We start from the raw sequence: 55,662 nt of genomic DNA, 5'->3' as shown, positions 1-55,662 counted from the left end.
GACACTGGAGCCGCGGGGAGGAGTCCGGAGAGAAGTGGGCGGAGCGCGTCCGCCGAATGGTGCTCCGAGATGCGGAGAGGGCCCGGGTCCTTCCCAGGGAAGGACCCGGGCCCTCTCTACGTCACATCAGGCCGAGGCCGTGCTATGCGCTGTGTCGCTCAGGCCGCGGACAGCTTGTCGATGTCGCCGAGGTACTCGATCTTCCCGGCCTTGACCTGGTAGAGGAAGATCGCGCCGCCGACGTACTCGCCGTTCTGGTCGAACTTGAAGGACTTGGTGAGGCCCTTGTACTCGGCCGCCTTCAGCTTGTTGAGCAGCGCCTCGCGGGTGATCTTCTCGGCACCGAAGGTCTTCATCTGCTCGATGATCATGTTCGCCAGGTCGAAGGACTCGGCGGAGTAGGTGCCGGCCGGCTCGTTGAACTTCGCCTTGTAGTCGGCGGCGAACTTCTTGGTCGCCTCTTCCACGTTGGCGTCGGCGCACGGGCAGGTCAGGTACCAGTTGTCGGCAGCCGCACCGGCGAGCTTGATGAACTCGGGGTCGTTGGTGCCGTCACCCGAGATCATCGGGATGCTGACGCCGGCTTCCTTGAGCTTCTTCGCGAACGGCGCGCCGTCCTGGTAGTAGCCCGCGTAGATCATGCCGTCCGCGCCGGAGTTCTTCACCGTGGTCGCGGCCGCGGTGTAGTCCGGGGTGCCCTGCGGGATCGACTCGGTCTTGACCGTGATGCCGGCCTTCTCGAGGTCCGCCTTGGCGACCGCGGCGAGACCGATGCCGTACTCCGACTTGTCGTCGATGAGCAGGACGGTCTTCAGCTTGAGCTTCTTGGCGTAGTAGGTCGCCATGCCCGAGCCCTGCATGTTGTCGTTCGGCGTACCGCGCAGGAGGGCGGTGAACTTGTTCGCCGGAGCCGTCAGGCTCGGGTTCGTCGCCGACGGCGTCAGGGTCGCGAGCTTGGCCGCCGCGTAGTTCGGCGAGGCCGCCTTGGTCGGGCCCGAGAAGGCGGGGCCGACGACCGCGACGACGTTGCCGTCGTCGATCAGCTTCTGCGCGGCCGACTGCGACTTGTCCGGCGAGGCCTCGTCGTCCGAGGTCTTGACCTCGAGCTTGAACGGCAGGTCGCCCTTGGCGTTGGCCTGCTCGATCGCCAGCTTGACGCCGTTGGCCTCGTTGATGCCCAGCTGCGCGTTCTTGCCGGTCAGACCGCCCTGGAACCCGATGGTGTAAGTCGGCTTGTTGCCGCCACCCGGGTTCGAGCTCGCGTCGTCGTCCTTGTCGTCGCTCCCACAAGCGCTCAGCACTAGTGCCGATGCCACCACTGGCAGCGCGATCTTGATCATGCTTCGCTTCAGCACAGCCCAACCCCTTGAGTGTTCTGAGAGGAACCGAAAAACCCGAAACGATCGGGCGGCCGCGGCGTTCTGCGCGGTGCGCCGAAATGTAGCCCGACGGAGTTCGGGCGCGGGAGTCCACGGGATGAGATGTGATGCAGGCGTAATCAAACGTCATCCCAGGGCAACAGGAACCTCAGATGAAGCTCAGATGGAAGCCAAACCGGTCACGCATCTGATAAAGAACGGCAAAACCGCCCCAATCCGGACAGATTGGGGCGGCACTTGGGGATCTACGCGCGAAAAGCGGGCGCTACTCTCCCACTTCGCCTCCGGAGACGACAACCTCGGCCACGGCGCGCATCGAAAGGCGGCGGTCCATGGACGTCTTCTGGATCCAGCGGAAGGCCTCAGGTTCGGACAGCCCGTACCGCTCCTGGAGCACCGACTTCGCCCGGTCGACCAGTTTGCGGGTCTCCAGACGCTGCGTCAGGTCCTCCACCTCACGTTCCAGGGCCGCGAGTTCGGTAAACCTCGAAACCGCCATCTCGATGGCCGGGACGAGGTCCCCCTTCGTGAACGGCTTGACCAGGTACGCCATGGCCCCCGCGTCGCGGGCCCGCTCGACCAGCTCGCGCTGCGAGAACGCGGTCAGCATGAGCACCGGCGCGAGCCGCGCCCCGGCGATCTGCTCGGCCGCCGAGATGCCGTCGAGGATCGGCATCTTGACGTCCAGGATGACCAGATCCGGCCGGTGCTCCTCGACCAGCCGCACCGCGGCCGCCCCGTCGCCGGCCTCGCCGACGACGCGGTACCCCTCCTCCTCCAGCATCTCTTTGAGGTCGAGGCGGATCAGCGCCTCGTCCTCGGCGATGACCACACGGATGACGGAGGCGTCGGAAGGCGCGGGCGGGCTTGCGGCTGACGTCACGGCACTCCTAGGTCGGGGCGATACCTGCAGGCAGAAGGGTACCCAGAGGCGGTATGGTGAGCCTCGCGGAGGGCGTCCGGCACACCGGCCAAGGTGCGTGCGGGCGGTCCGCGCCATTCGGCCGGAATGGTGGAACGGCAGACACGGAGGTCTCAAACACCTCTGCCTGAAAGGGCGTGCGGGTTCGAATCCCGCTTCCGGCACCCCCGACCCCGACGTCCCCGACGTCGGGGTTTCGTCGTTCCCGGGCGCATCGGCCGGGCCCTCCCGGTGTCCGCATGCCGGACGTCGGCAAAATCACGGCGGCCGGCCGCCCGGCCCCCGAGGGGGCGGAGCAGCCGGCCGCCGCTTTCGTCCGGAGACCCGAACCAGCGGGCCTGCCCAGCGAGTTCGCGCTCGGAGGCGCTACTTGGCGAGCATTTCTCCTATGTGGTGGACCCGGATCATGTTGGTCGAACCCGGGACACCCGGCGGCGAACCGGCCGTGATGATCACCACGTCGCCCGGCTTGCACCGGCCGATGTTGAGCAGCGAGGCGTCCACCTGGCGGACCATCTCGTCGGTGTGCTCGCACAGCTCGCCGAGGAAGGTCTCCACGCCCCAGGTCAGCGACAGCTGGCTGCGCACGCCCTGCTCGGGGGTGAAGGCCAGCACCGGGATCATCGGCCGGTAGCGCGAGAGCCGCCGCGCGGTGTCACCGCTCTGGGTGAACGCGACCAGGTACTTGGCGCCGAGCCGGTCGCCGATCTCCGCGGCCGCGGAGGCGATGACGCCGCCCTGGGTGCGCGGGTCCGGAAGCGAGCGCAGCTCCTCCTGCAGCGCCGGGGACTCCTCGGCGGCGCAGATGATGCGGGCCATCGTCTTGACCGTCTCGATGGCGTACTTGCCGACCGAGGTCTCGCCGGACAGCATCACCGCGTCGGTGCCGTCCAGGACCGCGTTGGCCACGTCGGAGGCCTCGGCGCGGGTCGGGCGGGACGCGCTGATCATCGAGTCCAGCATCTGGGTCGCCACGATGACCGGCTTGGCCGCCGCGCGGGCCAGCGTGATGCAGCGCTTCTGCACCAGCGGGACCTGCTCCAGCGGCATCTCCACGCCGAGGTCGCCGCGCGCCACCATGATGGCGTCGAAGGCCTCGACGATCTCCTCGAGGTTCTCGACCGCCTGCGGCTTCTCGATCTTGGCGATGACCGGCACGCGGTAGCCGGCCTCGTCCATGATGCGGTGCACGTCCTCGACGTCCTTCGCGTTCCGCACGAAGGAGAGCGCGATCAGGTCGCAGCGCATGCGCAGCGCCCAGCGCAGGTCCTCGATGTCCTTTTCGGACAGCGCCGGGACGCTGACCGCGACACCGGGGAGGTTGAGGCCCTTGTGGTCGGAGACCATGCCGCCCTCGATGACCATGGTGTGGACCCGGGAGCCCTCCACATCGGTCACCTCGAGGGTCACGCGGCCGTCGTCGACGAGGATGCGCTCGCCCTTGCGGACGTCGCCCGGCAGGCCCTTGTAGGTCGTGGAGACCTCGTTGCGGTCGCCGGGGACCTCGTCGGTGGTGATGGTGAACTCGTCGCCGCGCTCGAGCAGCACGGGGCCTTCGGCGAAGTTGCCGAGGCGGATCTTCGGGCCCTGCAGGTCCATGAGGATGCCGACGCTGCGGCCCGACTCGTCGGACGCCTTGCGGACGCGGTGGTAGCGCTCCTCATGCTCGGCGTAGGTGCCGTGGCTGAGGTTGAAGCGGGCTACGTCCATGCCTGCGTCCACGAGCGTGCGGATCTGCTCGTAGCTGTTGGTGGCTGGGCCCAGGGTGCAGACAATTTTCGCTCGACGCATGGGTCAACCCTAGTTCCTACCGGAAAGTAACGAGTGAGCGGTGTCCGGTTTGCCGCATAAGGTTGCTCAACATTTTGTTGAACAACCGGGAAATCAGTCGTGCCCGGGAGATACAGGGGCGTTGCCGGGACATGGAAAGGCCCCTGTGCCGTAGACAACGACACAGGGGCCCCTCCTGGTTCTGTCAGACGAGCAGTTGGCGGTCGGTCGGCTTGATCGGCCGCGGCAGGTTGGTGCTGCCGGTCAGCCACTGGTCGACCTCGGCCGCGCACGAGCGGCCCTCGGCGATCGCCCAGACGATCAGCGACTGGCCGCGGCCCGCGTCGCCGGCCACGAAGACGCCGTCCACGTTGGTGGCGTACGCCCCGTCGCGCGCGATGTTGCCGCGCTCGTCCATCTCCAGGCCCATCTGCTCGATCAGGCCGTTGGCCCGGTCGGTGCCGGTGAAGCCCATGGCCAGGAACACGTAGTCCGCGGGGATCTCGCGCTCGCTGCCCTCGACCGGCTGGAAGCGGCCGTCGACCATGGCGACCTCGACCAGGCGCAGCGCCTTGACCCGGCCGTCCTCGCCGCCCACGAACTCCTGGGTGTTGACCGCGTAGACGCGCTCGCCGCCCTCTTCGTGCGCACTGGCCACCCGGTAGGTCATCGGGTACGTCGGCCACGGCTGGCCCGCGGGGCGCTCCTCCGGCGGCCGCGGCATGATCTCCAGCTGGGTGACCGAGGCCGCGCCCTGGCGGTGCGCGGTGCCCAGGCAGTCCGCGCCGGTGTCGCCGCCGCCGATGATGACCACGTGCTTTCCGGCCACGTCGATCGGCGAGGTGACGAGGTCGCCCTCCTGCACCTTGTTGGCGTACGGCAGGTACTCCATCGCCTGGTGGATGCCGTCCAGCTCGCGGCCCGGGACCGGGAGTTCGCGCCAGGCGGTGGCACCCGCGGCGATGACCACGGCGTCGTAGCGGCGGCGCAGCTTGCCCGCGTCGACGTCGGTGCCGATCTGCATGCCGGTGTAGAACTTGGTGCCCTCCGCGCGCATCTGCTCGATGCGGCGGTTGATGTGGCGCTTCTCCATCTTGAACTCGGGGATGCCGTAGCGCAGCAGGCCGCCGATGCGGTCCGCGCGCTCGTACACCGCCACCGTGTGGCCGGCCCGGGTCAGCTGCTGCGCGACGGCCAGGCCCGCGGGGCCCGAGCCGATGACCGCGACGGTCTTGCCGGAGAGGCGCTCGGGCGGCTGGGCGGCGACGTTGCCGTCCTCCCAGGCCCGGTCGATGATCGACACCTCGACGTTCTTGATGGTGACCGGCGGCTGGTTGATGCCCAGCACGCACGCGGCCTCGCAGGGCGCGGGGCACAGCCGCCCGGTGAACTCCGGGAAGTTGTTGGTCGCGTGCAGGCGCTCCGCGGCGCCCTCCCAGTCCTCGCGCCAGGTCAGGTCGTTCCACTCGGGGATGAGGTTCCCCAGCGGGCAGCCGTTGTGGCAGAACGGGATGCCGCAGTCCATGCAGCGGCCGGCCTGCTTGGTGATGATGGGGAGCAGGGTGCGCTCCTCGTACACCTCCTTCCAGTCGCGCAGGCGGACGTCGACGGGGCGACGCGTGCCCAGCTGCTGGGGGGTGGTGAGGAAGCCCTTCGGGTCAGCCATGTGCCGCCTCCATCATCTTCTGGACGGTCTCGGACTCGGTGAGTCCGGCCTGCTCGGCGGCGTCCTTGGCGGCGAGCACTGCCTTGTAGTCCCTCGGCATGATCTTGCCGAAGCGCCGGGACGCGGTGTCCCAGTCCGCGAGGAGGGACTCCGCGACCGCGGAACCCGTCTCCTCGAAGTGGCGCCGCACCACGTCGTGCAGCTCCAGGAGGTCGGCGGCCGAGGGCTCCTCGATGCCGGCCAGCTCGGTGTTGACGTTGGCCTCGTCCAGGTCGAGCAGGTACGCGACGCCGCCCGACATGCCGGCCGCGAAGTTGCGCCCGGTCGGGCCGAGGACGACCGCGCGGCCGCCCGTCATGTACTCGCAGCCGTGGTCGCCCACGCCCTCCGCGACCACGGTGGCACCGGAGTTGCGGACGCAGAAGCGCTCGCCGACCCGGCCGCGGATGAGGATCTCGCCGCCGGTCGCGCCGTAGGCGATGGTGTTGCCGGCGATGACGTTGTCCTCGGCGGCGAACGTCGCGGTGCGCGCCGGGCGGACCACGATGCGGCCGCCGGAGAGGCCCTTGCCGACGTAGTCGTTGCCGTCGCCCTCCAGGCGCAGCGTGATGCCGCGCGGCACGAACGCGCCGAACGACTGGCCCGCCGAGCCGGTGAGGGTGATGTCGATGGTGCCGTCCGGCAGGCCCTCGCCGCGGTACTTCTTGGTGACCTCGTGGCCGAGCATCGTGCCGACCGTGCGGTTGATGTTCTGCACGGGCAGCTGGATGCGGACCGGCTCGGCCTTCTCCAGGGCGTCCGCGGCCAGCTCGATGAGCTGGTTGTCGAGCGCCTTGGCGAGGCCGTGGTCCTGCACCGTGGTGCAGGTGAGCGCGGCGCCCGCGGGCAGCTCGGGGACGTGGAACAGCGGAGCCAGGTCCAGCCCGGCCGCCTTCCAGTGGTCGACCGCGGCCTGCGTGTCGAGGAGTTCGGCGTGCCCGATGGCCTCTTCCAGGGTGCGGAAGCCCAGCGCGGCCAGGTGCTCGCGGACCTCTTCGGCGATGAACTCGAAGAAGTTGACGACGTATTCGGCCTTGCCGGAGAACCGGGAGCGCAGCTCGGGGTTCTGCGTGGCGACGCCGACCGGGCAGGTGTCCAGGTGGCAGACCCGCATCATGATGCAGCCCGAGACCACCAGCGGAGCGGTCGCGAAGCCGTACTCCTCGGCGCCCAGCAGGGCGGCGATGATGACGTCGCGGCCGGTCTTGAGCTGGCCGTCGGTCTGCACGACGATGCGGTCGCGCAGGCCGTTGAGGAGCAGCGTCTGCTGGGTCTCGGCGAGGCCGAGCTCCCACGGTCCGCCCGCGTGCTTGAGCGAGGTGAGCGGCGAGGCGCCGGTGCCGCCGTCGTGCCCGGAGATGAGCACCACGTCCGCGTGCGCCTTGCTGACGCCCGCCGCGACCGTGCCGACCCCGACCTCGGCGACGAGCTTCACGTGGATGCGCGCCTGCGGGTTGGCGTTCTTCAGGTCGTGGATGAGCTGGGCGAGGTCCTCGATCGAGTAGATGTCGTGGTGCGGCGGGGGCGAGATCAGGCCGACGCCGGGCGTCGAGTGCCGGGTCTTCGCGACCCACGGGTAGACCTTGTGGCCGGGCAGCTGGCCGCCCTCGCCGGGCTTGGCGCCCTGCGCCATCTTGATCTGGATGTCGTCCGCGTTGACCAGGTACTCGGAGGTGACGCCGAAGCGGCCGGAGGCGACCTGCTTGATCGCGGAGCGGCGCTCCGGGTCGTACAGGCGCTCCGGGTCCTCGCCGCCTTCGCCGGTGTTGGACTTGCCGCCGAGGCGGTTCATCGCGATGGCGAGGGTCTGGTGCGCCTCCATCGAGATGGAGCCGTACGACATGGCGCCGGTGGAGAAGCGCTTGACGATCTCCGAGACCGGCTCGACCTCGTCGATGGAGATCGGGGCGCGGGCCCCGTCCTTGAAGGTGAACAGGCCGCGCAGCGTCATCAGGCGCTCGGACTGCTCGTCGACGCGCGAGGTGTACTTCTTGAAGATGTCGTAGCGGCGCTCGCGGGTAGAGTGCTGCAGCCGGAAGACCGTCTCCGGGTCGAACAGGTGCGGCTCGCCCTCGCGGCGCCACTGGTACTCGCCGCCGATCTCCAGGCGGCGGTGCGACGGCGCGATGCCGCTGGGCGGGTACGCCTTGGCGTGCCGCTGCTCGACCTCGCGGGCGAGGACGTCCAGGTCGACGCCGCCGAGCTTGCTGGTGGTGCCGGAGAAGTACTCCGTGACCACGCCGTCCGCGAGGCCGACGGCCTCGAAGACCTGCGCGCCGCGGTACGAGGAGACCGTGGAGATGCCCATCTTGGACATCACCTTCAGGACGCCCTTGCCGAGCGCCTTGATGAGGTTCCTGATGGCCTTCTCGGACTCGATGTCCTGGAGGAAGACGCCCTCGCGGACCAGGTCCTCGACCGACTCCATGGCCAGGTACGGGTTGACCGCGGCCGCACCGTAGCCGATCAGCAGCGCCACGTGGTGCACCTCGCGCACGTCGCCGGCCTCGACGATCAGGCCGACCTGGGTGCGGGTCTTGGTGCGGATCAGGTGGTGGTGCACCGCGCTGGTGAGGAGCAGCGAGGGGATCGGCGCGTTCTCCGCGTCGGAGTGCCGGTCGGAGAGCACGATGATGCGCGCGCCGTCGGCGATCGCGCTGGTCGCCTCGGTGCGGATCTCCTCCAGGCGGCGGCGCAGCGCCTCGCCGCCGCCGTCCACCCGGTACAGGCCCGAGATGGTGGCGGCCTTGAGGCCGGGCATGTCGCCGTCGGCGTTGATGTGGATGAGCTTGGCGAGCTCGTCGTTGTCGATCACCGGGAACGGCAGCACGACGTTGCGGCAGGCCGCCGGGGTCGGGTCGAGGAGGTTGGCCTCGGGGCCGACGAACGAGCCGAGGGAGGTGACCAGTTCCTCGCGGATGGCGTCCAGCGGCGGGTTGGTGACCTGGGCGAACAGCTGCACGAAGTAGTCGAACAGCAGGCGCGGCTTCTCGGACAGCGCGGCGATCGGGCTGTCGGTGCCCATCGAGCCGAGCGGCTCGCCGCCGCTGCGGGCCATCGGCGCGAGGATGACGCGGAGCTCTTCCTCGGTGTAGCCGAAGGTCTGCTGGCGGCGCGAGACGGATGCGTGCGTGTGCACGACGTGCTCGCGCTCGGGCAGGTCCTCGAGGTTGATCAGGCCGGCGTGCAGCCAGTCGCCGTACGGGTGTTCGGCGGCCAGTGCGGACTTGATCTCGTCGTCCTCGACGATGCGGTGCGCGACCGTGTCGACCAGGAACATGCGGCCGGGCTGCAGGCGGCCCTTGCGCACGATCCTGGCGGGGTCGATGTCCAGGACGCCGACCTCGGAGGACAGCACCACGAGGCCGTCGTCGGTGACCCAGTAGCGGGAGGGGCGCAGGCCGTTGCGGTCCAGGACCGCGCCGATCTGGGCGCCGTCGGTGAAGGTCACGCAGGCCGGGCCGTCCCAGGGCTCCATGACGGTGCCGTGGAAGCGGTAGAAGTCGCGGCGCGCGGGGTCCATCGAGCCGTGGTTCTCCCACGCCTCGGGGATCATCATGAGGACCGCGTGCGGCAGCGTCCGGCCGCCGAGGTGGAGCAGCTCCAGGACCTCGTCGAAGGACGCGGAGTCCGAGGCGCCCGGGGTGCAGATCGGGAACAGCCGGGACAGGTCGCCGGGGATGAGGTCGGTCGCGATCATCGACTCGCGCGCGGCCATCCAGTTGCGGTTGCCCATGACCGTGTTGATCTCGCCGTTGTGCGCGATGAACCGGTACGGGTGGGCCAGCGGCCAGGCCGGGAAGGTGTTCGTGGAGAACCGCGAGTGGATCAGGCCGATGGCCGAGGTGAAGCGGCGGTCGGACAGGTCCGGGAAGAACGGCTCCAGCTGGCCGGTGGTCAGCATGCCCTTGTAGATCAGGGTGCGCGCGGACAGCGAGGCGAAGTAGACCTCGACCTCGCGCTCGGCGCGCTTGCGCAGGCAGAAGGCCAGGCGGTCCAGCGCCAGGCCGCTGCGGTCGCCGGTCGCGTCGGCGACGAAGACCTGGGCGAAGCGCGGCATCGTGGCGCGGGCGGTGGCGCCGACCAGCTCGGGGGTGGTCGGGACGTCGCGCCAGCCGAGGACCTTGAGGCCCTCCTCGGCGGCGATGCGCTCGATGGAGGACTTGGCGCGGCCGGCGTGCGTGTCGTCGTCCGGCAGGAAGGCCATGCCCGCTGCGTACGAGCCGGCGGCGGGGAGGTCGAATCCGGCCACCGCACGGAAGAACTCGTCCGGGATCTGGGTCAGGATGCCGGCGCCGTCGCCGGTGTCCGGCTCGGCACCCGTGGCACCGCGGTGCTCCATGTTGCGGAGCACGGTGAGGGCCTGCTGGACGATGTCGTGGCTGGGCTCGCCGGTGAGCGTGGCGACGAAACCGACACCGCAGGCGTCGTGCTCGTTACGGGGGTCGTACAGGCCCTGGGCCGCGGGAACTGCGGAAAAGAGAGGACCCTGTCGGGGCGTGGATGCAGCAGGAGGCATGGGCGCTCCCGGTCGTCGTCGTGGCGTGTGGTGCGCAACAGGGACGACGTTGGCCCTCTGCGATTTCGTGCAGGTTACACGATCAGTTGTGGCATCCGGAACACAAGACGTCCTTGTCTCGCCATCCGGACAGGCCGCCAGAAATCGGAGCCTGAGGTCCGGTCCGGAGCCACCGCCGCCTCCGCGCTCCGGGCTCATTCCCGGCCACCCCATCACCGAAACGGGCGATCGGGCGTACCGAAGGTGATCATTTGATGAGCGGTTGGTGCCGGTCACTGCACATGACAGGCCTGTTACAGAAATCTCACCGCGGGGCGCACTGCACGTGAGGTACCGGTGGCCGGTTGTCGCCGCGGTCAGCCCAGGCTCTGGCCGATGGCCATGCCGAGAAGGTACGTGAGCCCGCCCGCGGCACCGCCCAGCAGCAGTTGCCGCAGGCCGCCGAACCACCACGGGCGGCCGGTCACCCGGGACACCACGGCGCCCGCGGTGAAGAGGCCGAGGGTGGTCAGGATGATCGCGGGCCACAGCGCGGTGGCGCCGAGCAGGTAGGGCAGCAGCGGCAGCAGCGCGCCGACCGCGAAGAACGCGAAGGACGAGCCGGCCGCGAGCCACGGGGACGGCAGGTCGTGCGGGTCCACGCCGAGCTCCTCGCGGGCGTGCACCTCCAGCGCGAGGTCCGGGTCGCGGGACAGCTGGGTGGCCACCTCGAACGCGAGGTCCTCGTCCAGGCCGCGGGCGATGTAGAGCTCGGCCAGCTCGCGCAGCTCGGCCTCGGGGGCGCGGACCAGTTCGCGGCGCTCGATCTCGACCTCGGCCTGGGCCAGCTCGGACTGCGAGGCCACCGAGGTGTACTCCCCCGCGGCCATCGAGAACGCCCCGCCGGCCAGGCCGGCCAGGCCCGTGATGGCGATCGTCTTGGCGGTGGCATTGCTGCCCGCCACACCGGCGATCAGCGCGAAGTTGGAGACGAGGCCGTCCATCGCGCCGAAGACGGCGGGGCGCAGCCAGCCGCCCGCGATGTCGCGGTGCGTGTGGTCGATCTCGGGTTCGTCCTCCGCCGCCTTGCGGTGGTCCACCGCGGTGCGCTGCGGAGTCTGCTGCGTGGCGTCGTCGGGCAGGTCCGCACCGGTGTCCCCGGAGGTGCGGGTCTTGAGGAGCTGGGTGCCGGCTTCCTGGGCTATGCCGCCGACGGCGTCCGTACCGTCCTCGCTGCGCTCGGCCACGTCAGGTCCTCCTCCGGGTTCGTCTCTTCGAAGCTACCGCGCCGCGCGGGGCCCCCACCAGCAAGGCAAGGCTGACCAAACCCGCAGGTCAGAGGCTATGGGGACGCGTCGGAACGGCTGGATCCGTGGGTGCAACGCCGCACCGCGGCGGAATCTTCCCGGGGCATGCGCGAGGGCCCGGAACCTGCCTCGGCGGCGGGTTCCGGGCCCTCGGGACTGCTGCGGGGCTGCTTGCGGAACCGGGGTCAGTCGTCCTTGTCCGCGGCGTTCTTCTTGAGGCCTACCGGCGTGGCGTCCTCGGTGGGTTTGTCGCTGTCCGGGACCTCGGCCGTGTCCTCGGCGCCGGTGTCCGCCGCAGTGTCCTGGGCGGGGGCGGCTTCCGGCTCGTCGGCCTCGCCCGCCCGCTTGACCTCGTCCTCGTCCTCGTCGTCCTCGTACGGGCGCGTGCCCTTGAGGGTCTCGGGTGCCTCACGGCCCGGGCGCTTCTTCGCCGAGACGACGATGTACGCCACCGCGCCCGCGAAGACGAGGATCGACGTCCAGTTGTTGAGCCGCATGCCGAGGATCTTCTCGGCCTCGTCGATGCGCAGCGCCTCGATCCAGAAGCGGCCGACGGTGTAGGCGGCGACGTAGAGCGCGAAGGCGCGGCCGTGGCCGAGCTTGAACTTGCGGTCCGCCCAGATGACCAGCAGCGCGACGCCGACGCACCACAGCGACTCGTACAGGAACGTCGGGTGGTAGGTGGCCGCCTCGCCGGTCGAGCTGTGGTCGGCGTCGATCTTGACCGCCCACGGCACGTCGGTGGCCTTGCCGTACAGCTCCTGGTTGAACCAGTTGCCCCAGCGGCCGACCGCCTGGGCCAGCACGATGCCGGGGGCCAGCGCGTCGGCCATCGCGGGCAGCGGGATGCCGCGCCGGCGGCACGCGATCCAGGCGCCCACGCCGCCCAGGAAGATCGCGCCCCAGATGCCCAGGCCGCCCTTCCAGATGGCGAAGGCCTGCATCGGGTCGCCGTCCTCGCCGAAGTACGGCCCCGGCGTGGTGATCACGTGGTAGAGCCGGCCGCCGATCAGGCCGAACGGCACCGCCCACACCGCAAGGTCCATCACGGTGCCGGGCCGGCCGCCGCGGGCGATCCAGCGGCGTTCGCCGAGCCAGATCGCGACGACGACGCCGAGGATGATGCAGAGCGCGTAACCGCGCAGCGGCAGCGGACCCAGGTGGATCACACCGCGCGACGGGCTGGGGATGTATGCGAGGTCCATGGCAGGGATGACGGTACACGTGCCGGGGGCCGGGCTGCTGCCGCGGGCGGAGTACGCCGTGCGGGAGCGGCCCGGCCCCGGTCGTGCTGCGGGATCCGGTCGGATCGGGTCAGCTCTTGGGCATGGTGGCGATGATCCCCTCGATCTGCGCCTTGAACGCCTCGGGGCTCATGATCTGGTTGCCCTCGGTGTACTTGAGCTTCTGGTTGTTCAGCGCGATCGTCGGCGTGCCGGTGACCTTGTCGTTGCCGACCTTGGCGTTGTTGAACTCCTCCTGCGAGGCCTTCACCCAGGGCGCGTAGGTCAGGTCGTTGACGCACTGGTCGAAGGTGGCACTGCGCAGGCCGTCGACCTTGCTCGCCAGGTCGAGCAGGTAGGAGCGCTTGCCGAACTTGTCGCTGCTCTCGTCCGGCTGGTTCGCGTAGAGCACGTCGTGGTACGCCTTGAACTTGCCGGCGTCCTGCGCGCAGCCGGCCGCGGCCGCCGCGTACTTCGAACCGTTGCCGCCGAGGTTTTTGTCCAGGAACGACGCGATGTGGTACTCGATGCGGATCGTCCCCGCGTCGGCGAGCTGCGTCAGCGTGCCGCCGAGCTTGGTCTCGACCTGCTCGCAGATCGGGCAGCGGAAGTCTTCGTACACCGTCACGACCGGCGCGTTCGGGTTGCTGCCGTAGGGCACCACGGTGCTGGTCATGTTGGCGGGCAGCTTGAGCGGCTTGTCCGCGACGGTGGCCCAGCTGGTCTCGTTCTTGTCGGACTTGGAGTTGCCGACGACGATGCCGATCGTGGCGGCGACCGCGAGGACCGCGACGACGGAACCGCCGATGATCAACGCGCGCTTCCGCTTGTCCGCGGCCTGCTGGCGGGCCCGCTCGGCCTGCATGCGCTCGCGGGCGTTGCGCTTCCCGTCGTCGTTCTTCTTGCTCATGTCCTCAGGTCACCGCTATCTGTCGGTCGGTTTTCTTCGGGAGTGCCGGGCCAGGCGCTGCGCCCGGGTGGTTCAGTCGTCGTACGCGTCGCCCTCTATGGCCAGCCACGCGTCCGCGGACAGGTGCGTGCGCGGGAAGAAGAGCAGCCACACGGCAGGCACCATGAACGCCAGGTCGCGCAGGATCTCCTGCAGGTACTTGGTCTGGTCCGGGGCGATCGGGCCGCCGCCGCCGAAGCAGCCGCAGTCGATGGCCAGGCCGCGGGCCCAGGCCTGGGCGATGCCCGCGATGAACACGATCAGCAGCAGGGCCGAGATGCCGGCCACGATGCGGGTGCCGAGGCCGACCAGCAGGAGCGCCGCCAGGCCCAGTTCGAGGTAGGGCAGGGCGTAGCCGACCGGTTCGACCAGGCTCTCGGGCAGCACGTCGAACGCGCGCACGGCCTGGGCGGCCTGGGCGGGGTTGACGGCCTTCTCCCAGCCGGCCCAGGCCCACACCACGGCCAGGGCCAGGCGGGCGGCGACGCCGATCCAGGGGATCGCGCGGCGCAGGGCAGAGGGGCCGGAAGAGCCGCCTGTCGGGCGGTCCACGGCGACAGCCGCGTTCATCGTTCGACCTCCGTCACGGATGGGTGGGGTGCCCTTGTTTAACCGATTTGCAGGGCCCGAGGTTCCTCGTACGGAGTAACTCGTTGAGGTCAAACGGAAGCGGGCGGCCACCACTTGCGCGTGGTGACCGCCCGCCATGATGCCATCTAGATGGCTATGTCCCAATTTTTTACGTGGTGCTTATCTCCCGGAGCGCACACCCTCGGCGAGCTCGGCGGCCAGGGTGCGGACCGCGTCGAGGCCGGCCTCGGGGGTCTCGGCTTCGAGCAGTGCGCGCACGAAGGCCGAACCCACGATGACACCGTCCGCGTAGCCGGCGATCTCGGCTGCCTGCGCGGCGTTCGAGACGCCCAGGCCGACGCAGATCGGCAGGTCGGTGACCTTGCGGGTGCGGCCCACGAGTTCGGCGGCCCGGTTCCCGACGCTGGTGCGGGTGCCGGTGATGCCCATCGTGGATGCGGCGTAGACGAAGCCGCCGGCCGCATCCGCGGTGAGCTTGAGGCGGGCGTCGGTGGACGACGGCGCGACCAGGAAGACGCGGTCCAGGCCGTGCTTGTCGGTCGCGGCGATCCACTCCGCGGCCTCGTCCGGGATGAGGTCCGGGGTGATGACCCCGGAGCCGCCGGCCGCGGCCAGCTCCTCGGCGAACCGCTCGACGCCGTACCGCTCGATCGGGTTCCAGTACGTCATGACCAGCGACGCGGCCCCGGTCTCGGCGACCGCGCGGGCGTTGTCGATGACGTGGCGGGTGTTGGTGCCGTGTGCGAGCGCGTGCTCGACGGCCCGCTGGATGACCGGGCCGTCCATCTGCGGGTCGCTGTAGGGCAGGCCGATCTCGATGATGTCGCAGCCGCCCTCGACCATCGCGCGGGCGGCCGCGGCCGACCCTTCGACACTCGGGTAGCCGGCCGGCAGGTAGCCGACGAGTGCCGCGCGGTTCTCGGCCTTGGCCGCGGCAAGGACTTCGGTCAGGCGGGTGCTCACTGCTGGTCCTCCTCGCGGACGTCGGCGTCGAACAGGTCGAAGTAGCGCGCGGCGGTGTGCATGTCCTTGTCGCCGCGCCCGGAGAGGCAGACCAGGATGGTCGCGTCCGGGCCGAGCTCCTTGCCCAGTTCGATGGCGCCGGCCAGCGCGTGCGCGGACTCGATCGCCGGGATGATGCCCTCGGTGCGGCACAGCAGGCGGAACGCGGCCATCGCCGCGTCGTCGTTGACCGGCCGGTAGTTCGCGCGGCCGGTCTGGTGCAGCCAGGCGTGCTCGGGACCGACCGCCGGGTAGTCCAGGCCCGCGGAGATGGAGTGGCTCTCCTGGGTCTGGCCGTACTCGTCCTGCAGCAGGTAGGTGCGGGCGCCGTGCAGCACGCCGATGGAGCCGCCGGTGATCGAGGCCGCGTGCCGGCCGGTCTCGACACCGTCGCCGCCCGCCTCGTAGCCGTAGAGGGCGACGCCCTCGTCGGGGATGAAGGCGTGGAAGATGCCGATCGCGTTGGAGCCGCCGCCCACGCACGCGGCGACCGCGTCGGGGAGCCGGCCGGTCAGGTCGAGGACCTGCTGCCGGGCCTCGACGCCGACGATGCGCGCGAAGTCCCGGACCATGGCCGGGAACGGGTGCGCGCCGGCCGCGGTACCGAGCAGGTAGTGCGTGCTGTCGACGTTGGTGACCCAGTCGCGGAGCGCCTCGTTGATGGCGTCCTTGAGGGTGCGCGAGCCGATCGTGACCGGGATGACCTCGGCACCGAGCACGCGCATGCGGGCCACGTTCAGGGCCTGCCGCTTGGTGTCGGCCTCGCCCATGTAGACGACGCATTCGAGGCCGAGCAGGGCGCACGCGGTGGCGGTGGCCACGCCGTGCTGGCCCGCGCCGGTCTCCGCGATGACCCGGGTCTTGCCCATGCGCTTGGTGAGCAGGGCCTGGCCGAGCACGTTGTTGATCTTGTGCGAGCCGGTGTGGTTGAGGTCCTCGCGCTTGAGGATGATGCGGGCCCCGCCGGCGTGCTCGGCGAAGCGCGGCGCCTCGGTGACGATGCTGGGCCGGCCCGCGTAGTCCTTGAGCAGGCCGGTGAACTCGGCCTGGAACTCGGGGTCGTCCTTGGCCTTCTCGTACGCGGCGGTCAGCTCGTCGAGGGCGGCGATGAGCGCCTCGGGCAGGAAACGCCCGCCGAAGACGCCGAAGTGGCCGGACGGATCCGGCTGGACGGTCTCGTGAGACATGGAGTTGATCCTCTGGGGAGAGGTGGGTGGAACGCCGGACGACACTCGCGGCGAGCGGGTGGCGTGCAGCGCGCCGTCACGGATGACGGGCACACGACTGACGGACGGTCAGCGGTGCCGCCATCGCCTCCCCGGGATCTGGCCGGGCTCGCAGCCGATGACGAACCGGACCCGGCGGCCGCGGACGCGGCGCGCGGGCGCGCGGCAGCCGCGGGGCTTGGCGCCCCGGGCGAAGCGCCCGACCAGGTCTCGGCAGTTCATGGTGCTCCTCCGCCGCTCAGCCGCGGCCGTGCCGCAGCGCGGGGTGCGCGCCGGCGGCGACCAGGTCGGCCACGCTGCTGCGCGGGTCGCGGCCGGTGACCAGCGACTCGCCGACCAGGACCGCGTCGGCGCCGGCGTTGGCGTACGCGATCAGGTCGTGCGGGCCGCGGACGCCGGACTCGGCGATGCGGATGACGGTCTCGGGGATCATCGGAGCGATTCGCGCGAAGTTTGCGCGGTCGACCTCGAGGGTCTTGAGATTGCGCGCATTCACACCGATGATCTGCGCACCGGCTTCGAGGGCGCGCTCGGTCTCCTCTTCGTCGTGCACCTCGACGAGCGGCGTGAGGCCGATCGACTTGGCGCGCTCGATGAGCGAGACCAGGGCGTTCTGGTCCAGTGCGGCGACGATGAGCAGGGCGAGGTCGGCGCCGTGCGCACGGGCCTCCCACAGCTGGTAGCTGGTGGTGATGAAGTCCTTGCGCAGCACCGGGATGTCCACCCGGGCGCGGACCGCGTCGAGGTCGTCGAGCGAACCGCCGAAGCGGCGCTGCTCGGTGAGCACGGAGATGATCGCCGCGCCGCCCGCCTCGTAGTCGGCGGCCAGGCCGGCCGGGTCGGCGATGGCGGCGAGCGCGCCCTTGGACGGGCTGGAGCGCTTGACCTCGGCGATCACCGCGATGCCGCCGGAGCGCAGCGCGCCGATCGCGTCCTTGGCGGGCGGTGCCGCGGCCGCCAAATCCTTGATTTCATCAAGGGATACGCGGGCCTGTCGCTCGGCGAGGTCGGCGCTCACACCGTCGATGATCTCGTCGAGCACGCTCACGCTTTGCATCCCCTCGTCACAGGTGACGGACTGGATCGTCCGACCGGGTCGCCCCGGGCCGGGCCCGGCAACGCCTGGCGGCGTCGGAAGGTTCCGGCCCTTCGATGGTATCGGCCCGCCGAAGGAGTCGGCCGACCGCGTACCGTCGCTGAGGTGGGGGCAGCATACGGCGTCGCACGGAACCACTGCCCCGCCGGTCCACAAGGCGGGCATTTTGCGGCCTGTACCCCTCCTGTACCCGTCCCGTCACCGGTCGGTTTGCGGGATCAGGGCGCGAGCCAGGTGCCGAACGGCAGGTTGCGGAGCACGGTGAACACCGCGATGCCGGCCAGGAGGAGCTTGACCAGCCGCGGGTCGGCGGCCGACATGCGGACCTGGCCGCGGGCCGAACGCACGGTCCAGCGCAGCCAGATGAACACCAGCAGCGGGACCATCGCGACGGCGAACGCATTGAAGCCCAGCGCGGCCGGGATGTCGGCGGAGGCGAGCGCGTGCACGCACCGCAGGCCGCCGCAGCCCGGGCAGAACAGCCCGGTGAACTGCAGCGTGGGGCAGAGCGGGTAGTGGCCGGGCTCGTTCGGGTCCACGGTGCCGACGTACGCGGTGGCGGCCAGCACGCCGGCGGCCACCGCGGCGGGTCCCGCCAGGCGCAGCGCGAGCCGCTTCCCGGGCGGGGGCGGCGCGGGGCGCAGGAACGCCGCGTCGGGCGTGGGTGAACCGGTCACGTCGTCCATCCTGCCCTCCCCGGCGCGGGCCGGCTCACAGGTCGCCCAGCGTTTCCTTCCAGCCGAGCACGAAGACGCCGATCATCCAGCTGGTCCAGAAGATGACGCCGAGCAGCACCGCGCCGATCGTCCAGTTGCGGGCCCGCAGCGAGGCCTCGCGGGCGCCCGCGAGGTCGCCGCGCAGCCAGCGCTCGTTCACCGAGGTCGCGGCGAGCAGTGCGGGGATGCCGGCCAGGAAGCAGCAGAAGACCGTGGACAGCACCGCCCACACCAGGAAGTTGTCCGGCGGCGGGGTGGGCGGGGCCGGGGGCTGCGTGGGCGGGCCGTAGCCGGGCGGGCTGCTCGCCTGACCGTAGTAGGGCTGCCCGGGCTGCCGGCCGGGTGTGCCGGGATAGCCGTACGGAGTGGTGGGCGGCACCGGGCCGGGTGTGCCGTACGGCTGCGGGGGCGGCGGCTGGCCTTGCGCGGACGGCTGCGGGGCGCCGTAGGGAGCGGTGGGCTGCGCGTGCGGCGACGGGTTGCCGAACGGCTGCGGCTTGCCCCACTGCGGTGGCCCGCCCGACTGCGGCGGGGGCGGATAGCCCTGACTCATGTGCCTGCGATCCCCTTCGCGCCCAGGCGTCCGCCGGGCGGCAGGCCCGGACGCGCTGGTCCCCATGGTCCGGACCACGCCGGACGGCACGCCCACAGTAGCGACACCGGCGCGCGTGCGCGGCCCCGGACCGCGGTGATTGTCCGACAAACGAGCGGACATGGCGACGCCTCCTCCCCTGCTCCGGGGAAAACCGGGGAAAACCAGGGAAACCAGGGAAGGAGGCGTCCTGCGGCGCAGCGGTGCGGCGGCTACCGGCGGGCCGGGATCGCGCCCATGCCGGCCATGCGCATGCCGCCCGCCACGACGGCGCCGACCGCTATGACGGCGAGGCCGGCCCAGAACAGCACGGGGCTGGGCATGATCAGCGCCACCCCGGAGACGGTCGACCCGATCAGCGCGAGGATCGTCAGGGTCCAGGCGGCGGGGGTATTCCCGTGGTGGTCGGCCTGCGACATCGTTGCTCCTTGTTCCACAGGTTCACAGAGTTCATATCTGCGGTGCCGGGCCGCGCCTCGGCGGTGCGCCGCAGCTTCCATTGTCCCCATACGGAGCAGTGCTCCTGACCCGGGGTGGCGGACGGGCGGTCCGGCGGGGTGTCAGCCGGTCGGGTCCTCGCCGCGGTCGAGCGCGTTCCACAGGTCCGCGGAAGTCCGGCTCTTCTTGGCCTGCCGGGCCGGTCCCTCGGTGCTGGGGGCCTCGTAACGGCTGCCCATGCCGGGCCAGTTGCGGCCGCGGACCATCACGGCGAGGCCGCCGAGCAGCATCAGGACTCCGCCGGCCAGGGTGATCCACGGCCAGATGGTGTGCGTCACCTCGACCGCGCGGACGCCTTCCACCGCAGCCTTGGTCGCGGCCTTGGCGTCCAGCGCGGAGCGGTCCGAGGAGCCCGCGACCGCGGCCGCGGCAATACCCGCGCCGGCCAGCGCCAGCACGGCGCCCACGATGCCGCGGAACACGCCCCGGGTGGCCAGGACCGCGACGGCGCCGGCCAGGCCGACGAGCGCGAGGACGGCCGGGACCTTGCTGACCGCCGAGCCGCTGGCCTCGATCGGGAAGCGGGTGCCGTGCGAGAGCGCCGCCCCTTCCGCCCAGACGCGGCCGCCGAGCGAGAGCACGAGTGCGGCGCCGAGGAGGACCAGCAGGAGCGCGGTGCCCATCTCGCGGCGGACAGCCTTGCGGGCGGCGGCGTCGGCGGCGGCTTCGTTGCCGCCGGTACGCACGGTCGCGGCGTTCTCGGTCGTGCCGGTGCTCGCGGGGTGCGCCGCCGGGGAGTTCGCGGGGCCGGTCATCGGGCCGACTCCAGCGTCGCGGCGGTCGCGATCGCGCGGAGGACCGCGGCGGCCTTGTTGCGGCATTCGGTGTCCTCGCCGACCGGGTCGGAGTCGGCCACCACCCCCGCCCCGGCCTGAACGTACGCGACGCCGTCCCGGATCAGCGCGGTGCGGATGGCGATCGCGGTGTCGAGGTCGCCGGCGAAGTCGACGTAGCCGACGCAGCCGCCGTACAGCCCGCGCCGGGTCGGCTCGAACTCCTCGATGATCTCCATCGCGCGCGGCTTCGGCGCCCCGGACAGCGTGCCCGCGGGGAAGCAGGCGGCCAGCACGTCGAGCGCGGTGCGGCCTTCGTCCAGCTGCCCGACGACCGTGGAGACGATGTGCATGACGTGGCTGTAGCGCTCGATGGACATGAAGTCGACGACCTCGACGCTGCCCGGCGCGCAGACCCGGCCCAGGTCGTTGCGGCCCAGGTCGACGAGCATCAGGTGCTCGGCGCGCTCCTTGGGGTCGGCGAGCAGCTCGGCGGCCAGCTCGGCGTCCTCCTCCGGGCCCGCGCCGCGCGGGCGGGTGCCCGCGATGGGGTGCACCATCGCGCGGCCGCCGGTGACCTTGACCAGCGCCTCGGGGCTGGAGCCGACGATGTCGAAGCCGCCCTCGGCGCCGCCGTCCGGGCCGGGCAGCCGGAACAGGTACATGTAGGGGCTCGGGTTGGTGGTGCGCAGCACCCGGTAGATGTCCAGGGCGCTCGCCGCGGTGGGCATCTCGAAGCGCTGCGACAGGACGATCTGGAACGCCTCGCCGGCCCGGATCTCCTCCTTGGCCGCGTCGACCGCCTTGCGGTACTCGGCGCCGCCCCACGGGCTCGTCCACTCGGGGGTGACGCCGCCCTGCACGTACGAGGCGCTGCTCTCGGCGGGGCGGGCCAGGTCGGCGGTCATCGCGTCGAGGCGGGCGACCGCATCGCGGTAGGCCTCGTCGACACCGGACTCCAGGCCGTTCCAGTTGATCGCGTTGGCGATCAGCAGGACGGTGCCGTCCGCGTGGTCGAGGACCGCGAGGTCGGTGGCCAGCATCATCATCAGCTCGGGCACGCGCAGGTCGTCGCGGGCCAGTTCGGGCAGCCGTTCGAGGCGGCGCACGATGTCGTAGCCGAGGTAGCCGACCATGCCGCCGTGCAGCGGCGGCAGATCGGGCAGGCCGGCCCCCGAGAAATCGGCGAGCTCGTGCGGCGTGTGCAGCGCCTCGACGGTGGCGCGCAGCACGTCCAGCGGGTCGCCTTCGCGCGGGATGCCGGCCGGCGGCTCGCCGAGCCAGCGGGCCGCGCCGCCGGACTCGGTCAGCGTGGCGCGGCTGCGCACGCCGACGAACGAATACCGGGACCAGGTACGCCCGTTCTCCGCCGATTCGAGGAGGAACGTGCCCGGGCGCTCGGCGGCCAGCTTGCGGTACAGGCCGACCGGGGTGTCGCCGTCCGCGAGGAACCGCCGCGTGACGGGGATGACCCGCAGGCTGCGCGCGAGCGCGCGGAACGCGTCGAGGTCGGGGGTGACGGTGCCGGTGGTCATGGTGCGGGATCTCCCGGGACGCAGGTGGCGCTCGTACGTGGCAGGTCGGTCAGGCCGGTCAGGTCGGGCGGGTCGGGGCAGGGCGGGCGGTGCGGACGTCAGGTCGCGGCGGGCCCGGCCGGCGCGGTCACCGGCAGCGCGCCCGCGTCGAAGCAGGTGCGGTCCCCGGTGTGGCAGGCGGCCCCGGCCTGGTCGACCTTGACCAGCACGGCGTCGCCGTCGCAGTCCAGGGCCGCGGACACGACGCGCTGGGTGTGCCCGGAGGTGTCGCCCTTGACCCAGTACTCCTTGCGGCTGCGGCTCCAGTAGGTGCAGCGGCCGGTGGTGAGCGTGCGGTGCAGCGCCTCGTCGTCCATCCAGCCGACCATCAGCACTTCGCCGGTGTCGTACTGCTGGGCGACGGCGGCGAACAGGCCGTTCTCGTCGCGCTTGAGCCGGGCCGCCACCGCCGGGTCGAGAGCGGAGGGCCGCACGGGCGGCACGGACGGGGAGGAGTCACCGGTCATGGGCGCATTCTCGCAGACCTGGCCGGACGCCCCGGCGGCGCATCTGTGACCGCATAGGTTCTCGGCGGTTGTCAAGCAGTGACACCCATGCGTGCGGGAGGTTCACCCGATCGGGCAAGCTTTGCGCATGACGATGCCGCCGCCGCCGGGTCAGGGAGGCTTCCCGCCCGGCTATGGACAGCAGCCCGACCCGGGCTATCAGAACAACCCCTCCTACCCCGGGGGCTATTCGGGCAACACGTACCCGGGCGGCCCGCAGTACCCGAGCGGCCCGCCCGGAGGCGGCCCGCAGTACCCGGGTGGACCCACTTACCCCGGAGGCGGCTACGGCGGCCCCGGCGGAACGTTTCCCGGGCCGCCCGGACCGCCGCCAGGCGGCGGCCGCGGACCGCTCCTGCTCGTGGTCGTCGGCGCCCTCGTGGTGGTCGGCGGCGTGATCGCCGCCCTGGTCTTCCTGCTCGGCGGCGACAAGGACAAGAAGAACGAGGGCAAGAACACCGGAACGCCGACCGCGGCACCGACGTCCAAGGCCTCGGAGCCCTCGCCGAGCGCCACCACCAAGTCGGCGAGCCCGACGCCGAGCCGGACCACCCGGACACCGAGCCCGACCCCGACGTCCACCGACGGCCTCACCCAGGTGGACAGCACGCCGCTGGCCGCGGGCGACTGCATCAACCTGAACGAGATCACCGGCAAGATCGACAAGGTCGCCTGCACCACGCCGCACGACAAGCAGGTGCTCAAGAACTTCAACCTGACCGGCTCGACCTACCCGACCGAGGCGGAGATCGAGCGCCAGGTCGTCGCGGCCTGCCAGGCGGCGTTCAACACGGCCACCGCCAAGGAGGCCGCGCCGAACTCGTTCGGCATGTACTACCGGGTTCCGCAGCAGCTGGCCTTCATGAGCGGCGACAAGGAAGCCACCTGCCTGATCCAGAACAAGAGCGACGCCAAGCTCACCAAGAAGCTGGGCTGACGGCCGGTCCGAGACCGGGCGAGACCGGAGGGGGTAGCGCGATGAGCACTCCGCAGTACCCGGGGTCGGGATGGCCGCCGGGACAGCCGCAGGGCGGCGGATACGGCGGCGGGTACGGCGGAAGCGGCTATCCGGGCGGCGGCGTGCCGCCGGCCGGCGGGGGGTCGTACGGAAGCGGGGGCCCGTACGGCGGCGGCTATCCGGGCGGACCCGGCGGCGGCTATCCCGGCGGGCCCGACGGCCCGGGCGGTCCGGGCGGTTTCGGCGGTCCGCCCGGCTATCCGCCGGGCCCGCCGAACGGCGGCGGCAACAGCGGCAAGGTCGTGGCGTGGGTGGTGGTCGGCGCGCTCGTGCTGGCCGCCGTCGTGATCGGCATCGTGCTGAGCCTGGGCGGCGACGACGACAAGGGCGGCCAGGCGGACAAGTCGAGTGCGCCGCCGGCCTCGTCGGCGCCGGCCACGAGCAAGGAGCCGACGACGTCCGCGCCGACCAGCCGGACGCCGTCGACGACGCGCGCGACCACGCCGAGCACCAGCCGGACCCCGACCTCGTCGGGCACGGACGACCCGAACAGCGTCAAGAAGATCGAGCTGTCGCCGGGCGACTGCGTCAACTTCCCGGCCGGCACCAACCAGGTGAACAAGGTCGCGTGCACGACACCGCACGACGCCGAGCACGTGAAGAACCTGTTCCTGCCGGAAGGCCCGTGGGCCGGCGACGACGCGACCGAGACCCGGGCCTTCTCGCTGTGCGAGAAGGAGATCGCGCCGCTGCTGGCCAAGCAGACGAACGGCAGCAGCATGGGCCCGGACTTCATCTTCCCGTCCGAGGAGACCTGGGCGGACGGCGACCGCGAAGTGCAGTGCATGGTCAAGATGAAGGGCTCGGCGAAGCTCACCGCACCGCTCAAGAAGTAAGGCCGCAAGAAGTAGGGCCGTACGAGAAGCAAGGCCGTACGGGAAGCAGGCAGAAGAGCAGGCAGCAGCCCGCCGCGCGACGTCAGTCCGCGGCGGGCTTCTGCTGTGCCGCCCAGGAGGCGTGCAGGCGGCTGTAGGTGCCGCCGGCGCCCACGAGTTCGCGGTGCGGTCCGCGCTCGACCAGGACGCCCCGGTCGAACACCAGCACCTCGTCGGCGGATTCCGCGGTGGACATGCGGTGCGCGATGAACACCGCGGTGCGCCCGCGGGTCAGGCCGTCGAGGGCGCGCTGGATGCGCACCTCGGTGGCCGGGTCGACCGCGGAGGTCGCCTCGTCGAGCACCAGCAGGTCCGGGTCGGCGACATACGCCCGGGCCAGCGCCACCAGTTGGCGCTCGCCCGCGGACAGCGACTCGCCGCGCTGGCCCACCGGGGTGTCCAGGCCGAGCGGCAGCCCGGCCAGCCAGTCGGCGAGGCCGAGGTCGGCGAACGCGGTGCCGATGGCGGCGTCGTCGGCGTCCGGGCGGCCGTAGCGCACGTTGTCGCGGATCGAGGCGTCGAACAGGAAGCCGTCCTGCGGCACCATCACCACGCGGGCCCGCAGCGAGGCGAACCGCACGCCGGTGAGCGGGATCCCGTCCAGCAGCACGCGGCCCTCGTCGGGGTCCACGATGCGGGTGAGGAGCTTGGCGAAGGTGGTTTTGCCCGAGCCGGTCTCGCCGACCACCGCGACGCGGCTGCGCGCGGCGAGCGTGACGTCGACGCCATGCAGCACGCGCGGACCGTCCGGGTAGGCGTACCCGACGTTGTCGAAGCGCACCTCGACCGGGCCGCGCGGCAGGTCGGCGCCGGCCGCGCCGGGGTCGGCGATGTCGGGCTCGGCGTCCAGGATCTCCAGCACGCGGCGCCAGCCGGCCAGCGCGTTCTGGGCCTCGTTGAGGACCTCGACGCCGAACTGCACGGGCATCACGAACAACGTGACCAGGAAGAGGAAGGCGACCAGTTCGCCGAGCGTGAGCTGCCCGTCCACGCCGAGCAGCACGCCGACGATGACCACCGCGGCGTTGGCGACGCCGACCGCGACCTCGCCCATCGGGAAGGTCAGCGCGATGAGGGTCTGGGCCCGGGTCTGGGCGACCCGGTGGCCGTCGATGGCCTCGTCGATGCGGGCCGCGGTGCGCTCCTCGATGCCGTGCGCGCGCACCACCGAGGCGCCGACCACGGGTTCGGAGATCGCTCCGAGCATCCGCCCGGCGTGCACGCGGACCGCGACGGCGGCCGCGGCGACGCGCTTCTGGAAGGCCTTGAGCAGGAAGAAGAGCGGCGCGAAGCAGACCCACACGAGCAGCGTGAGCTGCCACGAGTAGGCGAGCATCAGCGCGGTGACCACCACGAGTTGGCCCGCGCTGATGACGACCATGAGGCCGCCCTGCTGGATGAACCGGGTGATGGTGTCGACGTCGCCGGTCACCCGGGAGACGAGCGAGCCGCGCCGCTCGGTCTGCTGGTGCAGGGTCGACAGGTCGTGCACGTGCCGGAAGGCGCGGACCCGCAGCGTGGCCAGGCCGCGCTCGCTGGCGTGGTAGATGCGCACGTTCATGGCGTACGAGCAGATCGCGGTGGCGATCACCGCGAGTGCGGCGCCGGCCACCATCCAGCGGACCAGCGCGAGGTCCGTGCCGCCGTCGCCGCGCAGGCCGTTGTCGATGGTCTGCTGCACCGCGAGCGGCACGATGATGCGGCCCGCGGTGGCGATCGCGGCGAGCACCAGGGTGACCGCGATGCCCTGCTTGAACTCGGGCGACAGGGCCAGGCCGCGGCGCAGGACCGCCCAGCCGGACTGCTGCTTCTCGGCGGGTGCGGACAGCGGGGTGGGCGCGGTTGCCGTGGTCATGCCGGCACCTCCTCGTCCTCGGTCAGGTCGTCGGCCGGGGCCGCGGCGGCGTTCTGCTCGCGGTCGCGCGCGGCGCGCTCGTAGGCGTCGACCAGGCGGCGGTAGCCGAGCGAGGATTCCAGCAGTTCCTGGTGCGGGCCGCGGCCGGCGACCTTGCCGTCCTCGATGAAGACGACCTCGTCGGCCAGCGCGATGGTGGCCTTGCGGTACGCGACCACGACCACGGTCGACGGGCCGGTGCCGCCGTCGCGCAGCCCGGCCAGGATGGCCGCCTCGACGCGCGGGTCGACGGCCGAGGTGGCGTCGTCCATGACCAGCAGCCGGGGCCGCCGGACCAGGGCGCGGGCCAGCGCGATGCGCTGCCGCTGGCCGCCGGACAGCGATGTGCCGCGCTCGCCGACCTGGGTGTGGATGCCGTCCGGGAGGCGGTCGACGAACTCCTCGGCCTGCGCGATGCGCAGCGCGGCGCGCACGTCCTCGTCGGGGACGTCGAGGCCCAGCGTGATGTTGTCGCGGATCGAGTCGTCGAAGAGGAACGCCTGCTGCGGCACGAGCGCGGCCGCGGCGGCCACCCCGCCGGCCCGGAAGTCGCGCAGGTCGGTGCCGTCCAGCAGGACCGCGCCGCTCGACGGGTCGACGAGGCGGACCAGGAGCGAGACGAGGGTGGACTTGCCGGAGCCGGTCGGGCCGACGACCGCGACCGTGCGGCCGGGCTCGACGTCGAAGGTGACGTCGGAGAGGACGTCGGCGCCGTCGAGGTAGCCGAAGCGCACCGCGCGGGCCTGCAGGCCGGCCGGGCCGGTCTTCTCCGCGGCGGCGTCGCCGTACGACGATTCGCCTTCGGCGTCCAGGACGCTGCGCACCCGGTCGTAGCCGACGATGGCGCGCGGCATGTCGCCGAGCAGCCAGCCGATGGCCCGCACCGGGAAGGCCAGCAGGGTGAACAGGTAGGCGATCTGCACGAGTTCGCCGGGGTCCAGGTCGCCGTGCGAGATGCGGATGCTGCCCGCGAGGAGGACCAGCAGCACGCCGAGGCTGGGCAGCGCCTCGAGCAGCGGGTCGAACAGCGCGCGGACGCGGCCCACCGCGATGTTGGCGTCGGCGAGTTCGCGGGCGGCGGCCTCGAAGCGGGCGGCCTCTTCGTTCTCCCGGCCGAGCGTCTTGACGACGAGTGCGCCGTCGAAGCTCTCGTGCGCGATGGCGCTGACGTCGGCGCGCAGTTCCTGGGCGCGCATGGCCAGCGGGCCCTGGCGGCGCTGGTAGGCCACGTTGAGGAAGAAGATGGCCGGGAAGATCACGAAGCCGACCAGGGCGAGCGCCCAGTCGGTGGCCAGCATGGACACCGCGGCGAGGACGAGCATGACGACGACGCCGGTGGCCATCGGCAGCGGCGCGATCGGGAACCAGGCGGCCTCGACGTCGGCGTTCGCGTTGGACAGCAGGGCGCCGGTCGGGTGCCGGTGGTGCCAGGCGAGCGGCAGGCGCAGGTACTGGCGGGTGACGCGGCGGCGGTAGGTGGCCTGCAGGCGGTACTGCATCACGCCGGCCCACAGGCGGCGGCCGACGATGCCGAGCGCCTTGAGCAGCGCGATGCCGAAGACGACCGCGAACGTCGTGACCATGGCGGCCGTGGTGGTCTCGCCGTCCCGAAAGGCGGGGACGATCACCCGGTCGGTGACCTGGCCGAGGATGAGGGCGGAGGCGACGGTGGTGGCGCCGTACAGCGCGCTGGCGCCGACCGCGGCCGCGAAGATGCGCGGCTCCTCGCGGATCGCGACGCCGAGGACCTGCATGCCCCGTCTCAGGACGTCCTTGTCGGTCACGCGTTCTCTCTTTCGCTGCGGGTGCCGGATTCCGGGCCGGGAGCCCCGGAGGGCCGCATTCGGGGCCGCACGCATCGCGACCGGCGTGCGGGACGCCGGCCGGGCGGTGTGCGGTTCATCCGATGTTCACAAGTGTGGCGGGCGGCGCGCCATTCCCCGCAGCCACCCCCGGCGGGCATGCAACCGGGGGTGGCTGCCGCGCGTCTTGTGACGACGGGCAAAATGGATCATCCCGCTATGCGGTTGTTCCTCCGTAAAGAGACCGATTCAGCGGCCGTTCCCGGGACCGCTTCAGACACCGCAAAGGAAAGATCACGTGGGGCTGACCAGCAGGACCCTTCTCGCAGTACTGGGTGTGCTGGCCCTCGCGTCGGTCGTCGCGGTGGTGTGGCTGTGGCCCCGGCTCGGCGGCCGGAACTGGAAGGCGGTCCTGGGCCGAATAGGCGCGCTGCTGGTGGTGCAGGCCCTGGTCCTGTCGCTGCTCGCGCTCTTCGGCAACCGGTACTACCTCTTCTACACAAGCTGGGACGACCTGCTCGGCAAGACCGGCAAGCCGACGCTGTACACCGGGCAGGGCGGTGCCGGCGACCCGGCCGCGAAGCTGGTCAAGCTGGGCGACACCGAGGCGGTGGACGTCCCCAACGGGGGCAACCCGCAGGCCGCGGGCCAGATCGTGGCGATCGACGTGACCGGCCGCCGCAGCGGCCTGGACACCAGCGGCTACGTCTACCTGCCGCCGCAGTACTTCCAGCCGGACGGCCAGAACCGCCGCTTCCCGGTCGCGGTCGTGGTGACCGGCTACCCCGGCGACGCCCGCAACCTGATCACCCGCATGGAGATCCCCAAGACCGCGGCCACCGAGATCAACGCGGGCCGCGTGCAGCCGACCATCTACGTCATGGTGCGGCCGTCCCAGACCTCGGGCCGCGACACCGAGTGCACCGACGTGCCCGGCGGCCCGCAGTCCGGCACCTTCTTCTCGCAGGACCTCCCCGAGGCCGTCCGCGGCGCCTTCCGGGTCGCGCCGGGTCCGGCCGCCTGGGGCATGATCGGCAACTCGACCGGCGGCTACTGCGCGGCCAAGCTGGCCATGCTCAACTCCGACCGGATCGGCGCGGGCGCCTCGCTGTCCGGCATGTACGACGCGGTGCAGGACGGGCAGACCGGGGACCTGTACGGCGGCAGCAAGCAGTTCCGCAACAGCCAGGACCTGCTCTGGCGGCTGCAGAACCTGCCCGCCCCGCCGGTGAACCTGCTGCTCACCACCAGCAAGGACGAGGAGAACTACGCGTCCACCCAGGAGTTCCTGAAGCTGGCCAAGGCACCGCTGAAGGCCGACACGCTGGTCCTGCCCACCGGCGGCCACAACTTCAAGACCTGGACCGCGCTCATGCCCGACGTGCTGCGCTGGATGAGCGCGCACCAGCAGGCGGGGCCGCCGCCCGGGCCGTGACCTCGGCCGCAGCCGCCCGGTGGAGCTTGACCTTGCCACCGGGCACCGGAACGATGCGGCGCATGGCTTCCTACGCCCGTACGGAACGCGCTGCCCTCGCCGACCTCCTCTCCCAGGTCGGCCCGGACGCCCCCACGCTGTGCGCCGGTTGGACTACCCGCGACCTCGCCGCCCACCTGGTGGTCCGCGAGCGCCGGCCCGACTCCTCCCCCGGCATCCTGTTCAAGCCGCTGGCGAACTACACCGACAAGGTGCGGCGCGCGAAGGCGGCCCGCCCGTACGAGGAGCTCATCCACCTCGTGCGGACCGGCCCGCCGCGGCTTTCGCTGTTCGGCCTGCCCGGTGTGGACGCGGCGGCGAACACCATGGAGTACTTCGTCCACCTCGAGGACGTCCGCCGCGCGCAGCCCGACTTCAAGCCGCGCGACCTGGACCCCGGGCTGAACGACTTCCTGTGGAAGCGGGTCAAGGGCGGCGCCAAGCTCATGATGCGCAAGGTCCCGGTCGGCGTGGAACTGCGCCGCACGGACACCGCGGACGAGGCCCGGCCGGTCGTGGTCCGCAAGGGCACTCCCGTGGTGACGCTCGCCGGGCCGCCCGCCGAACTCCTGCTCTACGTCTACGGGCGCAAGGAGCAGGCGCTGGTCACCGTCGAGGGCGACGAGGACGCGGTACGGCAGCTGCACGCCACGCCGACCGGCATCTGAGCCGGGTGGGCGGGCCGGCTCGCCCGGCTCGCCGCGTCTGCCCGGTCCGCTGCCCGGCCCGCCCTGTCCACGGCCCCGTCCGCCCGCCGGTCAGGACGCGCGCTCGGCGCGGCCGGGCCGCTCCAGGAGCGCGGTGCGCAGCGGCGCGCAGCACAGCGCGACCGCGCAGGCCAGGGCCTGCAGGCCGGTGCCGACCGCGAACAGCGCGGCCGGTCCGGCGGTATCGGACAGCAGACCGGCCAGCGGATAGGTGACCGGCACCAGGCCGACCGCGCCCAGCATCTGCAGGGCGACGACGCGGCCGAGCATGCTGCGGGCGGCGGTCGTCTGGATGAGGGCGGCGCTCAGCCCGCCCCAGAAACCGGAGCCGAGGCCGAGGACCGCAGCACCCGCCATCGCGACGGGCAGCGTCGGCGCCAGGCCCATCACGCCCATGCCGACCGCGCCGAGGCCCAGCGCCGCGGTCATGACGCGGCCCGCGTGCGGGACATGGCCGCGCACCGACAGGACCAGGCCGGTGGCCACCGCCCCGGCTCCCCAGGCGCCCAGCATCAGGCCGACGCCGCCGGGGCCCCAGCCGCGGTCGCCGGAGAGCAGCACCAGCCCAAGGTTCATCGGGGCGCTGAAGCCCAGTTCGGAGATGATCCCGACGGCGATCACCCAGGTGAGGAGCGGGACGGACCGCACGTAGCGGAGCCCTTCGCGGATGCTCCCGTCGCCGGGCGGCACTCCCCCGTCCTTGGCGTCGGCGGCGGCCACCGCGGCGGGGACCGGGCGCAGCCGCCAGAGCAGCAGGAACGAGAAGGCGAACAGCCCGGCGCTGGCTGCGAACGCCGCCGCGACGCCGCCGTTCGCGAGCACCAGGCCGGCCGCCGGAGCCCCGGCGATCGCCGACAGCCGCGTCATCAGACTGCGCAGGCCTTGGACGCGGGCGTAGTGCTCAGGCATGGTCAGCGTGGGCGGCAGCGCGCCGATGGCCGGCATGAACAGCGCGTCCACGGCCCCGAATACGAGCGCGATCGCGGCCAGCAGGGCCACCCCGGGGGCGGCGAGCGCGACCGCGGCCGCGGCGAAGGCCATGACCGCGAACCGGACCAGCACGCTGCCGATGACCACGCGGCGGGCCCCGAAGCGGTCCGCTATCGAGCCGCCGAGCAGCATCAGGAGCGCGCGCGGCACGGTGCCGAGGGTGACCACGATGCCCGCCCCGGTGGGGCCGGCGGTCTCGGCCGCGCTCCATGCCAGGGCGAGGAACCACATCTGGTCGCCGACCAGCGAGGCGGCGAACGCGCCGAGCCAGCGGGTGATGGCCGGCCCCGGTCCGGACGCGGGGGGCGCGTCCGGAACCGGGACCGGTTTCCGAGGGGCGGCCGGGGCCACGGGCCCGGGGTGCGCAGCGGTCTCGGTCGGGGACGGGCACGCGGACGAGCCCGTGGACGCGGACGGGGACTTGGTCGCGGTTGTGCCGGTGGTGCGCGACGAGCGGTTCACGGTCACCTCGCGGTCAGGGTCAGGGCGCGTAAGGGAAGCCGTACATCTCCAGCAGCACCCGCTCGCGCGGCGTACCGTCGCCCGTGGCCTCCGGGAGGCCCCGGTAGCGGTCCACGACCTCCATCAACTCGCCGTACAGCGCGAGGAGTTCTTCCGCGGTCAGGCGCAGGGCCGGGGCGGTGCTGAAGCTGGCTTCCGGCCAGCGGCCGCCGAGTTCGAGCACGCGCCGGTAGCCCTCGTCGCGGCGCTCGCCGCGCTCCGCCTCGATGACCCGGATGACCGTCCCGGAGACTTCGCGGCCGATGTCGTCGCCCTGGAAGTCGCCGGTGCGGAAGCGGAGGTCCTGCGCGGACTTCCAGTAGCGCTCGCGGCCGTCCTGCCCGGCCTCGGGCGCCTCGACCACGAAGCCGAACTTGGCCATCGCGCGCAGGTGGTAGCTGACCAGGGACGGCGTGGCGCCTACAGCCCGCCCCAGTGTCGAGGCGGTGGCCGGGCCTTCCGCATTGAGCAGGCGGCTCAGCCGCAGGCGCAGCGGGTGGGCGAAGACCTTGAGGGCCTCGACGTCTTGCGTCACGGGCTTGGACTCGTCTGCGGGCATGCACACCACCGTAGATCCGAAGGAAGTCTTTCGCAATAACTCTTTCGAAGTTTCCCTTTCGGATCTCGCCGCTTCTTCGGGCCCTGCCGGCCGGCCTCCTTCGGCGATCTCCTGCGCACCTCACCCCGATGGCCCTACGTTGACCTCGCGTCCTTGTCCCGTTCATGTGCGGCTGGGAAGATCCACGGGCCCATCTGCCGGTCCCCCGAGGAGACTTCGTCCGTGAGTTCCGACATCGGCGTCCTGGACGCGGTGATTCTTGGCGTGGTCGAGGGCCTCACGGAGTTCCTCCCGGTGTCCTCGACCGGGCACCTGAAGATCACCGAGGGGCTGCTCGGCATCGACGTGGACGACAAGTCCGTCGTCGGCTTCACCGCGGTGATCCAGGTCGGCGCGATCGCGGCCGTACTGTTCTACTTCCTCAAGGACATCGTCCGCATCGTCTCCGCGTGGGGCCGCGGCATCGGGGACAAGGCGCAACGCCAGGACCGCGACTACAAATTCGCGTGGTGGGTGATCTACGCGACGATCCCGATCGTCATCGTCGGCATCGCCATGAAGCCGCTGATCCACGGCCCGCTCGCCTCGTTGTGGGTGGTGGCCGGCTCGCTCATCGTGGGCAGCGGTGTCATGTGGTACGCCGAGGTCGCGAGCGGCACCCGCGCCCGGCGCCGCGGCGAGGACGAGGTCACCCTCAAGGACGCCATGCTGGTGGGAAGCTCGCAGATCCTCGCGCTGCTCTTCCCGGGCTTCTCGCGGTCCGGCGCGACCATCTCCACGGCCCTGATCCTGGGCCTGGACCGGGTGGCCGCGACCCGGCTGTCCTTCTTCCTGTCCATCCCGGCGCTGACCGGCGCGGGCATCTACGAACTCAAGGACGCCACCGGCGGCGACACCTCGGTGACCTCGCTGATCGTGGGCACCGCGGTGTCGTTCGTGGTCGCGTACGCCTCGGTGGCCTGGCTGCTCAAGTTCGTCTCGAAGCACACCATCAAGGGCTTCGCGATCTACCGCGTCGTGGTCGGCTTCGCCCTCATCGGCATGCTGGCGTCGGGCTTCCTGGACTCCTGATCCCGCGGCGGCGCGGGCCGGTGCCGGTCAGGGCTCCCAGACGTTGTCGCCGCAGTCCCAGCACGGGCGCAGGCCCGGCTGCACACGGGACTTCCAGGGCCGGGCGGGCAGATGCGCGGACCGCGCGGCATCGGTCTCGATCCGGTCCGTCGCGGCCGACAGCCGCTCGCGGGCCGTCTGCAGCCAGGGGTGCCCGCGGTGCATTCCGGCTTCGCCCTCGCGGACGGCGGTCTCCAGGACCCGCCGGGCCTCGGCGGTGTCGCCGGCGCCCGCGCGTGCGGTCCGCGCCTCGGCGAGCGCGAGGGCGGCATCGACGGTGAGCGGGTCGCCGGCCCCCAGGGACGCGCATCCATGGGCCACTGCGGCCTCGAGGTCCGCCACGGCCTGGTCGTGGCGGCGCTGCGCGGTGAACGCGCGCCCCAGCACCGTACGCAGGACGCACAGCTGCCCGCGGTAGGCCCGGTCGTGGATGTCGATCTCCTGCAGGACCGCCCGGCATTCGGCTTCGGCCTCGTAGGCACGCCCCGATCCGGCCAGGGCACGGGCCCGGGCGAGGCGCACGTTGCGTCCGAGGTCGCCGCCCGGCCCTTCGTGGGCGACCGCCGCCGCCTGCGCCGCCGCGGCCGCCCGTTCCGCCTCGTGGAAACGTTCCTGCCCGTTGAGTGCGGCCACCAGTGTCCAGCGCCGCCAGGCCCCGATCCGGGCCCGGTCCGCCTCGGGGACCTGCACGATGGCGAGGCGGTCGGCCATGGAGCGCACGCGGCTTTCCGCGGCGGCGAAGCGCCCGGCGTTCACCTCTATCGCGGCGATGGAGTAGTCCGTCTCCACGGCCTCGGCGTGCAGCCACCCGGACCGGCACTCCTCGAGTGCCAGATCCAGCAGTTCGTACGCGGCGGCGTCGTGGCCCGCACGGAGCAGGAAGTCCCCCATGGCCAGCCGGAGGACGCGCACCGTGCTGCCGGACCGCGGTCCGGCGGCCAGGAACTGCGGCAGGACCAGGGAGAAGTGCTCCCAGGCCTCCCCGCCGCGACCGAGTTCGCCGAGCGCCACCACGCGGTAGCGGTGCACATGACCCATGTGTTCGCCGTAGGCCGGCGCGTACCCCGCGCCCTCCGTGATCAACCGGTCGGCGAGCATGAGCAGTTCGCCGTACTCCTCGGCTTCCTCCAACTCGCCGGCCCGCCCGAAGAGCGTCCAGAAGTCGTCCGCCGGGTCTTTCCGCCGCCCGAACCCCACCGCCGCCACGCCCCCTCCGCGATCATGCTCATGCGCAGCACACTCTCGCAGAGGCCCGGCCTGCGGACTACTCCGCGCGGCTGATCACCACGGCGGTGCCGTACGCGCAGATCTCGGTGCCGTTGCCGGCGTCGGTGACGTCGAAGCGCATCGCCAGCACGCCGTTGGCGCCGCGGGCCCGGGCCTGCTCGATGAGGCGCTGCATCGCCTCGTTGCGGCTCTCCACCAGGGTCTTGGTCAGGCCGCGCAGTTCGCCGCCGACGATCGACTTCAGGCCCGCGCCGAGCTGGCTGCCGAGGTGCCGGGAGCGCACGGTGAGGCCGAAGATCTCGCCGATGACCGAGTCGACCCGGTAGCCGGGGGCGTCGTTCGTGGTCACCACCAGCACGCCGTAGCTGCTGTCCAGGCCGCCGCCGTAGGTGTTCAGGTCGGTGCTCATCGGGTCCTCCGGGCGATCGCGCGGCCCCGTCCGCGGAGCCGACCACTGCGCTCCACACTCGCCCGGTACGCCGACCGGCGCACCCCGGGAGGTCCCGGGATGCGCCGGTCAGGTGGTGCGGCGGCGGTGCGGCAGGTGCCGCGGCGGGTCAGCGGACCGGGTGGCCGGCCTCCCGCAGCGCGTCCTTGACCTGCGGGATGCGCAGCATGCCGAAGTGGAAGACGCTCGCCGCGAGCACCGCGTCGGCGCCCGCGTCGACGGCCGGCGCGAAGTGCTCCAGCGCGCCCGCGCCGCCCGAGGCGATGACCGGGATCGACACCTCGGCGCGGACCAGGCGGGTCAGCTCCAGGTCGTAGCCGTCCTTGGTGCCGTCCGCGTCCATCGAGTTGAGCAGGATCTCGCCCGCACCCAGCTCGGCGGCCCGGGCGGCCCAGGCGACCGCGTCGATGCCGGTGCCCTTGCGGCCGCCGTGCGTGGTGACCTCGAAGCCCGAGTCGGTGGTGACGCCCTCGCCGCAGCGCCGCGCGTCCACCGACAGCACGAGGACCTGCGCGCCGAAGCGGTCGGCGATCTCCGCGATCAGCTCGGGGCGGGCGATGGCCGCGGTGTTGACGCCGACCTTGTCCGCGCCTGCGCGCAGCAGCTTGTCGACGTCCTCGACGGCCCGCACGCCGCCGCCCACGGTCAGCGGGATGAAGACCTGCTCGGCGGTCCGCCGGACCACGTCGTAGGTGGTCTCGCGGCTGCCCGAGGAGGCGGTGATGTCGAGGAAGACCAGCTCGTCGGCGCCCTCGGCGTCGTAGACGCGGGCCATCTCGACCGGGTCCCCGGCGTCCCGCAGGTTCTGGAAGTTGACGCCCTTGACCACCCGGCCGGCGTCCACGTCCAGGCAGGGGATCACGCGTACGGCGAGGCTCACTTGGCCCCCCGGTACGCCTCGACCTCGACCTCGACCAGCATGCGCGAGTCGACCAGCGCGGCCACCACGACCATCGTCGCGGCGGGCCGGACCTCGTCGAACATCTCCTTGTGCGCGCGCCCGACCGCGTCGGCGTCCCGGGCGTGCGTGAGGTACATGCGGGTGCGCACCACGTCGGCGCGCGACAGGCCGGCCTGCGCGAGCGCCTTCTCGGCGGTCTTGAAGCCGGTCAGGGCCTGCTCGTACGGGTCGCCCTCGCCGATGAAGATGCCGTCCACGATGCTCGTGCAGCCGGACACCAGCACGAAGTCGCCCGCGGCGACCGCACGCGAGTAGCCGATGACGTCCTCGTACGGACCGCCCGAGGAAAACCGCTCGACACCGGTCATCGGGACACCGCCTCCAAGGCCTCTTCCAGGGTGAACGCGTTCGCGTAGAGGGCCTTGCCCACGATCGCGCCTTCCACGCCCATCGGGACGAGTTCGGCGATCGCGCGCAGGTCGTCCAGCGACGAGACGCCGCCGCTGGCCACCACCGGGCGGTCGGTCGCCGCGCACACGTCGCGCAGCAGCTGCAGGTTGGGGCCGGTGAGGGTGCCGTCCTTGTTGACGTCGGTCACCACGTAGCGGGCGCATCCCTCGGCGTCGAGGCGGGCCAGCACCTCGAACAGGTCGCCGCCTTCGCGGGTCCAGCCGCGGCCGGCCAGCGTGGTGCCGCGCACGTCCAGGCCCACCGCGATGCGGTCGCCGTGCCGGCCGATGGCCTCGCGCGCCCACTCGGGGTGCTCGAGCACCGCGGTGCCCAGGTTCACCCGGCGGCAGCCGGTGGCCAGCGCGGCCTCCAGCGTGGCGTCGTCGCGCAGGCCGCCGGTCAGCTCGACGGGGATGTCCAGCTTGCCAACCACCTCGGCGAGCAGCGCGCTGTTGCTGCCGCGCCCGAAGGCGGCGTCCAGGTCGACCAGGTGGATCCACTCGGCGCCGGCGCTCTGCCAGGCCAGCGCGGCGGTCAGCGGGTCGCCGTAGGAGGTCTCGGAACCGGCTTCGCCCTGGACGAGGCGTACCGCCTGGCCGTTCACGACGTCGACGGCGGGGAGCAGTTCGAGGCGACTGGCTGGGGTCTCGCTCATGTCTCGTTCCTTCGGAGTGTCAGAGGGTGGCAAGCCAGTTGCGGAGCATCTGGGCCCCGGCGTCGCCGGACTTCTCGGGGTGGAACTGGGTCGCGGACAGGTACCCGTTCTCGACGGCCGCGACGAACGGCGTGCCGTGCGTGGCCCACGTGACCATCGGCGGCGCGAGGTGGTCGGAGGGGACCATCTCCCACTTGCGGACGCCGTAGGAGTGGACGAAGTAGAAGCGGGTGTCGGCGTCCATGCCCTTGAAGAGGACGGTGTCCTCGGGCGCGTCCACGGTGTTCCAGCCCATGTGCGGCACGATCGGCGCCTCCAGGCGCTCGACCGTCCCGGGCCACTCGTCGCAGCCCGCGGTCTCCACGCCGTGCTCCACGCCGCGCTCGAAGAGGATCTGCATGCCCACGCAGATCCCGAGCACCGGCTGGCCGCCGGCCAGGCGCCGATCGACGATGCGGTCCCCGCGGACCGCCTTGAGCCCGTCCATGCACGCGGCGAACGCGCCGACGCCGGGGACCACGAGCCCGTCGGCGTTGAGTGCGGTCTTGTAGTCGGCGGTGACTTCCACCTCGACACCGAGGCGCGCCACCGCGCGCTCGGCCGACCTGAGGTTCCCCGACCCGTAGTCGAGGATGACGACCTTCTTCATGGTGCGATCCCTACTAGATGCGCAGCAGACCGGCGGCGAGCGACATGGCCGCGCACAGTCCGAGGAGGACGATGACACCCTTCGGCATGCCCTGCTTGGCGAACGAGATGACCCCGCCGATCAGGAACAACCCGAGGGCGATGAATACGACGGTCAGCGTTCCCATGAGGTGCCTTCAGTGCCTTCTGTGGTGGTCTCGGGTTCTTCGACCGGAACGATCGGCTCGGCTTCGCCGAACGGCAGGGCCGCGGCGAACAGCTGCTCCAGGCCGGGGTTGTTCAGCAGATCGTCGTCGAGATGTCGGAAGCCGATGCAGAGCACCGGCAGGCCGAGTGCGATGTAGAGGTAGGCGTGCTGCCCTTCGGCGCCGAGTTCGCTGCCATCGGGTGCCTCGCAGCGGAGCACCTGCGCAACGGTTTCGGCTTCGGCCTCGGGGACGCCGTACGGCAGGAACCACCGCGGTTCGCCGCCCACCGGTTCAGGGCGCGGGAACTCGTCGCGGTAAGGATCGAAGACAGTGCCGTCCGCGAACCGCAAGACCCCGTCCGCGTCCTCGGTGACCTGCACGGTATCCGGACCGGAGTGGTACTCGTTGACCGACACACCGTCCTGGTAGGCGTGCGCGATCAAGAAGTCCGACATCAGCACGCCGACCGTCATGGCATCGGTCCGCAGCGCGCCGCTGAGGCGTTCGGCCTCTTCGTCGAGCCGGTATGCGGACTCGTCCATGAACAGTGCGCTCACACCGTCGATCAGTGGCAACACGTACCCGGTGTCGTCAGGCAGCATCGCCTCGACGACGTCCTCGGCCGCGGCGCGGACGAGGATGTGCTGGTACGTCTGCCCCATCCCTACAGCGCGCCCTTCGTCGACGGGATCACGCCCGCGCGCCGCGGGTCCAGCACGCACGCGTCGGACAGCGCCCGGGCGAGCGCCTTGAACTGCGCTTCGACGATGTGGTGCGCGTTGCGCCCATAGGGCACGTGCACGTGGAGGCAGATCTGCGCCTGCGCCACGAACGACTCCAGGATGTGCCGCGTCAGCGTCGTGTCGTACGCGGTCCCGATCATCGGCGCCATGCCCTCGGGCTCGCTGTGCACCAGGTACGGCCGCCCCGACAGGTCGACCGTGACCTGCGCGAGCGCCTCGTCCAGCGGCACCGACGCGTTCGCGAAGCGGCGGATGCCCGCCTTGTCGCCGAGCGCCTGGCGGAACGCGCCGCCCAGCGCCAGCGCGGTGTCCTCGATGGTGTGGTGCGAGTCGATGTGCAGGTCGCCGTCGGTCTTGACGGTGAGGTCGAACAGGCCGTGCTTGCCCAGCTGGTCGAGCATGTGGTCGAAGAAGCCGACGCCGGTCGCGACGTCCACCCGGCCGGAACCGTCGAGGTTCACCTCGACGAGGACGGAGGTCTCTTTCGTGGCGCGTTCGACGCGGCCGATCCGGGTCATCGGTTGATCTCCTTCAGTACGGCGCGCATCGCGTCCAGGAACGCGGTGTTCTCGGCATCGGTGCCCGCGGTGACCCGCAGCATCCCGGGGACTCCGTTGTCGCGGACCAGGACGCCGTGGTCGAGGATCGCCTGCCACACGGCGTGCGCATCCTCGAAGCGGCCGAACTGCACGAAGTTCGCGTCGGACGCGGTGACTTCGCAGCCCATGCCGGTCAGTTCGGCGACGATGCGGTCGCGCTGCTGCTTGAGCTCCGCGACGTACCCGAGCAGCGTCCCGGTGTGCTCCAGGCAGGCCAGTGCGGTGGCCTGGGTGACCGCGGAGAGGTGGTACGGCAGGCGCACCAGCTGGACCGCGTCCACCACCGCAGGGTCCGCGGCCAAGTAGCCGAGGCGCAGGCCGGCGGCGCCGAAGGCCTTCGACATCGTGCGCGAGACGACCAGGTTCGGCCGGCCCTCGAGCAGCGTCAGGAGCGAGACGCCGTGCGAGAACTCGATGTACGCCTCGTCCAGGATGACGAGCGAAGGGCGGGCCGCCTGGGCCGCGTCGTACACCGCCTCGACCACCGCGGGGTCCAGCGCGGTGCCGGTCGGGTTGTTCGGCGAGCACAGGAAGACGACGTTCGGCCGGTGCTCGGCGATGGCGGCGAGCGCCTCGCCGAGGTCGATCGAGTAGTCCGGGCGGCGGGTGCCGGAGATCCAGTCGGTGCCGGTGCCGCGCGCGATGAGCGCGTGCATCGAGTACGACGGGTCGAAGCCCAGCGCGGTGCGGCCGGGGCCGCCGAAGGCCTGGAGCAGCTGCTGCAGCACCTCGTTGGAGCCGTTGGCCGCCCACACGTTGGCGGTGCCCAGCTCGACGCCGCCGGTCTCGGAGAGGTACGCGGCGAGCTTGGTGCGCAGCTCGGCCGCGTCGCGGTCCGGGTAGCGGTTGAGCTCGCGCGCGGCGTCCGCGACGCGCTCGGCGATGCGGTCGACCAGCTCGTCGGGCAGCGGGTACGGGTTCTCGTTGGTGTTGAGGCGTACCGGGACGTGCAACTGCGGTGCGCCGTAAGGCGATTGGCCGCGCAGCTCATCGCGGATCGGCAGATCGTCGATCCGTACGGCCGCGGCAGCGGAGGTGGAAGGGGTCGTGCCGGTCACTCGGGAACCGCCCATCCGAAACGCGCCTTGATGGCGGCACCGTGGCCGGGCAGGTCCTCGGCCTCGGCGAGGTTGACGACGTGGTGCGCGACCTCGGCGAGTGCGCTCTCGCTGTAGTCGATGACGTGGATGCCGCGCAGGAAGGACTGCACGGACAGGCCCGAGCTGTGGCACGCGCAGCCGCCGGTGGGCAGCACGTGGTTCGAGCCCGCGCAGTAGTCGCCGAGCGAGACGGGCGCCCACGGGCCGACGAAGATCGCACCGGCATTGCGCACCCGGGCGGCCACCGCGGCAGCGTCCGCGGTCTGGATCTCCAGGTGCTCGGCGGCGTATGCGTCGACCACCTTGAGGCCGTCGCCGACCGAGTCGACCAGCACGATGCCGGACTGCCGCCCGGACAGCGCGGTGGTGACGCGCTCGACATGCTTGGTCGCGGCGACCTGGGTGGCCAGCTCGGCCTCGACCGCGTCGGCCAGTTCGGCCGAGTCGGTGACCAGGACGGACGCGGCCAGCGGGTCGTGCTCGGCCTGGCTGATCAGGTCGGCGGCCACGTGGACCGGGTCGGCGGTGGCGTCCGCGAGCACCGCGATCTCGGTGGGGCCGGCCTCGGAGTCGATGCCGATGCGGCCCTTGAGCAGGCGCTTGGCGGAGGTGACGTAGATGTTGCCGGGGCCGGTGACCAGGTTGACGGGCGCGCAGGGGCCCGCGCCGTACGCGAACATCGCGACGGCCTGGGCGCCGCCGACCGCGTACACCTCGTCGACGCCGAGCAGCGCGCACGCGGCCAGGATCGTCGGGTGCGGCAGGCCGCCGAACTCCTTCTGCGGCGGCGACGAGACCGCCAGGGACTCGACGCCGGCCTCCTGGGCCGGGACGACGTTCATGACGACGGACGACGGGTAGACCGCCCGGCCGCCCGGCACGTACAGGCCGACGCGCTCCACCGGGACCCAGCGCTCGGTGACCGTGCCGCCCGGCGCGACCTGCGTGGTCGTGTCGGTGCGGCGCTGGTCGCGGTGCACGATGCGGGCGCGGCGGATGGTCTCCTCGAGTGCGGCGCGGACCTTGGGGTCCAGCTCCTCGAGGGCACGGGCGATGGCGTCGGCGGGGACCCGGATGTCGGTGAGGCGTACGCCGTCGAAGCGCTCGGTGATCTCGATCAGCGCCTCGACCCCGCGATGATGCACGTCGGCGCAGATGGGGCGGACCGACTCCAGGGCCGCCTCGACGTCGAACTCGGCACGGGGCATCACGTCGCGCAGGGCCGCGGGGCTGTCCAGGACAGCCCGACCGGCGGCGCCGCGCAGATCGATACGGGAGATCACCTGTCCCAGTGTAGGGAGCGCCCTACATAGAGGACTGCGCGTGTCGCGTGGTGAGACGGCACATCGGGGCAACGTGAGACGCGTCACACGGCGTACGGTGCCTCTGGTACGCGTGTGACGATCGCGTCCGGGCGAGGCGGCCGATACGCAGCGTGAACAGCCCTCGGACGCCGGGAGGGGCAGGGCATGGCAATCCTGGACGGCGCTTCGTGGGCGCACTGGGGGCCTGCGGCACGGCGCCGGTCCGGGGCCTGGCCGGGGTCGGTCGTCGCGGGTGCGCTGACCGTGCGGAAGGGCGAGGCGGCGGTGGTGACCGCGGCCGAGTCGGGGCTGATCCGGGTGTACGACGCGGGCACGGGCGAGCCTTTCGGGCCGGGGACGCGTACCGGCCTCGGACACGTACTGGTCGGCAGCGCGGGCGCGGCAAACCCCTCCGATGCCGTAATCGTGCTGGTCGACCGTTCGGGTGCCGGCGAGATCGTGGCGCCGGACTCCTTCGAGCACCGTTCGCTGCCCGGCTCGGGACGCACCGGCGAGTACGTGGCGGCGGCTGCCGACGCGCGAGGCGTCCTGGCCGTACTGCCGTCGCGCGGTGCCGGTCTGGCGGTCGTGGACCCCGAATCGGGCGAGACCGCGGAGATCCCGCTCGGGCAGCACGCGGCGCAGCTGACGGCGGTGACTGCCTTCTCGGCAGACGGCGAACTGCACGCCACAGTGCTCTACCGCGACGGCTCCGCCGAGACCCTCGCGCTGCGGACCGGTACGCAGGTGGCGCAGTGGACGGCGCACGAACCCTGCCGGGCCGCCGCCGCGGCGGTACTCGCCGAGCCGGGACGCGACCCGGTGCTTGCCGCCATCGGCAGTCGAAGCCTGCGGCTGTGGAATCCGATGACCGGTCAGGAGTCCTCTCCCGCCGTGGAGTTGGGCGAACGCGAAGGCGCCCTGCACGTGACCCTACGGCGTACCGACGAGGACGGAGTCGTCGTCGCCTGGTGCGCGTACGACAAGGTCTTCCGCGCAGTCCCGGCCACCGGCGAACGCCTCGCGACGCTGGACCTCGGCGCTCCGGTCCGCTTCCTGGCGTACCGCGACGACGGCGCACTGCTCGTCGCAGGCGCACACGGCATCGCGGCGATGGCCCCGGACGCCACCGGCATCGCGGCAATGACCCTGGACGCCCCCGGCATCGCGGCAATGACCCCGGACGCCCCCGGCACCGGACCGTCCGCCGACCCCGACAACTCCGCACACGCCTCCGCCCAGCTCCCGACCACAGTCTTCGCCGGCCCCTGGGTCCGCGTCCCCGAAGACGTACTCCCCGCCGGCATCACCGACCCCGGCGCCCGCACGGCGCTGACCGAAACCGGACTCCCCGGCTCCGGCTGGTTCGAAGCCGCCCCCGGACTGGCCGACATCGGCCCCGAGGAAGACCCCGAACATCCAGGCCTGTTCGACATCGGCGCACTCGGCGACGACGTAGTCCTGGTCGACGGCGCAAGCGGCGCGGTGCTCATCGTCCACAACGGCCAAGCCGAGCCCGGCAACACCGGCCTCGACGCATTCGTCGCCTGCCTGATCGTCGAAGCCGACGCCGCCGACCGCGCCCCGCAGGGCTTCGCCGACGAGCCAGCCCGAGAGGAATGGCGCACCGACATCCGCACCCGCCTCACCACCGCCGACCCGGCAACCGCAGCGGAGGACTCGTGGTGGACCCTCTGGCTCGACACCCAACCCGGCGGCTATTACTGAGCTGACCGTCCGCAACTGACCGGCGCGGCGCCGGTCACGCCGCTCCGTGATGCGGGGTCAAAGTGAACTCGAACCCCTCGTCCTCGCCTGTTCGGACCCTGACCAGCGCATCGGCGTCCAGGGCTCGCGCGAGCTTAGCGATCACCGCCAGCGTGGGCAGCGCAGAAGCGCTCTCTTCGATACGCGACACCGACTGCTGCTTCATGCCGGCCGCGTCTGCGAGCTTCCGCTGCGACCAGCCCTTGGCAGTACGCAGGTTGTAGACCGCTTCGCCGAACAATCTGGCAGCCCGCGTGGCATCGAACTCGGCGCGCTCGGCGGCGTCCAACGCCGTGACTTCGGCCTTGACGTCCCAACGGCCGTGGCCGCTGCCGCCGGTTCTGCGCGAGACGGGTGCTGGTGCCTGTTCGGCAGCGGGCACATTTTCGGGGACGCTCCCGGTCCCGCCGGTCGGCAGCGCCGTCGAACGCAAGGCGCGGGCACGGCGTCCCGACAGCCCTACCTGTTTCCGCAATGCCGCGCCGGGCGCCGAAGGACTCTCTGCGGCCTGCACTGTCCTCTTTCCAGTGGCCATTGCTCGCCTTCTCCCTGCAGTGCTAGGCGTCTGGTTCCCAGAAGTGCGTTGCCGGTGGATGTTCAGCTTGGCACTCCTTCATGACGGCACGGGCGCGTTCGACCTCGCGCCGCTCGAGGCTTCTGGTCTTGGGGAACACGGTCAAGAGGACGATTCTCCTGCCTGGGGCCAGCCAGTAGGTCAGCCGCATGTTCCGGGGATGCACACGCAGTCTCAGCTCCCGCAGACCACTGCCCAGATAGCGCGCGTGGGGCTCGCCAAGCGTGGTCGGCGCGTCGACGAGAAAGTCGACGGCTTCCAGTGCCTGGCGATACTGCTTCGGCGTCAGCGAGGACAGCCATTCCCCCACCTCCGGCTCGAGTTCGACGTCGTACAACTCGCCGCCTACAACATCCATGTTGTCACTCCTCATCCGCCGGGGCAACCTGCGGCACGGAGCGGGACGGTAGCGACGATCATTACCTTTCGCAGTTGAATGAACACATTGGGCGACATGCACATGTCGCTGTCCGCCCTTCGAGTGACCGGCACTTCCGTGTCGCGACAACTCAGCTTCGACGCAGGCACTTTCGTCGTCAGATCCCGAGCTTGCACGGGCCAGAGCGGGGCTCGCCGAGCGGTTCCCGTCTTCCCTCCGGCACCGGCACCGGCACCGGCACGCTGGCTGCGCCGCCGACGCGTCGGCGATGGCAATCTTGGGGCTGCCAACCGCACGCGGTACGACACGACAACGGGGACTTCACGTGGCCGACCTGCCTGACGATCTGACGCCTGCGGAAGTGCGGGTCTGGGAGGCGTACCGCAACGGGACGCAGTGTGCGTTCGGGGCGGTGGCGGGGCCGCAGGCGTCGGACTGGCCTACTCCGCGGGGGCGGTTCGGGGCCGATTGGGGGCCGGAACGTACCGTGCGGGCCGAGGTGTTGAGCCGTTTGCTGCTCGGCGCAGCGGAGTCGGTGCCAGGGCGTATGCCCGCCCTCGACCTGGTCGGTGCGCGGATCACCGGCAACCTGCACCTTCGCGGTGCGCGCGTGGACGCGTATGTCGCGCTGCGCGGCTGCCACTTCGACGGGCGCGTCACCCTCAACGACGCGACGACGTCGACGATCCGCCTGATGGGCTGCTCGGTCGAGGCGGTCCGCGGGCGGCGTGCGCGGGTTGACGGCGACCTGTGCCTCACGAACTGCCGTATACGGCACGGCATCAACCTGGTCGACGCCCAGGTCGCCACCGATCTGGTGCTGCACGGCAGCCGCATCTTCCCGATGGACGACGGCCGATCCATCAACGCGGACGGCCTGGAGCTCAACCGCGACCTGAGCGCGCACGGCCCGTTCCACGCCACCGGAACGGTCAGCCTGCGCAGCGCGCGGATCGGCGGCCGGGTGACCTTCTTCAGGGCCCGCATCGACGCCCGGCCGGGTTTGGACTCCCGCGGCTTCCGGCACTTGGCGCTCGACGGTGCGTCCATGTACGTCGAGCAGACCCTGCATCTGAGCGACCACTTCGCCGCCACCGGCTCGATACGGCTCAACGACGCGCGGTTCGGCGACGCGATCGTCATCGACCAGGCGGAGATCCTGCGGGACCCCGACGAGGCGCTCGCCATGTGGCGCGTCACCGCACGCACGTTGTCACTGGTCATCGCACCCGACCCGCAAGGCCGCATCCTGATGAGCGGCTCGCAGTTCGGTGCACTTACCGACACCCCGGACACCTGGCCGGACGCGGGCCGCATCGCCATCGGCGGCATGACGTACACCGTGCTGCGGTCCACACGTCCGATGACCCTCGACCAGCGCCTCACCTGGCTCGCGCACGCGACGCCGGAGTACGAACCGCAGCCGTACGAACAACTCGCCACGGCGTACCGGGCCTCGGGGCAGGACGAGGAGGCGCGCAGCGTCTTGCTGGCCAAGCAGCGCCGCAACCGCGAGACGCTCCGCCCCGCAGGCCGGATCTGGGGCCACATCCAGGACGCGGCCATCGGCTACGGCTACCGCCCCGCCCGCGCGCTCTCGTGGCTCGTCGCCCTGATCGCCATAGGCACGGTCGCGTTCAGCATCGACCGCCCGACCCCCATCAAGGCCGACGAAGCCCCGCACTGGAACGCCTTCTTCTACACCGTCGACCTGCTGCTCCCGGTCGTCACCTTCGGCCAGGAAGCCGCCTGGAACCCCGGCGGCTGGGCCCAGTGGGTCGCGTACACCTTGATCATCCTCGGCTGGATCCTCGCCGGCGCCGCAGCCGCAGGCGCCACAAGAGTCCTCAACCGCGCGTAACAGGGTTCGAAACCAGACCTGTTCGCAGGGCGCCGGCCGCAGTGCTTCCTCGTCGAACAGCAGCGGCTCGATCTCACCCAGCAGCGCCGGGCGCAGCGGAGCGCTACGGCCAGAGCAGCTGATAGGTGGGGTTCTCGACGGCGGTGTCGCTGAAGATCTCGCCGTTGAACTCGCCGCGGAGGCCGCGGTAGAGCACCTCGAGAAACGGCATATCCAACTCCCGCTGATCGGCGCCGTAGTCGAGCAGCACGGGGCCGTTGGCGTGCTCGGCGCCTTCGACTGCGACCAACCACCCCACGCCCATGTGGTTATGGCCGATGGGAAAGTACCCGCCGGCTTGTGGGTACGCCACGAAATCGATGCTTTGCGGATGCCATTCACGCATGGACTCGTAGGCGTACACGTGCGATTCCACCTTCCAGCGCAGGTCCGCTGCGTCAGGGCCGGCGGGGGCCCGTGGGTGGAAGAGGACCAGTTCGTCTCCCAGGATGCACGGCCCGTAGCTGGAGACGAACGCCTTGTAGTCCATCGGCAAGCGCACGTCGAAATCGTTCTCGAACTCCGTCCAGTCCGCGTCGACGTCATGGCGCAGTCGAGGTTCGCCGATGAGGGTGCGGAACGACTCAAGGTTCACCAGGCCTCCGTTCACTGCGGGTCGCGGCAGGTGAGGAGGTCGCCTACGGTGCAGTCGAGGGCGTGGCAGATGGCCGTCAGGGTCGAGAACCGGATGGCCTTTGCCCTGCCGTTCTTCAGGATCGACAGGTTGACGACGGTCACGCCTACTTCCTCCGCGAGTTGGGTGAGGGTCATGCCGCGGGCGGCGAGGAGTCGGTCCAGGTGGACCTCTACGCGGTGTTCCTCTTCCGGTGGCATCAGACCAGGCCCTCGACGTCGGCGCGCAGGCGGGTGCCGCGGCGGAAGACCTCGGACAGGGCGGCAACGAGGATGCCGATCAGAATCGGGGGCCACGTGAAGGTGACTCCGGTGTCGATCAAGTACTGGGCCCCGCTGTTCCCGATCAAGGAGCCGGTGGTGAGGGACTCGACGATGGGGTCCAAGGTGCCGAAGGCGATCACCAGAGCCGAGATCGCGGTGACGCGGCGGGCGTTGGCCGGGACGAAGGGGTCGCCCGCTTTCAGGGTGCGGACGACGCGCAGCAGTAGGTAGACCACGGCTAGTGCAAGGCCGGCGCTGACCAAGCGCGGCAGCGCCAGCATCACGCGTTCCTTGAAGCTCGGGTCGGCGAAGCTCAGTTCTCCGGTGGAGCCTTCGGTCAGAGCGAACGAGCCTTGGCGGAGGATGTCGGCCCCGTCTCCGCCCCCGCCCAGCGGCACGGCCCTGCTGGTGATGACCGGGTCGATGATCCCGACTATGCCGAGCAGCGGCATGGCCATGCCTACGACCAGGACGACGACGCCGATCGCGGCGAGCAGGATCTCAAGTGTCTTGCTGTCCACGCGCTGCCACTGTGCGACGCTCATGCGACCCCCATATCGTTTATCGATACGAACGATAAACGATATGGGAGCTGTTGCGGAAGACCGGGTCGCAGGAGAGGTTGACTTCAAGTTCGGTTCAACTTCTAGCGTCGGTGCAGACGAAAGGAGTTCGGCTGTGACGACGCTGGTTACAGGTGCGACGGGGAACACGGGCAAGCATGTGGTCGCGGAGCTGGTCCGCCGCGGGGAGCATGTGCGGGCGCTGACGCGAGATCCGGGGGCAGCAGCGGGGTTGTTCCCGGACGGGGTGGAGCCGGTCGCGGGGACGCATGCCGAGCCGGGGGCGTTGGGGGACGCGCTGGCCGGGGTGGACCGGCTGCACATCACCGTCACGTCGGGACTCGCCGAGGTGGGGCCGGAGTTGGTGCAGCGCGCGGTCGATGCGGGAGTACGGCGCATCACCGTGCTGTACGGGGGCTACGTGGGACCGGTCGAGCAGGCCGTGGCGGAATCGGGCGTGGAGTGGACGCGGCTGGAGCCGCAGGAGTTCATGTCCAACACGCTGACCTGGGCGGAGTCGATCCGCAGCGACGGGGCAGTGCGCGAGCCGTACGACTTCCCCAGCGCACTGGTCCACGAGGGCGACATCGGCGCGGTGGCCGCGCTGGCTCTGCTGGAGGACGGGCACAACGGGCAGGTCTACAACCTGACCGGTCCCGAGCTCCTGACGAGCAGCGAGCGGCTCGCGATGCTGGGCAAGGCGATCGGGCGCGGCATCGGCTTCGTACGCATCACGCACGAGCAGGCGGTCGAGCGGCTTATGGCGAACGGAGTTTCGCACGCCGACGCCGACTACGTGGTCGGCTGGTACGCCAATCCGCCGGCGGAGGCCGCGACGGTCGACCCCACGGTGGAGAAGCTTCTCGGGCGTCCGGCCCGGACATTCGCGCAGTGGCTGGAGCAGCACGCGGACCGCTTCCGCGGGTCCGCGTAGGGTCCCGGATAGTCACGCCGTCACGCCGTCACGCCGTCACGCCGTCACGCCGTCACGCGGTCCGGCGCGTCCTGCCGTCCCGGTCGTTCCCCGGCCGGCCGGTCGTTCCGCTCGTTCCACTGATTCCGGCGGATCCGGGACAGCCGCCGCCGGACAGGACCGGCACCGGCAACCCCGGCCAGCCCCACCGCCACCGCCGCAAAGAAGGCGCCGAGCCATACGTGCTTGGTCAGTTCGTAGTACCCGTCGCCCCACACCGCCACCGCACATGTGGTGAGCGCAAGTGCCGCGGAGACGGCGGCCAGGAGGAGGAGCCCGGTCGTGGGAGTGTGTCCCCGGCCGGGCTCCGGGCCTATGCGGCGGCGGAAGCGCTGGTTCGCGTACCGCACGGGTCCCAACACGGTCAGCCCGCTCAACAGCAGGAAGCCGACCGCGCCATTGCCCGCCGCGTTGACCGCGCCGACCGCGACGTACGGCGTGTCCATGGTGATGCGGATCTTGCCCTTGTCCGGCCCGCCCCCGAACTCGTACGCGGCCAGGTAGTTGTTCCGTACGCCCTGCGTCGCGGCTATCCCGGTGGTCAGCAGGCGGTAGCCGATCTCGGGGTTGCGGGCTATGTACTCGGCGGTGCGGGCCCGGGTCTCCTCGATGTCGAACTTGAAGTAGTGCTGCCAGTCGGGCTGCACCTTGCGGTCCTGGTCCGGCCACTCCTCCATGCCCACCAGCGGCCCGAAGGACTCGGGCAGGCCGAGGTCGGCGAGGGAGCCGCCGTTGCGCTGCACTTCGAGGGCGACCGCACCGAGCACGAAGTCGCCGGTGGTGAGTTCGTTGAAGTTGAGTTCGCGGGACCAGGTCTCCCCCGCCTTGTACCACTGGGCCGCCGGCACCAGCAGCGCCGCGCACATGCCGAGCGACACCAGCCTCGGGAGCACCAGCCGCGCCCAATACGCCACCCGGCGCGGCCGGAAGGGGCGGGGTTCGACGAGCCGGGTGCACAGCAGGACCGCGACGCCGACGCCGATCAGCGGCAGGTTCGCCTGCTTCGCCAGTCCCCCGTACGCAGCCCCGAACAGGACGAGCGCGACCGAGGTGAAGCGCTCGGCGTACGCCCGCACCGGATTGGCGAGCAGCCCCGCCGCACCGATGAGCAGCGCGACCGACCCGACCAGCCCCGCCGATTCGGAGAACGGCGACATGAAGAAGCGCGACATCGCCGGGGCGACGGCCGCAAAGCCGATCACGGCAAGGGCGCACATCCCCGGTCGGCCCCAGCGCCGCAGGAGCAGGACGCCGCATCCGACGACCACGCCGAGCATCGAGGACTCGACCGCGGCGAGCTTGCGAAGACTGAAGGTCCCGGTGTCCGGGACCAGGGCGTTCAGCAGGAGCCGGCGCGTCGTGGGATAGACCACATCGGCCCAGCAGTCCTGCCCCTCGCCGACCTGGTACTCGTGGACGACGCCTATCTGCCCGTTCCACCGCTGCGAGGGCGTGTCCGGCAGCAGTCCGGACGGGCAGGTCAGCCGCGGCCCGTCGCCGTTGTCGGCGGCGCCGTACACGGTCCCGACGACCCCGGTCACCAGCCAGACCGTGCCGATGGTCAGCACCGCGACCAGCACCGCGCCGGCCTTCCAGCGCCAGGACGCCTTCTCCGCGGTCTTCGGGCGGCTGCCCGCGGACCCGGTTCCGCCCGCCCCGGCCGCTCCGGCCGCGGAACCGGCCTCGGCTATGTGCGCTTCGCTGGACGGCCTGGTGGCCACGGCAGACATCGGAAAAACACCACCAGGACATCGCGTGACGGACCGTCCGGCGCGGGCCGGACGGGCTGGACTGGACAGGGGGCGAAGGCGGGCGGACCGGTGCCGTCGGTCCGCCGCCGCGATCGTTTCGGACCCCCAAGATATCCAGCGCGCCGCCCCTGATGTCGCCGAGGTGACGTGACGGGATGTCACATTCCGGTACCTGTCGCCGCGGATCCCGGTGCAGCCCCGGCAGGCCCGCCCCGCGCGATTCCGGACTGCGGCGCCATCTCCCCGCGCCGGCAGGCGGATCGCGGTGCCCGGCCGCGGCCGTCGTCCCGGGTTGTGGAAAAGTCCCCCGGGGTGACACCGGGTGCAGGACTAGGCTTGGGTTCCGTGACCGACCGGCTCCCGTTGTTTCCGCTCAACTCGGTGTTGTACCCGGGTCTTGTGCTGCCCTTGAACATCTTCGAGGAGCGGTACCGGCGCCTTGCCCGCGACCTCATCGCGCTGCCCGAGGACGAACGGCGCTTCGGAGTCGTGGCCCTGCGCGCCGGCCAGGAGGTCGGCGACCTGCCGGTCGACGCCGTGGACGCGGTGTTCCCGCTGGGCTGCACCGCCGAGGTCGCCTCGATCCGGCCGCACGCGGACGGCCGGTTCGACATCGTGGCCACCGGCGCGCAGCGCTTCCGGCTGCTGTCGGTCGACAGCACCGGCCCGTACCTGGTCGGCGAGGTCGAGTACCTGGACGAGCCGAAGGGCGACGACGCGGCCGTCCTCGCACTCGCCGTCACGCAGGCGTTCGCGGAGTACCAGCGCCGGCTCCTCGGTGCGCAGGGCCGCAGCCCGATCGAGATGCCCGAGCTGCCGGACGACCCGGTGGTGCTGTCGTACCTGGTCGCGGCCGCGGTCGTGCTGGATCTGCCGGACAAGCAGGGCCTGTTGGTGGCGCGCGACGGCACCGTCCGGCTGCGCGAGGAGTTGTCGCTGCTGCGCCGCGAGAACGCGCTGCTGCAGCATCTGCGCGCGCTGCCCGCGGTCGAGCTGCTCCGGGCAAGCACGGAACCGAACTGAAGGGCTGCCGTACGTGGCGAAGAGCAAGGCCGCCCGCGGCGGCACAGGCACCCCGGCGACCGTCGCCCTGACCCGCGAAGGCGTCGCGTTCACGCTGCACGCGTACACGCACGACCCGGACGCGGCGTCGTACGGCGAGGAGGCCTCGGCCGCACTCGGCGTCTCCGCGGACCGCGTGTTCAAGACGCTGCTCGCGGACGTGGACGGGTCGCTCACGGTCGGCGTGGTCCCGGTCGCGGGGAAGCTCGACCTCAAGGCCCTGGCCGCCGCGGTCGGCGGCAAGCGCGCCGCGATGGCCGACCCGGCCGCGGCCGAGCGGGTGACCGGCTATGTGGTCGGGGGCATTTCCCCGCTGGGCCAGAAGAAGCGGCTCCCCACGGTGGTGGACGCGAGCGCGCTGGCGCACCCCACGGTGTTCGTGTCGGCCGGCAAGCGCGGCCTGGAAATCGAGCTGGCTCCGGCCGACTTGGTCCGCCTGACCGGCGCCGGGACCGCGGAGATCGGCCGAGCCTGAGACCCGCCCCCGGCGCGTACGCGGGTGCGCCCGCGCTCAGTCGTCGCGCTTGGTGAGGTCCGGCCCCGCGGACGGCGGCTGCGCGCTGCCCGGAGCGGCGTCCTCGCCGGCGCCGCCGGACGCCGTGCCGCCGTTGGTGCTCGGCGGGGCGTACGGGTCTGCCTGCGCGGCACCCGGAGTGCCATACGGCGTGCCGGACATCATCGGCTGACCGCCCGTCCACGCCCCCTTGGGCGGCAGGCCCAGGTTCTTGCGCTCCTGGTCGCGGGCGCCGAAGCCGGCGGTCAGGCACATGAAGAGCAGCAGCGACGCCATCGGCCACAGGTAGAGGACGCCCTTGGCCTGGATGCGCAGCGGCTCGTCGTACTCGATGCGGCCGTCGCGCTCCAGGTAGAACGAGCCAAAGTGGTCGGGGCCGAGCGCCGCGCCGATCTTGTACGCGACGTACGCGCCGAGCAGACCGCCCACGCCGAGGCCCGCGCCGACGCCGATGCCGTACTTGCGGCCGCCCTTCCAGAACGCGACGGCGGCCACCAGCAGGCCCGCGCAGATGCCGATGATGCCGAACCAGCCGTCCCGGGCGAACTCCGACTCAGGCTTGGCGCTGGGCCGCAGGTAGTCGACGTGGTCGACGACGATGCGCGGGATGTCCGGCGCGACGGCGTACCAGATGGCGCCCACCGCGGCAGCCAGGACCAGGCAGGCCGCCACCACGATCAGGCCCGCGATCACATCGCCCTTGGCGGCCGCCCACAGGTCCACCGGCTGCCGCGGCGCGGCGTGGCCCGGGAACGCCCAGGACGCCGAACCGGGTGCCGAGCCGGGCATCGGGCCAGGCATCGGTCCGGGCATCGGTCCGGGCGTCTGGCCGGGCTCGCTGCCGTGCGGACCGGACTGGCCGTACGCGGTGCCGGGCAGGCCGGGGCCGGCCGGGTCCGGGCCCGGGTTCGAAGCCGGGGCCGGGTTCTGGTCGGAGTGCCAGGGCGACGTCATACGGTCAGCGTCCCATGATCGTGGTCGGGTCGGCCGGTCGGCACGGGCCGACGCGGCAAGGTGTCGCACCGGCCGCGCACCCGCACACCCGCGCAGCGGGCGGGCGGCGGGGCGGTGCGCCGGTCAGTTGCGGGCGCTGCGGCGGAAGGCCCAGGTCGCCACGGTGAGCATGGCCACGCCCACGCCGGCGCAGACCGCGAGGTTCGCCGCGAAGGCCGTCCAGTCGGGGGTGCCGTAGGTCGCGATGAAGGCGTCCACCCCGTAGGAGGACGGCAGCAGGTCGCGGCCCAGTTCGATGATCCACGGCATCCGGTCCACCGGGATGATGCCCAGCAGCAGCGCCGCGGACATGCCCAACTGGCCCAGCAGTGTGGCGAGTTCCTGGCGCGGTGCGAGCAGTCCGCAGACCGCTCCGACGCCCGCGAGCGCGGCTCCGGACAGCGGGACGACGAGCAGCAGCGCCCACAGGTTGGCCAGCGGCAGCTGGAACATCAGGGCGCCGATGACCGCGGTGGCGACCGTGCCGGGCAGCGTGAACGAGGCGTACGCGGCGGCCATGCCGAGCACCACCGCCGCCGGGCGGACCGGCAGCGTCATGTAGTAGTCGAGGGCGTTCGCGGCGCGCAGCGCGCCGAAGTGCTGGGCCAGCAGGTTGAGGGCGACGAACGCGACGACCAGGACGCTGGAGCCCGCCACGACCGCCTCGCGGGCGCTGTCCGAGCCGGTGTCGACCACGCCGCGCATCAGGATCATGATGCCGACCGACTGGAAGACCGCGACGAACAGCAGCGGCACGCGCGAGACCCGGGTGCGGGACAGCTGCGCCCGGTAGACCGCGGCCAGCCCGGCCCACAGCGGAGTGGCCGGGGCGAGCGGCACCCCGCCGCCGGGAGCGTCCGGGGCGGTCGGCGCGGCTGCGTCCGTCCGCGGGGTGTCCAATGCCTGGGTCATCCCTTGACCAGCCCTTCGTGCCGTCCGCCGAGGGCGAGGTACGCGTCCTCCAGGCTCGGCGTCGACAGCGTGAAGTCGTCCAGTACGGCGAACGCCGGGCCCGAGGTGACCGCGGCCAGCAGTTCGCGGGCGGTGGCCGGGTCCATGCGGGTGGTCCAGCGGCGCCCGATGCGCACCGCGTCGCGGGCCAGCCGGGCGACCGCCGGGTCGTCGAGCGGCGGTTCGCCGCGCCACACGAGTTCGAGGCGGACCTCGTCGCCGACCGCGGCCTTGAGCCCGCCGGGCGTGTCGCAGGCGATGACGCGGCCTTCGTCGAGCACCGCGACGCGGTCGAGGACGGTCTCGGCCTCGATGACGTTGTGCGTGACGAGCAGCACGGTGGTGCCGTGCTCGGCGCGGCGCCGGTCGATGGCCGCCCAGACGGCGCGGCGGGCCACCGGGTCCATGCCGGTGGTCGGCTCGTCCAGGACGAGGACCGGCCGGTCGCCGACCAGGGCGGTGGCCACGCAGGCGAGCCGCCGCTGGCCGCCGGAGAGCCTCTTGAGCGGCCGCTCGGCGAGGTCGGTCAGGCCCAGTTCGGCGACCACCGCGGAGCGCGCCGCGCGGGCCGCCTCCGGGCTCAGCGCGCGCAGCCGGGCAGTGGTCTCGATGGCCAGCGCGACGGTCAGTTCGTCGAGGGCGCCGGCCTCCTGGCCGAGGTAGGCGACCAGCCGCGGGGCCACGTCGGGGCGCCGCACGACGTCGTACCCGAGCAGGTCGACGGAGCCCGCGTCCGGCCGCAGCAGGCCGGTGAGCTGGCGGACCAGGGTGGACTTGCCGGCGCCGTTGGGGCCGAGCAGGCCGAAGATCTCGCCGCGCCGGATGTCCAGGTCGATGTCCACGTTGGCGTGCACGGTGGTGCGGGCCGTGCGGCGGCCGGTGCGGTACGTCTTGGTCAGGCCGGCGACCCGGTAGCACGAATCGGCGGGGCCGCGGGCGGCTCCCGGTTCCGGGGCCGCGGCTCCCCCGCCCTTGGTGAAGGCTGCGCCGAGCATGGCCACGCTGTGCCTCTCCTGGCCTCTCCCGCCCGTGCGGCCGCTGCTGCGGCTCCGCCAGGGTGACGTGTGACGTGTGGATGCTGCCGGTCCGGTCCGGACTCCGCCGTCCCGGCGGGGGCAGAGTCCGCCGACCCAAAACTCTACGTGGCGCTGCGCCCTCCGCGTGCCGCACCCCTGGCCAGTGCCTGCCGGGCGCGCGCCCACTGGTCGCGGGGCAGGACCGCGCCGCGCCATCGGATGTCGCGCAGGGCGCGCTCCTGGTCGGCGGGCAGCCGCCGGGCTGCGTACGCGGCTCCGATCTTGAGCAGCGTCCAGGGCCGGGACGGCAGTCCGACGCGGGCGAGTTCGCGCTTGAGGTTGGGCCACCACACGGTGGTGGCGTCCATGAGCGCGTCCTCGGCGCCGTCGAGGCGCTTGAAGCCGGCCAGACGGCCGACCGTGCGTGATATCGCCCACTGGATGACGACGGCGATGACGAAGAGCACCAGCAGGGCGACGCCGAGCGGGATGGTGACCCCGCCGAACAGGAGCAGCACGCCGAAGACGAGCAGCACGTACTTCAGCAGGAAGATGAACTCGAGCCGGCCGAGGACCAGCTTGCCCGCGATGTAGCGGACCAGGAGCGCGGCCTGAGCGGTCGTCAGCTTGGTGTCGACGTCGTCCGCGGCGCCTTCGCCGGCCTTGGCGAACGAGGGCCCGGCGGCCGGGCCGCCCGCAGCGTCGCGCCGGTCCGCCTCGCGGGCCGCCTGCTGGAGTCTGCGGCCGCCCTTGGCGGCCCCCACCCCCCCCAAGCCCCGGAGGACCCAACCGGCCAATCGCA

Annotated in this window: 54 protein-coding genes and 1 tRNA gene; 11 read left to right on the top strand and 44 right to left on the bottom strand. The window is 71.8% G+C overall.

Going from position 1 to position 55,662, the window contains the following annotated elements; genetic code table 11:
- Nucleotides 1-158: 158 nt before the first annotated feature.
- Nucleotides 159-1,355, bottom strand: coding sequence for a branched-chain amino acid ABC transporter substrate-binding protein (locus LZ495_RS24895; RefSeq protein ID WP_235055102.1), 1,197 nt, complete (start codon nt 1,353-1,355; stop codon nt 159-161).
- A 289-nt stretch (nt 1,356-1,644) separates the two neighbouring features.
- Nucleotides 1,645-2,262, bottom strand: a complete 618-nt coding sequence (locus LZ495_RS24890) for an ANTAR domain-containing response regulator (protein WP_235055101.1) — start codon at nt 2,260-2,262, stop codon at nt 1,645-1,647.
- A gap of 120 nt (nt 2,263-2,382) precedes the next feature.
- Here LZ495_RS24890 and LZ495_RS24885 point away from each other — a divergent pair.
- A tRNA-Leu gene (locus LZ495_RS24885) sits at nt 2,383-2,465 on the top strand.
- Nucleotides 2,466-2,667: 202 nt separating this feature from the next.
- Here the strand turns inward: LZ495_RS24885 and pyk are convergent.
- From pyk to hisI, 17 genes are all read right to left on the bottom strand, one after another.
- Nucleotides 2,668-4,092 (bottom strand): pyruvate kinase, encoded by a 1,425-nt coding sequence (gene pyk / locus LZ495_RS24880; RefSeq protein WP_235055100.1) that lies wholly within the window; start codon nt 4,090-4,092, stop codon nt 2,668-2,670.
- A 184-nt stretch (nt 4,093-4,276) separates the two neighbouring features.
- Entirely contained in the window at nt 4,277-5,737 is a 1,461-nt protein-coding gene (locus LZ495_RS24875; RefSeq protein WP_235055099.1) for a glutamate synthase subunit beta, read from the bottom strand.
- The gene (gene gltB / locus LZ495_RS24870; protein ID WP_235055098.1) at nt 5,730-10,295 is read right to left on the bottom strand and encodes a glutamate synthase large subunit; all 4,566 of its coding nucleotides are present in this window, start codon (nt 10,293-10,295) and stop codon (nt 5,730-5,732) included. The genes LZ495_RS24875 and gltB overlap by 8 nt, the downstream gene beginning before the upstream one ends.
- 356 nt (nt 10,296-10,651) lie before the next feature.
- Nucleotides 10,652-11,374 (bottom strand): VIT1/CCC1 transporter family protein, encoded by a 723-nt coding sequence (locus LZ495_RS24865; RefSeq protein WP_235055187.1) that lies wholly within the window; start codon nt 11,372-11,374, stop codon nt 10,652-10,654.
- 392 nt (nt 11,375-11,766) lie between these two features.
- Nucleotides 11,767-12,786 (bottom strand): prolipoprotein diacylglyceryl transferase, encoded by a 1,020-nt coding sequence (lgt, locus tag LZ495_RS24860; RefSeq protein WP_235055097.1) that lies wholly within the window; start codon nt 12,784-12,786, stop codon nt 11,767-11,769.
- A 109-nt stretch (nt 12,787-12,895) separates the two neighbouring features.
- Complete coding sequence (locus tag LZ495_RS24855) at nt 12,896-13,714, bottom strand: DsbA family protein (RefSeq protein WP_235055096.1); 819 nt, start codon at nt 13,712-13,714, stop codon at nt 12,896-12,898.
- A gap of 72 nt (nt 13,715-13,786) precedes the next feature.
- The gene (locus LZ495_RS24850) at nt 13,787-14,323 is read right to left on the bottom strand and encodes a MauE/DoxX family redox-associated membrane protein (RefSeq protein ID WP_235055095.1); all 537 of its coding nucleotides are present in this window, start codon (nt 14,321-14,323) and stop codon (nt 13,787-13,789) included.
- A 180-nt stretch (nt 14,324-14,503) separates the two neighbouring features.
- Nucleotides 14,504-15,307 (bottom strand): tryptophan synthase subunit alpha, encoded by an 804-nt coding sequence (gene trpA / locus LZ495_RS24845; RefSeq protein ID WP_235055094.1) that lies wholly within the window; start codon nt 15,305-15,307, stop codon nt 14,504-14,506.
- Entirely contained in the window at nt 15,304-16,533 is a 1,230-nt protein-coding gene (gene trpB / locus LZ495_RS24840; RefSeq protein WP_235055093.1) for a tryptophan synthase subunit beta, read from the bottom strand. The genes trpA and trpB overlap by 4 nt, the downstream gene beginning before the upstream one ends.
- Nucleotides 16,534-16,641: 108 nt before the next feature.
- Nucleotides 16,642-16,794, bottom strand: coding sequence for a tryptophan biosynthesis modulator TrpM (gene trpM / locus LZ495_RS24835; RefSeq protein ID WP_235055092.1), 153 nt, complete (start codon nt 16,792-16,794; stop codon nt 16,642-16,644).
- 16 nt (nt 16,795-16,810) lie between these two features.
- Nucleotides 16,811-17,620: an indole-3-glycerol phosphate synthase TrpC gene (gene trpC, locus LZ495_RS24830; protein WP_235055091.1), complete on the bottom strand. Its 810-nt coding sequence runs from the start codon at nt 17,618-17,620 to the stop codon at nt 16,811-16,813.
- A gap of 266 nt (nt 17,621-17,886) precedes the next feature.
- Nucleotides 17,887-18,354, bottom strand: a complete 468-nt coding sequence (locus LZ495_RS24825) for a DUF2752 domain-containing protein (protein WP_235055090.1) — start codon at nt 18,352-18,354, stop codon at nt 17,887-17,889.
- A 25-nt stretch (nt 18,355-18,379) separates the two neighbouring features.
- A complete protein-coding gene (locus LZ495_RS24820) occupies nt 18,380-18,937 on the bottom strand; it encodes a CD225/dispanin family protein (protein ID WP_235055089.1) in 558 nt (185 codons plus the stop codon).
- A gap of 251 nt (nt 18,938-19,188) precedes the next feature.
- On the bottom strand, nt 19,189-19,395 hold the full coding sequence (locus tag LZ495_RS24815) for an HGxxPAAW family protein (RefSeq protein ID WP_235055088.1): 207 nt from the start codon (nt 19,393-19,395) through the stop codon (nt 19,189-19,191).
- A gap of 141 nt (nt 19,396-19,536) precedes the next feature.
- A complete protein-coding gene (locus tag LZ495_RS24810; RefSeq protein ID WP_235055087.1) occupies nt 19,537-20,229 on the bottom strand; it encodes a TIGR02234 family membrane protein in 693 nt (230 codons plus the stop codon).
- On the bottom strand, nt 20,226-21,782 hold the full coding sequence (locus LZ495_RS24805) for an anthranilate synthase component I (protein WP_235055086.1): 1,557 nt from the start codon (nt 21,780-21,782) through the stop codon (nt 20,226-20,228). Before LZ495_RS24805 ends, LZ495_RS24810 begins: the two co-directional genes overlap by 4 nt.
- Before the next feature lie 98 nt (nt 21,783-21,880).
- Nucleotides 21,881-22,288 carry a phosphoribosyl-AMP cyclohydrolase gene (gene hisI, locus LZ495_RS24800; RefSeq protein ID WP_235055085.1) on the bottom strand — a complete coding sequence of 136 codons (408 nt, stop codon included), beginning with the start codon at nt 22,286-22,288 and terminating at the stop codon, nt 21,881-21,883.
- A gap of 127 nt (nt 22,289-22,415) precedes the next feature.
- On the opposite strand from hisI, the gene LZ495_RS24795 reads away from it, so the two are divergent.
- Nucleotides 22,416-23,264, top strand: coding sequence for a septum formation family protein (locus tag LZ495_RS24795; RefSeq protein WP_235055084.1), 849 nt, complete (start codon nt 22,416-22,418; stop codon nt 23,262-23,264).
- A 41-nt stretch (nt 23,265-23,305) separates the two neighbouring features.
- A complete protein-coding gene (locus LZ495_RS24790; protein ID WP_235055083.1) occupies nt 23,306-24,181 on the top strand; it encodes a septum formation family protein in 876 nt (291 codons plus the stop codon).
- Between the two features lie 82 nt (nt 24,182-24,263).
- On the opposite strand, the gene LZ495_RS24785 is transcribed toward LZ495_RS24790, so the two are convergent.
- Together LZ495_RS24785 and LZ495_RS24780 are read right to left on the bottom strand one after the other, a co-directional pair.
- On the bottom strand, nt 24,264-26,075 hold the full coding sequence (locus LZ495_RS24785; RefSeq protein ID WP_235055082.1) for an ABC transporter ATP-binding protein: 1,812 nt from the start codon (nt 26,073-26,075) through the stop codon (nt 24,264-24,266).
- Nucleotides 26,072-27,898 carry an ABC transporter ATP-binding protein gene (locus LZ495_RS24780; protein WP_235055081.1) on the bottom strand — a complete coding sequence of 609 codons (1,827 nt, stop codon included), beginning with the start codon at nt 27,896-27,898 and terminating at the stop codon, nt 26,072-26,074. Before LZ495_RS24780 ends, LZ495_RS24785 begins: the two co-directional genes overlap by 4 nt.
- A gap of 316 nt (nt 27,899-28,214) precedes the next feature.
- Between LZ495_RS24780 and LZ495_RS24775 the strand changes: the two genes are divergently transcribed.
- Complete coding sequence (locus tag LZ495_RS24775; protein ID WP_235055080.1) at nt 28,215-29,351, top strand: alpha/beta hydrolase; 1,137 nt, start codon at nt 28,215-28,217, stop codon at nt 29,349-29,351.
- Between the two features lie 62 nt (nt 29,352-29,413).
- Nucleotides 29,414-30,058 carry a TIGR03085 family metal-binding protein gene (locus LZ495_RS24770; protein ID WP_235055079.1) on the top strand — a complete coding sequence of 215 codons (645 nt, stop codon included), beginning with the start codon at nt 29,414-29,416 and terminating at the stop codon, nt 30,056-30,058.
- A 90-nt stretch (nt 30,059-30,148) separates the two neighbouring features.
- Here LZ495_RS24770 and LZ495_RS24765 read toward each other — a convergent pair whose 3' ends face one another.
- Complete coding sequence (locus tag LZ495_RS24765) at nt 30,149-31,555, bottom strand: MFS transporter (RefSeq protein WP_235055078.1); 1,407 nt, start codon at nt 31,553-31,555, stop codon at nt 30,149-30,151.
- A gap of 13 nt (nt 31,556-31,568) precedes the next feature.
- Nucleotides 31,569-32,147, bottom strand: a complete 579-nt coding sequence (locus tag LZ495_RS24760; protein WP_235055077.1) for an ArsR/SmtB family transcription factor — start codon at nt 32,145-32,147, stop codon at nt 31,569-31,571.
- A 222-nt stretch (nt 32,148-32,369) separates the two neighbouring features.
- On the opposite strand from LZ495_RS24760, the gene LZ495_RS24755 reads away from it, so the two are divergent.
- Nucleotides 32,370-33,218 (top strand): undecaprenyl-diphosphate phosphatase, encoded by an 849-nt coding sequence (locus LZ495_RS24755; protein ID WP_235055076.1) that lies wholly within the window; start codon nt 32,370-32,372, stop codon nt 33,216-33,218.
- A 27-nt stretch (nt 33,219-33,245) separates the two neighbouring features.
- Here LZ495_RS24755 and LZ495_RS24750 read toward each other — a convergent pair whose 3' ends face one another.
- The 11 genes from LZ495_RS24750 to hisD all read right to left on the bottom strand — a co-directional run bounded on the left by LZ495_RS24750 (nt 33,246) and on the right by hisD (nt 41,499).
- Complete coding sequence (locus tag LZ495_RS24750) at nt 33,246-34,463, bottom strand: tetratricopeptide repeat protein (protein ID WP_235055075.1); 1,218 nt, start codon at nt 34,461-34,463, stop codon at nt 33,246-33,248.
- 58 nt (nt 34,464-34,521) lie between these two features.
- On the bottom strand, nt 34,522-34,893 hold the full coding sequence (locus LZ495_RS24745; RefSeq protein ID WP_235055074.1) for a YbjQ family protein: 372 nt from the start codon (nt 34,891-34,893) through the stop codon (nt 34,522-34,524).
- Between the two features lie 148 nt (nt 34,894-35,041).
- Nucleotides 35,042-35,812, bottom strand: coding sequence for an imidazole glycerol phosphate synthase subunit HisF (gene hisF, locus LZ495_RS24740; RefSeq protein WP_235055073.1), 771 nt, complete (start codon nt 35,810-35,812; stop codon nt 35,042-35,044).
- On the bottom strand, nt 35,809-36,201 hold the full coding sequence (locus tag LZ495_RS24735; protein ID WP_235055072.1) for a RidA family protein: 393 nt from the start codon (nt 36,199-36,201) through the stop codon (nt 35,809-35,811). The genes hisF and LZ495_RS24735 overlap by 4 nt, the downstream gene beginning before the upstream one ends.
- The gene (gene priA, locus LZ495_RS24730) at nt 36,198-36,938 is read right to left on the bottom strand and encodes a bifunctional 1-(5-phosphoribosyl)-5-((5-phosphoribosylamino)methylideneamino)imidazole-4-carboxamide isomerase/phosphoribosylanthranilate isomerase PriA (protein ID WP_235055071.1); all 741 of its coding nucleotides are present in this window, start codon (nt 36,936-36,938) and stop codon (nt 36,198-36,200) included. The genes LZ495_RS24735 and priA overlap by 4 nt, the downstream gene beginning before the upstream one ends.
- A 19-nt stretch (nt 36,939-36,957) precedes the next feature.
- A complete protein-coding gene (hisH, locus tag LZ495_RS24725) occupies nt 36,958-37,587 on the bottom strand; it encodes an imidazole glycerol phosphate synthase subunit HisH (protein ID WP_235055070.1) in 630 nt (209 codons plus the stop codon).
- A 13-nt stretch (nt 37,588-37,600) separates the two neighbouring features.
- Nucleotides 37,601-37,753 (bottom strand): CG2302 family histidine operon protein, encoded by a 153-nt coding sequence (locus LZ495_RS24720; protein ID WP_235055069.1) that lies wholly within the window; start codon nt 37,751-37,753, stop codon nt 37,601-37,603.
- The gene (locus LZ495_RS24715; protein ID WP_235055068.1) at nt 37,741-38,436 is read right to left on the bottom strand and encodes a hypothetical protein; all 696 of its coding nucleotides are present in this window, start codon (nt 38,434-38,436) and stop codon (nt 37,741-37,743) included. Before LZ495_RS24715 ends, LZ495_RS24720 begins: the two co-directional genes overlap by 13 nt.
- 2 nt (nt 38,437-38,438) lie before the next feature.
- The gene (hisB, locus tag LZ495_RS24710) at nt 38,439-39,035 is read right to left on the bottom strand and encodes an imidazoleglycerol-phosphate dehydratase HisB (RefSeq protein ID WP_235055067.1); all 597 of its coding nucleotides are present in this window, start codon (nt 39,033-39,035) and stop codon (nt 38,439-38,441) included.
- On the bottom strand, nt 39,032-40,189 hold the full coding sequence (locus tag LZ495_RS24705) for a histidinol-phosphate transaminase (RefSeq protein WP_235055066.1): 1,158 nt from the start codon (nt 40,187-40,189) through the stop codon (nt 39,032-39,034). Before LZ495_RS24705 ends, hisB begins: the two co-directional genes overlap by 4 nt.
- The gene (hisD, locus tag LZ495_RS24700; protein ID WP_235055065.1) at nt 40,171-41,499 is read right to left on the bottom strand and encodes a histidinol dehydrogenase; all 1,329 of its coding nucleotides are present in this window, start codon (nt 41,497-41,499) and stop codon (nt 40,171-40,173) included. Before hisD ends, LZ495_RS24705 begins: the two co-directional genes overlap by 19 nt.
- A gap of 186 nt (nt 41,500-41,685) precedes the next feature.
- Here hisD and LZ495_RS24695 point away from each other — a divergent pair, with 186 nt between their 5' ends.
- A complete protein-coding gene (locus LZ495_RS24695) occupies nt 41,686-43,248 on the top strand; it encodes an SUKH-4 family immunity protein (RefSeq protein WP_235055064.1) in 1,563 nt (520 codons plus the stop codon).
- 34 nt (nt 43,249-43,282) lie between these two features.
- Here LZ495_RS24695 and LZ495_RS24690 read toward each other — a convergent pair whose 3' ends face one another.
- Complete coding sequence (locus tag LZ495_RS24690; protein WP_235055063.1) at nt 43,283-43,822, bottom strand: helix-turn-helix domain-containing protein; 540 nt, start codon at nt 43,820-43,822, stop codon at nt 43,283-43,285.
- A 22-nt stretch (nt 43,823-43,844) separates the two neighbouring features.
- A complete protein-coding gene (locus LZ495_RS24685) occupies nt 43,845-44,219 on the bottom strand; it encodes a type II toxin-antitoxin system RelE/ParE family toxin (RefSeq protein WP_235055062.1) in 375 nt (124 codons plus the stop codon).
- A 346-nt stretch (nt 44,220-44,565) separates the two neighbouring features.
- Here LZ495_RS24685 and LZ495_RS24680 point away from each other — a divergent pair, with 346 nt between their 5' ends.
- The gene (locus LZ495_RS24680; RefSeq protein WP_235055061.1) at nt 44,566-46,101 is read left to right on the top strand and encodes an oxidoreductase; all 1,536 of its coding nucleotides are present in this window, start codon (nt 44,566-44,568) and stop codon (nt 46,099-46,101) included.
- Nucleotides 46,102-46,204: 103 nt separating this feature from the next.
- On the opposite strand, the gene LZ495_RS24675 is transcribed toward LZ495_RS24680, so the two are convergent.
- Genes LZ495_RS24675 through LZ495_RS24665 form a run of 3 tightly spaced genes read right to left on the bottom strand, consistent with a single transcriptional unit; the run spans nt 46,205 to nt 47,582 of the window.
- The gene (locus tag LZ495_RS24675; RefSeq protein ID WP_235055060.1) at nt 46,205-46,735 is read right to left on the bottom strand and encodes an SMI1/KNR4 family protein; all 531 of its coding nucleotides are present in this window, start codon (nt 46,733-46,735) and stop codon (nt 46,205-46,207) included.
- A gap of 11 nt (nt 46,736-46,746) precedes the next feature.
- Nucleotides 46,747-46,974 (bottom strand): helix-turn-helix domain-containing protein, encoded by a 228-nt coding sequence (locus tag LZ495_RS24670; RefSeq protein ID WP_235055059.1) that lies wholly within the window; start codon nt 46,972-46,974, stop codon nt 46,747-46,749.
- Nucleotides 46,974-47,582: a DUF2975 domain-containing protein gene (locus tag LZ495_RS24665; RefSeq protein WP_235055058.1), complete on the bottom strand. Its 609-nt coding sequence runs from the start codon at nt 47,580-47,582 to the stop codon at nt 46,974-46,976. Before LZ495_RS24665 ends, LZ495_RS24670 begins: the two co-directional genes overlap by 1 nt.
- A gap of 133 nt (nt 47,583-47,715) precedes the next feature.
- On the opposite strand from LZ495_RS24665, the gene LZ495_RS24660 reads away from it, so the two are divergent.
- The gene (locus tag LZ495_RS24660) at nt 47,716-48,534 is read left to right on the top strand and encodes an NmrA family NAD(P)-binding protein (RefSeq protein WP_235055057.1); all 819 of its coding nucleotides are present in this window, start codon (nt 47,716-47,718) and stop codon (nt 48,532-48,534) included.
- A gap of 44 nt (nt 48,535-48,578) precedes the next feature.
- Here the strand turns inward: LZ495_RS24660 and LZ495_RS24655 are convergent, their stop codons facing one another.
- Entirely contained in the window at nt 48,579-50,294 is a 1,716-nt protein-coding gene (locus LZ495_RS24655) for a YfdI family membrane protein (protein ID WP_235055056.1), read from the bottom strand.
- 366 nt (nt 50,295-50,660) lie between these two features.
- On the opposite strand from LZ495_RS24655, the gene LZ495_RS24650 reads away from it, so the two are divergent.
- Both LZ495_RS24650 and ybaK read left to right on the top strand, forming a co-directional pair.
- Nucleotides 50,661-51,347: an LON peptidase substrate-binding domain-containing protein gene (locus LZ495_RS24650; RefSeq protein ID WP_235055055.1), complete on the top strand. Its 687-nt coding sequence runs from the start codon at nt 50,661-50,663 to the stop codon at nt 51,345-51,347.
- A gap of 13 nt (nt 51,348-51,360) precedes the next feature.
- On the top strand, nt 51,361-51,861 hold the full coding sequence (ybaK, locus tag LZ495_RS24645; RefSeq protein WP_235055054.1) for a Cys-tRNA(Pro) deacylase: 501 nt from the start codon (nt 51,361-51,363) through the stop codon (nt 51,859-51,861).
- A gap of 36 nt (nt 51,862-51,897) precedes the next feature.
- Here the strand turns inward: ybaK and LZ495_RS24640 are convergent, their stop codons facing one another.
- The 4 genes from LZ495_RS24640 to LZ495_RS24625 all read right to left on the bottom strand — a co-directional run bounded on the left by LZ495_RS24640 (nt 51,898) and on the right by LZ495_RS24625 (nt 55,633).
- Nucleotides 51,898-52,854 (bottom strand): hypothetical protein, encoded by a 957-nt coding sequence (locus LZ495_RS24640; RefSeq protein WP_235055053.1) that lies wholly within the window; start codon nt 52,852-52,854, stop codon nt 51,898-51,900.
- 123 nt (nt 52,855-52,977) lie between these two features.
- Nucleotides 52,978-53,805, bottom strand: a complete 828-nt coding sequence (locus LZ495_RS24635; protein ID WP_235055052.1) for an ABC transporter permease — start codon at nt 53,803-53,805, stop codon at nt 52,978-52,980.
- Nucleotides 53,802-54,839: an ABC transporter ATP-binding protein gene (locus LZ495_RS24630; RefSeq protein WP_235055186.1), complete on the bottom strand. Its 1,038-nt coding sequence runs from the start codon at nt 54,837-54,839 to the stop codon at nt 53,802-53,804. The genes LZ495_RS24635 and LZ495_RS24630 overlap by 4 nt, the downstream gene beginning before the upstream one ends.
- 143 nt (nt 54,840-54,982) lie before the next feature.
- The gene (locus LZ495_RS24625; RefSeq protein WP_235055051.1) at nt 54,983-55,633 is read right to left on the bottom strand and encodes a hypothetical protein; all 651 of its coding nucleotides are present in this window, start codon (nt 55,631-55,633) and stop codon (nt 54,983-54,985) included.
- Nucleotides 55,634-55,662 lie beyond the last annotated feature (29 nt).

The organism is Yinghuangia soli (assembly GCF_021502675.1).
Taxonomy (GTDB): domain Bacteria; phylum Actinomycetota; class Actinomycetes; order Streptomycetales; family Streptomycetaceae; genus Yinghuangia; species Yinghuangia soli.
This window is presented reverse-complemented; position numbering and strand designations above follow the sequence as displayed.

What these genes read in the sequence shown, in the direction of transcription:
- LZ495_RS24785 (WP_235055082.1), bottom strand. Translation starts at nt 26,075, where the DNA reads ATGACCACGGCAACCGCGCCCACCCCGCTGTCCGCACCCGCCGAGAAG.
- LZ495_RS24665 (WP_235055058.1), bottom strand. Translation starts at nt 47,582, where the DNA reads ATGAGCGTCGCACAGTGGCAGCGCGTGGACAGCAAGACACTTGAGATC.
- LZ495_RS24825 (WP_235055090.1), bottom strand. Translation starts at nt 18,354, where the DNA reads ATGGACGACGTGACCGGTTCACCCACGCCCGACGCGGCGTTCCTGCGC.
- hisB (WP_235055067.1), bottom strand. Translation starts at nt 39,035, where the DNA reads ATGACCCGGATCGGCCGCGTCGAACGCGCCACGAAAGAGACCTCCGTC.
- LZ495_RS24760 (WP_235055077.1), bottom strand. Translation starts at nt 32,147, where the DNA reads ATGCCCGCAGACGAGTCCAAGCCCGTGACGCAAGACGTCGAGGCCCTC.
- LZ495_RS24695 (WP_235055064.1), top strand. Translation starts at nt 41,686, where the DNA reads ATGGCAATCCTGGACGGCGCTTCGTGGGCGCACTGGGGGCCTGCGGCA.
- LZ495_RS24805 (WP_235055086.1), bottom strand. Translation starts at nt 21,782, where the DNA reads ATGACCACCGGCACCGTCACCCCCGACCTCGACGCGTTCCGCGCGCTC.
- LZ495_RS24690 (WP_235055063.1), bottom strand. Translation starts at nt 43,822, where the DNA reads ATGGCCACTGGAAAGAGGACAGTGCAGGCCGCAGAGAGTCCTTCGGCG.
- gltB (WP_235055098.1), bottom strand. Translation starts at nt 10,295, where the DNA reads ATGCCTCCTGCTGCATCCACGCCCCGACAGGGTCCTCTCTTTTCCGCA.
- LZ495_RS24685 (WP_235055062.1), bottom strand. Translation starts at nt 44,219, where the DNA reads ATGGATGTTGTAGGCGGCGAGTTGTACGACGTCGAACTCGAGCCGGAG.
- LZ495_RS24735 (WP_235055072.1), bottom strand. Translation starts at nt 36,201, where the DNA reads ATGACCGGTGTCGAGCGGTTTTCCTCGGGCGGTCCGTACGAGGACGTC.
- LZ495_RS24820 (WP_235055089.1), bottom strand. Translation starts at nt 18,937, where the DNA reads ATGAGTCAGGGCTATCCGCCCCCGCCGCAGTCGGGCGGGCCACCGCAG.
- LZ495_RS24815 (WP_235055088.1), bottom strand. Translation starts at nt 19,395, where the DNA reads ATGTCGCAGGCCGACCACCACGGGAATACCCCCGCCGCCTGGACCCTG.
- LZ495_RS24635 (WP_235055052.1), bottom strand. Translation starts at nt 53,805, where the DNA reads ATGACCCAGGCATTGGACACCCCGCGGACGGACGCAGCCGCGCCGACC.
- LZ495_RS24855 (WP_235055096.1), bottom strand. Translation starts at nt 13,714, where the DNA reads ATGAGCAAGAAGAACGACGACGGGAAGCGCAACGCCCGCGAGCGCATG.
- LZ495_RS24875 (WP_235055099.1), bottom strand. Translation starts at nt 5,737, where the DNA reads ATGGCTGACCCGAAGGGCTTCCTCACCACCCCCCAGCAGCTGGGCACG.
- LZ495_RS24850 (WP_235055095.1), bottom strand. Translation starts at nt 14,323, where the DNA reads ATGAACGCGGCTGTCGCCGTGGACCGCCCGACAGGCGGCTCTTCCGGC.
- trpM (WP_235055092.1), bottom strand. Translation starts at nt 16,794, where the DNA reads ATGAACTGCCGAGACCTGGTCGGGCGCTTCGCCCGGGGCGCCAAGCCC.
- priA (WP_235055071.1), bottom strand. Translation starts at nt 36,938, where the DNA reads ATGAGCGAGACCCCAGCCAGTCGCCTCGAACTGCTCCCCGCCGTCGAC.
- LZ495_RS24705 (WP_235055066.1), bottom strand. Translation starts at nt 40,189, where the DNA reads ATGGGCGGTTCCCGAGTGACCGGCACGACCCCTTCCACCTCCGCTGCC.
- trpB (WP_235055093.1), bottom strand. Translation starts at nt 16,533, where the DNA reads ATGTCTCACGAGACCGTCCAGCCGGATCCGTCCGGCCACTTCGGCGTC.
- LZ495_RS24630 (WP_235055186.1), bottom strand. Translation starts at nt 54,839, where the DNA reads ATGCTCGGCGCAGCCTTCACCAAGGGCGGGGGAGCCGCGGCCCCGGAA.
- LZ495_RS24720 (WP_235055069.1), bottom strand. Translation starts at nt 37,753, where the DNA reads ATGGGAACGCTGACCGTCGTATTCATCGCCCTCGGGTTGTTCCTGATC.
- LZ495_RS24715 (WP_235055068.1), bottom strand. Translation starts at nt 38,436, where the DNA reads ATGGGGCAGACGTACCAGCACATCCTCGTCCGCGCCGCGGCCGAGGAC.
- LZ495_RS24745 (WP_235055074.1), bottom strand. Translation starts at nt 34,893, where the DNA reads ATGAGCACCGACCTGAACACCTACGGCGGCGGCCTGGACAGCAGCTAC.
- lgt (WP_235055097.1), bottom strand. Translation starts at nt 12,786, where the DNA reads ATGGACCTCGCATACATCCCCAGCCCGTCGCGCGGTGTGATCCACCTG.
- LZ495_RS24640 (WP_235055053.1), bottom strand. Translation starts at nt 52,854, where the DNA reads ATGACGTCGCCCTGGCACTCCGACCAGAACCCGGCCCCGGCTTCGAAC.
- hisH (WP_235055070.1), bottom strand. Translation starts at nt 37,587, where the DNA reads ATGAAGAAGGTCGTCATCCTCGACTACGGGTCGGGGAACCTCAGGTCG.
- pyk (WP_235055100.1), bottom strand. Translation starts at nt 4,092, where the DNA reads ATGCGTCGAGCGAAAATTGTCTGCACCCTGGGCCCAGCCACCAACAGC.
- LZ495_RS24810 (WP_235055087.1), bottom strand. Translation starts at nt 20,229, where the DNA reads ATGACCGGCCCCGCGAACTCCCCGGCGGCGCACCCCGCGAGCACCGGC.
- hisI (WP_235055085.1), bottom strand. Translation starts at nt 22,288, where the DNA reads ATGACCGGTGACTCCTCCCCGTCCGTGCCGCCCGTGCGGCCCTCCGCT.
- LZ495_RS24795 (WP_235055084.1), top strand. Translation starts at nt 22,416, where the DNA reads ATGACGATGCCGCCGCCGCCGGGTCAGGGAGGCTTCCCGCCCGGCTAT.
- LZ495_RS24790 (WP_235055083.1), top strand. Translation starts at nt 23,306, where the DNA reads ATGAGCACTCCGCAGTACCCGGGGTCGGGATGGCCGCCGGGACAGCCG.
- LZ495_RS24770 (WP_235055079.1), top strand. Translation starts at nt 29,414, where the DNA reads ATGGCTTCCTACGCCCGTACGGAACGCGCTGCCCTCGCCGACCTCCTC.
- LZ495_RS24670 (WP_235055059.1), bottom strand. Translation starts at nt 46,974, where the DNA reads ATGCCACCGGAAGAGGAACACCGCGTAGAGGTCCACCTGGACCGACTC.